60 protein-coding genes and 1 pseudogene (2 of these 61 cut by a window edge) are annotated in these 55007 nt (G+C 65.3%); 25 read left to right on the top strand and 36 right to left on the bottom strand.

Annotated features, from left to right (window positions below):
- The 9 genes from MQH31_RS13725 to MQH31_RS13765 form a co-directional block, all read right to left on the bottom strand.
- Nucleotides 1-24, bottom strand: partial view of a pseudouridine synthase gene (locus tag MQH31_RS13725; RefSeq protein WP_243012496.1) — the 5' end (the start) only. 912 nt of this gene lie to the left of the window's left edge; the window shows 24 of its 936 coding nt (coding positions 1-24); it begins with the start codon at nucleotides 22-24; its stop codon lies off the left edge, out of view.
- Nucleotides 25-83: 59 nt separating this feature from the next.
- Nucleotides 84-287 carry a hypothetical protein gene (locus MQH31_RS13730; RefSeq protein WP_243012497.1) on the bottom strand — a complete coding sequence of 68 codons (204 nt, stop codon included), beginning with the start codon at nucleotides 285-287 and terminating at the stop codon, nucleotides 84-86.
- A gap of 33 nt (nucleotides 288-320) precedes the next feature.
- Nucleotides 321-1121, bottom strand: a complete 801-nt coding sequence (locus tag MQH31_RS13735; protein ID WP_243012595.1) for an SCO1664 family protein — start codon at nucleotides 1119-1121, stop codon at nucleotides 321-323.
- Between the two features lie 2 nt (nucleotides 1122-1123).
- On the bottom strand, nucleotides 1124-1696 hold the full coding sequence (locus MQH31_RS13740; protein WP_134536174.1) for a DUF3090 domain-containing protein: 573 nt from the start codon (nucleotides 1694-1696) through the stop codon (nucleotides 1124-1126).
- A gap of 9 nt (nucleotides 1697-1705) precedes the next feature.
- Complete coding sequence (locus tag MQH31_RS13745; RefSeq protein ID WP_243012498.1) at nucleotides 1706-2413, bottom strand: histidine phosphatase family protein; 708 nt, start codon at nucleotides 2411-2413, stop codon at nucleotides 1706-1708.
- Nucleotides 2414-2470: 57 nt separating this feature from the next.
- The gene (locus tag MQH31_RS13750) at nucleotides 2471-2917 is read right to left on the bottom strand and encodes a GNAT family N-acetyltransferase (protein ID WP_243012499.1); all 447 of its coding nucleotides are present in this window, start codon (nucleotides 2915-2917) and stop codon (nucleotides 2471-2473) included.
- A 64-nt stretch (nucleotides 2918-2981) separates the two neighbouring features.
- On the bottom strand, nucleotides 2982-3500 hold the full coding sequence (locus MQH31_RS13755) for an O-acetyl-ADP-ribose deacetylase (RefSeq protein WP_134536170.1): 519 nt from the start codon (nucleotides 3498-3500) through the stop codon (nucleotides 2982-2984).
- Between the two features lie 56 nt (nucleotides 3501-3556).
- Entirely contained in the window at nucleotides 3557-4537 is a 981-nt protein-coding gene (locus tag MQH31_RS13760; RefSeq protein ID WP_243012500.1) for an SRPBCC family protein, read from the bottom strand.
- Between the two features lie 14 nt (nucleotides 4538-4551).
- Nucleotides 4552-4905, bottom strand: coding sequence for an ArsR/SmtB family transcription factor (locus MQH31_RS13765; RefSeq protein ID WP_243012501.1), 354 nt, complete (start codon nucleotides 4903-4905; stop codon nucleotides 4552-4554).
- Between the two features lie 91 nt (nucleotides 4906-4996).
- On the opposite strand from MQH31_RS13765, the gene MQH31_RS13770 reads away from it, so the two are divergent.
- Both MQH31_RS13770 and MQH31_RS13775 read left to right on the top strand, forming a co-directional pair.
- On the top strand, nucleotides 4997-5812 hold the full coding sequence (locus MQH31_RS13770) for an alpha/beta fold hydrolase (protein ID WP_243012502.1): 816 nt from the start codon (nucleotides 4997-4999) through the stop codon (nucleotides 5810-5812).
- Between the two features lie 163 nt (nucleotides 5813-5975).
- Nucleotides 5976-6458 carry a cupin domain-containing protein gene (locus MQH31_RS13775; RefSeq protein ID WP_243012503.1) on the top strand — a complete coding sequence of 161 codons (483 nt, stop codon included), beginning with the start codon at nucleotides 5976-5978 and terminating at the stop codon, nucleotides 6456-6458.
- Nucleotides 6459-6488: 30 nt separating this feature from the next.
- Here the strand turns inward: MQH31_RS13775 and MQH31_RS13780 are convergent, their stop codons facing one another.
- The 3 genes from MQH31_RS13780 to MQH31_RS13790 form a co-directional block, all read right to left on the bottom strand.
- Complete coding sequence (locus MQH31_RS13780; RefSeq protein ID WP_243012504.1) at nucleotides 6489-7436, bottom strand: patatin-like phospholipase family protein; 948 nt, start codon at nucleotides 7434-7436, stop codon at nucleotides 6489-6491.
- A 163-nt stretch (nucleotides 7437-7599) separates the two neighbouring features.
- Nucleotides 7600-8259, bottom strand: a complete 660-nt coding sequence (locus tag MQH31_RS13785; protein ID WP_243012505.1) for a response regulator — start codon at nucleotides 8257-8259, stop codon at nucleotides 7600-7602.
- A complete protein-coding gene (locus MQH31_RS13790) occupies nucleotides 8256-9929 on the bottom strand; it encodes a sensor histidine kinase (RefSeq protein ID WP_243012506.1) in 1674 nt (557 codons plus the stop codon). Before MQH31_RS13790 ends, MQH31_RS13785 begins: the two co-directional genes overlap by 4 nt.
- A gap of 222 nt (nucleotides 9930-10151) precedes the next feature.
- On the opposite strand from MQH31_RS13790, the gene MQH31_RS13795 reads away from it, so the two are divergent.
- Nucleotides 10152-11633 (top strand): CitMHS family transporter, encoded by a 1482-nt coding sequence (locus tag MQH31_RS13795; protein WP_243012596.1) that lies wholly within the window; start codon nucleotides 10152-10154, stop codon nucleotides 11631-11633.
- A 96-nt stretch (nucleotides 11634-11729) separates the two neighbouring features.
- On the opposite strand, the gene MQH31_RS13800 is transcribed toward MQH31_RS13795, so the two are convergent.
- The 3 genes from MQH31_RS13800 to MQH31_RS13810 all read right to left on the bottom strand — a co-directional run bounded on the left by MQH31_RS13800 (nucleotide 11730) and on the right by MQH31_RS13810 (nucleotide 13944).
- Nucleotides 11730-12485: a carboxymuconolactone decarboxylase family protein gene (locus tag MQH31_RS13800; protein ID WP_243012507.1), complete on the bottom strand. Its 756-nt coding sequence runs from the start codon at nucleotides 12483-12485 to the stop codon at nucleotides 11730-11732.
- A gap of 5 nt (nucleotides 12486-12490) precedes the next feature.
- Entirely contained in the window at nucleotides 12491-13381 is an 891-nt protein-coding gene (locus tag MQH31_RS13805; RefSeq protein ID WP_243012508.1) for an aldo/keto reductase, read from the bottom strand.
- Nucleotides 13382-13494: 113 nt separating this feature from the next.
- The gene (locus MQH31_RS13810; protein WP_243012509.1) at nucleotides 13495-13944 is read right to left on the bottom strand and encodes a MarR family winged helix-turn-helix transcriptional regulator; all 450 of its coding nucleotides are present in this window, start codon (nucleotides 13942-13944) and stop codon (nucleotides 13495-13497) included.
- A gap of 118 nt (nucleotides 13945-14062) precedes the next feature.
- Here MQH31_RS13810 and MQH31_RS13815 point away from each other — a divergent pair, with 118 nt between their 5' ends.
- Nucleotides 14063-16069 carry an oxidoreductase gene (locus MQH31_RS13815; protein ID WP_243012510.1) on the top strand — a complete coding sequence of 669 codons (2007 nt, stop codon included), beginning with the start codon at nucleotides 14063-14065 and terminating at the stop codon, nucleotides 16067-16069.
- A 50-nt stretch (nucleotides 16070-16119) separates the two neighbouring features.
- On the opposite strand, the gene MQH31_RS13820 is transcribed toward MQH31_RS13815, so the two are convergent.
- From MQH31_RS13820 to MQH31_RS13835, 4 genes are read right to left on the bottom strand one after another with little or no spacing between them, the layout of a single operon-like run.
- Nucleotides 16120-16512: a LysM peptidoglycan-binding domain-containing protein gene (locus MQH31_RS13820; protein WP_243012511.1), complete on the bottom strand. Its 393-nt coding sequence runs from the start codon at nucleotides 16510-16512 to the stop codon at nucleotides 16120-16122.
- Nucleotides 16513-16516: 4 nt separating this feature from the next.
- Nucleotides 16517-17209 (bottom strand): hypothetical protein, encoded by a 693-nt coding sequence (locus MQH31_RS13825; protein ID WP_243012512.1) that lies wholly within the window; start codon nucleotides 17207-17209, stop codon nucleotides 16517-16519.
- 17 nt (nucleotides 17210-17226) lie between these two features.
- Complete coding sequence (locus tag MQH31_RS13830; RefSeq protein WP_243012513.1) at nucleotides 17227-18021, bottom strand: hypothetical protein; 795 nt, start codon at nucleotides 18019-18021, stop codon at nucleotides 17227-17229.
- On the bottom strand, nucleotides 18011-18559 hold the full coding sequence (locus MQH31_RS13835; RefSeq protein ID WP_243012514.1) for an RNA polymerase sigma factor: 549 nt from the start codon (nucleotides 18557-18559) through the stop codon (nucleotides 18011-18013). Before MQH31_RS13835 ends, MQH31_RS13830 begins: the two co-directional genes overlap by 11 nt.
- 130 nt (nucleotides 18560-18689) lie before the next feature.
- Here MQH31_RS13835 and MQH31_RS13840 point away from each other — a divergent pair, with 130 nt between their 5' ends.
- The gene (locus MQH31_RS13840; RefSeq protein WP_243012515.1) at nucleotides 18690-19385 is read left to right on the top strand and encodes an alpha/beta fold hydrolase; all 696 of its coding nucleotides are present in this window, start codon (nucleotides 18690-18692) and stop codon (nucleotides 19383-19385) included.
- On the opposite strand, the gene MQH31_RS13845 is transcribed toward MQH31_RS13840, so the two are convergent.
- The 4 genes from MQH31_RS13845 to MQH31_RS13860 all read right to left on the bottom strand — a co-directional run bounded on the left by MQH31_RS13845 (nucleotide 19369) and on the right by MQH31_RS13860 (nucleotide 22260).
- Nucleotides 19369-20229 carry an SDR family oxidoreductase gene (locus MQH31_RS13845; protein ID WP_243012516.1) on the bottom strand — a complete coding sequence of 287 codons (861 nt, stop codon included), beginning with the start codon at nucleotides 20227-20229 and terminating at the stop codon, nucleotides 19369-19371. The two genes, MQH31_RS13840 and MQH31_RS13845, sit on opposite strands and share 17 nt — an antisense overlap.
- Nucleotides 20226-20852, bottom strand: a complete 627-nt coding sequence (locus MQH31_RS13850) for a class I SAM-dependent methyltransferase (protein ID WP_243012517.1) — start codon at nucleotides 20850-20852, stop codon at nucleotides 20226-20228. Before MQH31_RS13850 ends, MQH31_RS13845 begins: the two co-directional genes overlap by 4 nt.
- A gap of 118 nt (nucleotides 20853-20970) precedes the next feature.
- Nucleotides 20971-21582: an MBL fold metallo-hydrolase gene (locus MQH31_RS13855; protein WP_243012518.1), complete on the bottom strand. Its 612-nt coding sequence runs from the start codon at nucleotides 21580-21582 to the stop codon at nucleotides 20971-20973.
- A gap of 120 nt (nucleotides 21583-21702) precedes the next feature.
- Nucleotides 21703-22260 carry a TetR family transcriptional regulator gene (locus MQH31_RS13860; RefSeq protein ID WP_134536140.1) on the bottom strand — a complete coding sequence of 186 codons (558 nt, stop codon included), beginning with the start codon at nucleotides 22258-22260 and terminating at the stop codon, nucleotides 21703-21705.
- An 81-nt stretch (nucleotides 22261-22341) separates the two neighbouring features.
- Here MQH31_RS13860 and MQH31_RS13865 point away from each other — a divergent pair, with 81 nt between their 5' ends.
- Together MQH31_RS13865 and MQH31_RS13870 are read left to right on the top strand one after the other, a co-directional pair.
- Entirely contained in the window at nucleotides 22342-23415 is a 1074-nt protein-coding gene (locus MQH31_RS13865; RefSeq protein ID WP_243012519.1) for a zinc-binding alcohol dehydrogenase family protein, read from the top strand.
- A complete protein-coding gene (locus tag MQH31_RS13870) occupies nucleotides 23412-24059 on the top strand; it encodes an NAD(P)-dependent oxidoreductase (RefSeq protein ID WP_243012520.1) in 648 nt (215 codons plus the stop codon). Before MQH31_RS13865 ends, MQH31_RS13870 begins: the two co-directional genes overlap by 4 nt.
- 34 nt (nucleotides 24060-24093) lie before the next feature.
- Here MQH31_RS13870 and MQH31_RS13875 read toward each other — a convergent pair whose 3' ends face one another.
- Nucleotides 24094-24522: a hypothetical protein gene (locus tag MQH31_RS13875; RefSeq protein ID WP_243012521.1), complete on the bottom strand. Its 429-nt coding sequence runs from the start codon at nucleotides 24520-24522 to the stop codon at nucleotides 24094-24096.
- A gap of 1072 nt (nucleotides 24523-25594) precedes the next feature.
- Here MQH31_RS13875 and MQH31_RS13880 point away from each other — a divergent pair.
- Nucleotides 25595-26089: a hypothetical protein gene (locus MQH31_RS13880; protein WP_243012522.1), complete on the top strand. Its 495-nt coding sequence runs from the start codon at nucleotides 25595-25597 to the stop codon at nucleotides 26087-26089.
- A gap of 76 nt (nucleotides 26090-26165) precedes the next feature.
- On the opposite strand, the gene MQH31_RS13885 is transcribed toward MQH31_RS13880, so the two are convergent.
- Entirely contained in the window at nucleotides 26166-26972 is an 807-nt protein-coding gene (locus MQH31_RS13885) for a helix-turn-helix domain-containing protein (protein WP_243012523.1), read from the bottom strand.
- Nucleotides 26973-27032: 60 nt separating this feature from the next.
- Between MQH31_RS13885 and MQH31_RS13890 the strand changes: the two genes are divergently transcribed.
- Nucleotides 27033-27536, top strand: coding sequence for a VOC family protein (locus MQH31_RS13890; RefSeq protein WP_243012524.1), 504 nt, complete (start codon nucleotides 27033-27035; stop codon nucleotides 27534-27536).
- Between the two features lie 132 nt (nucleotides 27537-27668).
- Here the strand turns inward: MQH31_RS13890 and MQH31_RS13895 are convergent, their stop codons facing one another.
- The gene (locus tag MQH31_RS13895; RefSeq protein ID WP_243012525.1) at nucleotides 27669-28454 is read right to left on the bottom strand and encodes a CPBP family intramembrane glutamic endopeptidase; all 786 of its coding nucleotides are present in this window, start codon (nucleotides 28452-28454) and stop codon (nucleotides 27669-27671) included.
- A 254-nt stretch (nucleotides 28455-28708) separates the two neighbouring features.
- Here MQH31_RS13895 and pdxY point away from each other — a divergent pair, with 254 nt between their 5' ends.
- The 3 genes from pdxY (at nucleotide 28709) to MQH31_RS13910 (ending at nucleotide 31383) form a co-directional block, all read left to right on the top strand.
- A complete protein-coding gene (pdxY, locus tag MQH31_RS13900; RefSeq protein ID WP_243012526.1) occupies nucleotides 28709-29560 on the top strand; it encodes a pyridoxal kinase PdxY in 852 nt (283 codons plus the stop codon).
- 48 nt (nucleotides 29561-29608) lie between these two features.
- Entirely contained in the window at nucleotides 29609-30736 is a 1128-nt protein-coding gene (locus tag MQH31_RS13905) for a hypothetical protein (protein WP_243012527.1), read from the top strand.
- Between the two features lie 119 nt (nucleotides 30737-30855).
- Nucleotides 30856-31383 (top strand): magnetosome magnetite crystal formation protein family, encoded by a 528-nt coding sequence (locus MQH31_RS13910; RefSeq protein ID WP_243012528.1) that lies wholly within the window; start codon nucleotides 30856-30858, stop codon nucleotides 31381-31383.
- A 50-nt stretch (nucleotides 31384-31433) separates the two neighbouring features.
- On the opposite strand, the gene MQH31_RS13915 is transcribed toward MQH31_RS13910, so the two are convergent.
- Nucleotides 31434-31955 (bottom strand): putative immunity protein, encoded by a 522-nt coding sequence (locus MQH31_RS13915; protein ID WP_243012529.1) that lies wholly within the window; start codon nucleotides 31953-31955, stop codon nucleotides 31434-31436.
- 240 nt (nucleotides 31956-32195) lie between these two features.
- Between MQH31_RS13915 and MQH31_RS13920 the strand changes: the two genes are divergently transcribed.
- The 3 genes from MQH31_RS13920 (at nucleotide 32196) to MQH31_RS13930 (ending at nucleotide 33595) form a co-directional block, all read left to right on the top strand.
- On the top strand, nucleotides 32196-32615 hold the full coding sequence (locus MQH31_RS13920) for a YciI family protein (protein WP_243012530.1): 420 nt from the start codon (nucleotides 32196-32198) through the stop codon (nucleotides 32613-32615).
- Nucleotides 32616-32798: 183 nt separating this feature from the next.
- Nucleotides 32799-33272, top strand: coding sequence for an SRPBCC family protein (locus MQH31_RS13925; RefSeq protein WP_134536105.1), 474 nt, complete (start codon nucleotides 32799-32801; stop codon nucleotides 33270-33272).
- Nucleotides 33269-33595 (top strand): ArsR/SmtB family transcription factor, encoded by a 327-nt coding sequence (locus MQH31_RS13930; RefSeq protein WP_243012531.1) that lies wholly within the window; start codon nucleotides 33269-33271, stop codon nucleotides 33593-33595. The genes MQH31_RS13925 and MQH31_RS13930 overlap by 4 nt, the downstream gene beginning before the upstream one ends.
- A 43-nt stretch (nucleotides 33596-33638) precedes the next feature.
- Here the strand turns inward: MQH31_RS13930 and MQH31_RS13935 are convergent, their stop codons facing one another.
- On the bottom strand, nucleotides 33639-34565 hold the full coding sequence (locus MQH31_RS13935) for a LysR family transcriptional regulator (protein WP_243012532.1): 927 nt from the start codon (nucleotides 34563-34565) through the stop codon (nucleotides 33639-33641).
- A gap of 139 nt (nucleotides 34566-34704) precedes the next feature.
- On the opposite strand from MQH31_RS13935, the gene MQH31_RS13940 reads away from it, so the two are divergent.
- Both MQH31_RS13940 and MQH31_RS13945 read left to right on the top strand, forming a co-directional pair.
- Complete coding sequence (locus MQH31_RS13940) at nucleotides 34705-36162, top strand: MFS transporter (protein ID WP_243012533.1); 1458 nt, start codon at nucleotides 34705-34707, stop codon at nucleotides 36160-36162.
- Complete coding sequence (locus MQH31_RS13945; RefSeq protein ID WP_243012534.1) at nucleotides 36159-36335, top strand: helix-turn-helix domain-containing protein; 177 nt, start codon at nucleotides 36159-36161, stop codon at nucleotides 36333-36335. Before MQH31_RS13940 ends, MQH31_RS13945 begins: the two co-directional genes overlap by 4 nt.
- Here MQH31_RS13945 and MQH31_RS13950 read toward each other — a convergent pair.
- Nucleotides 36320-37153, bottom strand: a complete 834-nt coding sequence (locus MQH31_RS13950; protein ID WP_243012535.1) for a helix-turn-helix transcriptional regulator — start codon at nucleotides 37151-37153, stop codon at nucleotides 36320-36322. The genes MQH31_RS13945 and MQH31_RS13950 overlap by 16 nt on opposite strands.
- 124 nt (nucleotides 37154-37277) lie before the next feature.
- Between MQH31_RS13950 and MQH31_RS13955 the strand changes: the two genes are divergently transcribed.
- The 3 genes from MQH31_RS13955 (at nucleotide 37278) to MQH31_RS13965 (ending at nucleotide 39764) form a co-directional block, all read left to right on the top strand.
- Entirely contained in the window at nucleotides 37278-38711 is a 1434-nt protein-coding gene (locus MQH31_RS13955) for an MFS transporter (RefSeq protein ID WP_243012536.1), read from the top strand.
- Nucleotides 38708-39343 (top strand): MBL fold metallo-hydrolase, encoded by a 636-nt coding sequence (locus MQH31_RS13960; protein ID WP_243012537.1) that lies wholly within the window; start codon nucleotides 38708-38710, stop codon nucleotides 39341-39343. The genes MQH31_RS13955 and MQH31_RS13960 overlap by 4 nt, the downstream gene beginning before the upstream one ends.
- A gap of 118 nt (nucleotides 39344-39461) precedes the next feature.
- On the top strand, nucleotides 39462-39764 hold the full coding sequence (locus MQH31_RS13965) for an ArsR/SmtB family transcription factor (RefSeq protein WP_243012538.1): 303 nt from the start codon (nucleotides 39462-39464) through the stop codon (nucleotides 39762-39764).
- 119 nt (nucleotides 39765-39883) lie between these two features.
- On the opposite strand, the gene MQH31_RS13970 is transcribed toward MQH31_RS13965, so the two are convergent.
- The 3 genes from MQH31_RS13970 to MQH31_RS13980 form a co-directional block, all read right to left on the bottom strand.
- On the bottom strand, nucleotides 39884-41179 hold the full coding sequence (locus MQH31_RS13970) for a hypothetical protein (protein ID WP_243012539.1): 1296 nt from the start codon (nucleotides 41177-41179) through the stop codon (nucleotides 39884-39886).
- Nucleotides 41180-41247: 68 nt separating this feature from the next.
- Entirely contained in the window at nucleotides 41248-41820 is a 573-nt protein-coding gene (locus MQH31_RS13975; protein WP_243012540.1) for an RNA polymerase sigma factor, read from the bottom strand.
- 88 nt (nucleotides 41821-41908) lie between these two features.
- The gene (locus MQH31_RS13980; RefSeq protein ID WP_243012541.1) at nucleotides 41909-43303 is read right to left on the bottom strand and encodes a sugar porter family MFS transporter; all 1395 of its coding nucleotides are present in this window, start codon (nucleotides 43301-43303) and stop codon (nucleotides 41909-41911) included.
- 427 nt (nucleotides 43304-43730) lie between these two features.
- Here MQH31_RS13980 and MQH31_RS13985 point away from each other — a divergent pair, with 427 nt between their 5' ends.
- A complete protein-coding gene (locus MQH31_RS13985; protein WP_243012542.1) occupies nucleotides 43731-45329 on the top strand; it encodes an MFS transporter in 1599 nt (532 codons plus the stop codon).
- Between the two features lie 159 nt (nucleotides 45330-45488).
- Complete coding sequence (locus MQH31_RS13990) at nucleotides 45489-47408, top strand: ABC transporter ATP-binding protein (RefSeq protein ID WP_243012543.1); 1920 nt, start codon at nucleotides 45489-45491, stop codon at nucleotides 47406-47408.
- Here the strand turns inward: MQH31_RS13990 and MQH31_RS13995 are convergent.
- Nucleotides 47405-48061: a histidine phosphatase family protein gene (locus MQH31_RS13995; RefSeq protein WP_243012544.1), complete on the bottom strand. Its 657-nt coding sequence runs from the start codon at nucleotides 48059-48061 to the stop codon at nucleotides 47405-47407. The genes MQH31_RS13990 and MQH31_RS13995 overlap by 4 nt on opposite strands.
- Before the next feature lie 385 nt (nucleotides 48062-48446).
- Between MQH31_RS13995 and MQH31_RS14000 the strand changes: the two genes are divergently transcribed.
- Nucleotides 48447-49049 carry a hypothetical protein gene (locus MQH31_RS14000; protein WP_243012545.1) on the top strand — a complete coding sequence of 201 codons (603 nt, stop codon included), beginning with the start codon at nucleotides 48447-48449 and terminating at the stop codon, nucleotides 49047-49049.
- A 265-nt stretch (nucleotides 49050-49314) separates the two neighbouring features.
- On the opposite strand, the gene MQH31_RS14005 is transcribed toward MQH31_RS14000, so the two are convergent.
- The 3 genes from MQH31_RS14005 to MQH31_RS14015 form a co-directional block, all read right to left on the bottom strand.
- Nucleotides 49315-49551, bottom strand: a complete 237-nt coding sequence (locus MQH31_RS14005; RefSeq protein WP_243012546.1) for a helix-turn-helix domain-containing protein — start codon at nucleotides 49549-49551, stop codon at nucleotides 49315-49317.
- Entirely contained in the window at nucleotides 49552-50031 is a 480-nt protein-coding gene (locus tag MQH31_RS14010; RefSeq protein WP_243012547.1) for a DUF2975 domain-containing protein, read from the bottom strand.
- 111 nt (nucleotides 50032-50142) lie between these two features.
- On the bottom strand, nucleotides 50143-50751 hold the full coding sequence (locus tag MQH31_RS14015; protein ID WP_243012597.1) for a LysE family translocator: 609 nt from the start codon (nucleotides 50749-50751) through the stop codon (nucleotides 50143-50145).
- Between the two features lie 1104 nt (nucleotides 50752-51855).
- Between MQH31_RS14015 and MQH31_RS14020 the strand changes: the two genes are divergently transcribed.
- Both MQH31_RS14020 and MQH31_RS14025 read left to right on the top strand, forming a co-directional pair.
- Nucleotides 51856-54546 (top strand): hypothetical protein, encoded by a 2691-nt coding sequence (locus tag MQH31_RS14020; RefSeq protein WP_243012548.1) that lies wholly within the window; start codon nucleotides 51856-51858, stop codon nucleotides 54544-54546.
- 445 nt (nucleotides 54547-54991) lie between these two features.
- Nucleotides 54992-55007 (top strand): annotated as a pseudogene (locus MQH31_RS14025) (dihydrofolate reductase family protein); its annotated part runs 497 nt beyond the window's last position; the annotation flags it as partial.

The raw sequence follows: 55007 nt of genomic DNA on the forward strand, positions 1-55007 counted from the left end.
CGGGAGGGGCGAACGCGGGGGCATCCACTGATCGTACGTCGCGACGGGCCGCGAGCCGCCGCTTCGGTCGGGCCGGGGGCGAACTAGGCGTCCGGCGACTTCCCGGCCGCTCGCTTCAGGGCACGCAGGTGGCGAGCCGCGTTGGCGGCTGCAGCCACGGAGAGCACGAGCGGAACGCAGCCGACGACGAAACCCTGAACGAGCAGGGCAACGCCCCAGCCGGCGACGACCGCGGCGACACCGAGGAGCGCCCACCAGGAGGTCACCGCAGTGCGTCTCTCGTCCATGGCTTCAGTGTGGCAGAGTCAAGGCCGGAATGGTCAGAACAGCGGCCACGGGACCGCGGGCATCTGGCCGCGCGGGGCGGGGAACCGGGCGACGGAGCGCAACCGGTCACAGCGGTCGGCCAGGGCCGCGACCTCGGCGGCGGTGAGCAGCCCCGCGAGCGTGTCGCCGAGCGCACCGGTGAGCCCGGAACGCACGCGGTCGATCCCGTCGAGCTCTTCGGCGGTGAGCTCATCGCCCAGCCAGCCCCAGAGCACGGTGCGCAGCTTGTGCTCGACGTGGAACGTCAACCCGTGGTCGACGCCGTGGCGGTGCCCGCCCGGCATCGCGAGAATGTGGTTGCCCTTGCGGTCGGCATTGTTCACGACGATGTCGAACACGGCCATCCGGCGCAGCGCCACTGAGTCTTCGTGGACGAGCGTGATCGCCCGGTCCTGCTCGTCACGACCGTCGAAGACCCGGCGCCAGCCCGCACCGGGCCCGACTTCCCAGGGGACCAGGTCGACGGCGTCCTGTTCGGGGTCCGGGTCCTGCCACAGCTGCACCATCCCCGGGCCCATCGGACCGTCACGCAGCCAGGTCCGGGGTACGACGTTCCACCCGAAGGCCTCGGACACCCGGTACGCCGCAACCTCCCGGTTGGCGAGGGTCCCGTCGGGGAAGTCCCAGAGCGGATGCTCGCCGGCGACGGGCTTGTAGACCACCGGGACGCCGCCGATGCTGCCGAGGAAGGTCGCGTTCGAGGCGGTCGTGATCCGGCCCCTGAGCTCGAGTTCAGCGTGATCGAGTTCAGCGTGCTCGAGTTCACCCGGCTCGAGCTCGCCGGAGCCCGGCATCATCAGGGCTCGTCGCGCAACACGCAGTCATGCCCGTCCGGGTCGATGGGGTCCCCGCACAGCGGGCACAGGGGGCGCCCTGCGCCGACGACTTCGTGGGTGCGCTTGGCGAAGGCCCTCGCCGTGCCGACCGGAATCCGCAGCAACAGCATCTGCTCGGGGTCGACAGTGGCGGCATCGACGACGTCGAGAAGGTCGTCCCCGATGTCGTCCTCGTCGACCACTACGATCGGGAACGCCTCGATCACAATCTGCACGGTCGAGGGGTCCCAGCCCAAGGTCATGGTTCCGGTGCGGAAGTCTTCCTCGACGGGTTGCTCGAGCGGTTCGTTGTCGACGAGCTCCACGGGTGTCGAGGTCGGGACGCTGAACGGGTTGCCCTCTGTGGACATCAGCTGGTCGAGGATCTCGTCGATGCTGTCGGCGAGGAGCGCCGACTGCTGCTTCTCCAGAGCGATGCTGACGATCTGGGCTCCGCTGCGCACCTGCAGGTAGAACGTGCGCGACCCCGGTTGGCCGACGGTACCGACGACGACCCGGTCCGGCCAGTCGAACTCATGCAGGATTGTAGGCATGGGGATATTTTAGGCTCCGGAATCCCGTGGCCGCTGAGTGCCGGCGCCACCTCCGACCGGCGCGTCGGCCACCCGGCCGGCCGCCGCAAGCCAGGACAGGTCCCCGGCGTCGGTGTTGATCGCGTGGACACTCGGGCGCTGCGGCCCGTAGCGCACGATCGATACGGAGGCCGGACCCACGTTGATCCGCTGGAACAGGTCCAGGTGCATCCCGAGTGCGTCGGCGAGCACGGACTTGATGATGTCGCCGTGGCTCACCGCGACCCACACCGCACCGGGACCGTGCTCGGCCTCGAAGATCGCATCGTGGCGGCGGATGGCCGCGACCGACCGCGCCTGCATGGCGGCCATTGATTCGCCGCCGGGAAAGACGACCGAAGAGGGGTGCGCCTGCACCACCGGCCAGAGCGGCTCCTGGGCAAGGTCGATCAGGGTACGGCCCTGCCAGTCGCCGTAGTCGCACTCCGTGATGTCCTCGTCCACGGGAGTCGCGGGAGCGCCGCCCTGGAGGTCGAGGATCAGTTGGGAGGTCTCCCGACACCGCTGCAGCGGGCTCGAAACCACTCCGACCAGCGGCACGACGGAGAGCCGTTCGCCGGCGTTCGCGGCCTGGGCGAGCCCGAGCGTGTCGAGGCCGACCCCGAGAGATCGACCAGCCAGGAGTCCGTCGGCATTCGCGGTGGTGCGGCCGTGCCGCACGAGGATGACTGTGGCCATGCGTACAGCCTAGGGAGTCGGCGAGTCGCCGAACGCACCCGGGCGGGGTACCGGGATCTAGACGACGAGCCTCATGAGGATCGATGGCCCGAATCGCGTGTCACCGGCACCGACGGTGGTGAAACCACAGGCGTGGTAGAACGCTTCGGCGTGCGGGTTCCCGATGACATGGAGTGCTGATGAGCCGGCTATCGCCGTGAAGGTCGCCGCGTATTCGACAAGTTGCCTTCCCACGCCCGACCGCCAGACCGTCGGTTCGACGAACAGGCCGTCGAGCTCCCAGTCCCCGTCCGCGCGGGGAAAGACTGCGGCGAACCCGATGACCTGGTCGTCGTCCACCGCAGCGAAAACCCACCCGTTGGTGAATTGTTCGAGGGGAATGCTCACGGCATCCGGGTGCGCGAGGATGGCATCCCTATCCCCCGGATTGGCCAGCGAGGCCCGCATCTGCAACGCTTCGAGCGCTCCGACCTCACCCGGGAGCGCGACCCTGATCTCGATCACGTCAGTGATGATAGTCGGGCGAGGCCAGAACGAGGTGCAGGCTGTCCCTCTGACCGGATCTGTCTCAGCTCAGCCGGGCCAGGGCCGACCGGAACGCGTCGATCGCGTGAGCGTTGAACAGTACGAACGTGACGACATCCACGGCCGTGGAGCTCGCGGCCACCGTCTCGACGGCGATACGCGCCGCATCATCCATCGGCCAGCCGTAGACGCCGGCGCTCACTGCGGGAAAGGTCACGCGGCGGGCACCGAGTTCGTCGGCGACCCGCAGCGACTCGGCATAGCAGGAGACGAGCAGGTCCGATTGGTCGAGGGCTCTCGACCAGATCGGACCGACGGTGTGGATGACCCACCGGGCGGGGAGGAGCCCCGCCGTGGTCGCGACGGCGGCGCCGGTCGGCAGCCCGTCCGGAAGTGTCGTGGCACGCAACCGGCGACATTCCTCGAGGATGGTCGGGCCACCGGCCCGGTGGATCGCGCCGTCCACTCCCCCGCCCCCGAGCAGTGTGTGATTCGCGGCGTTGACGATCGCGTCCGCGGGCAGCGCCGTGATGTCTCCTCTGACCAGCTCGATGAGTGCCATGATCCGACGTTACCAACCTCGTGCACGGCAAACGCACGAGGCGGATGCTGCCGGAGCTACGCCAGCGTCGGCTGCAACAGCCCCTCGAGGCGCTGGTAGCTGGTCTCCATTCCGCCGGTCATGCCGGTGGCCAGCACCGCGTCGCGCTGCTCCACATTGGCGTAGGTGATGACGAGTGAGAGCAGGGTTCCGCCCTCGACTTCCGTGAGGGTCAGCTCGTTGAGCGTCGCCGGGAAGTCCATCCCGATCATCGCCTCTGTCGTGACAGCGCGGCGCGGTTCGACGGACTCGAGGAGCTCACCGGTGAAGCCGAATCGCTCCTCACCGCCGTCGCGCTGCCACTCGTAGCGGTAGCTCTCGCCGACGACCGTCGCGATCTCGCACACGGGCATCGACCAGCCGTCCGGCCCCAGGAGCCACCGCTTCATCAGGGCGGCATCGTTGTGGGCCCGCCACACCTGGTCGACGGTGCCGCGGATCACCCGCGCCACCCGCACCTGGGTGTCGCTGAGAATCTGCGCCTCCGCCAGGTGGTCGGCGGCGAAGGACGCAAGATCGGCAAGCACCTGGTCGATCTGGGCCATCGCCTGGCGGGTGCCTTCGAGCATCCCCATCTCGATGAGCTGCTGCATCTGGTCGAGGGATGCGAAGTACGACGTCGTCCTCAGGCGGCTGCCACCGGCCGTCTCCTCGAAGGCGAAGTCCACTCGCGTGGTGGGGAGGTCGGGGTTCGGCACACCCGCCGCATCCGAGAAGCGGTCGAGCACTTCAAACGCGTGGGGAGCGTCGGTCGAGGTCCAGTCCCAGCAGCCGTAGTGCATATCGCCCTCCGGCCCGGTCATCGCATACACGCTGCGTCCCCCGGTCAGAGCGTCGTGCCGGTAGAACGTGGCCGGATAGGTCGGCGGGCCCCAGAACCGTTCGATCTGGCGCGGATCCGTGTACGCATCCCAGAGCCGGCGGACGGGCACCGGGAAGTCGGCGACGATCGTGATCGTGAGCTGGTCGAGGTCTTTCTCGACGGAGGTGACGGGCATGATGATCCTTTCGGTTAGGTGTCAGGTGGAGCCGGAGCGTCTTCAGCGAGCAGGCTGTCGAGGCGTTCGATGCGCGAACGCCAGAGCTCTTCGAAGTGGTCGAGGAGGCGCTGGGCCTGGTGGATGCGAACCAGGTTTCCCCGCACCATCCGCTCGCGGCCCCGTGCTGCCTTCGTCACGAGATTGGCCTCCTCCAGCACGGCAATGTGTTTCTGCACGGCCGCGAAGGACATCTCGTAGGAGTCCGCCAGCTGCGACACCGAGATGTCGGTGACCAGCGTGCGGCGCACGATATCCCGCCGCGTCGCGTCAGCGAGGGCGCGGAAGAGGCGGTTTACGTCCTGTTCGGAAAGCTCTAATACAACCATTTGATTGTATGTTACCCAGCCACTACGAATCGCGCAAGCGGTCCCCGCGGTCACCTTGACCCGTTTCGGAACGGGTTACTAGGGTGTTGGCGTGGAGTACCGGATCGGTGATGCGCTCATCCACTTCGTCGCGCTTGGCGAGGGCGTGCCGCTGGTCGCGCTCCATGGCGCAGGCGTGGATCATCGCGAGATCGAGGCCGCAGTCGAAGACGCTCTCCGAATCGGCGAGGGTGCCTCGTCGCAAAGTCGGGGACTTCAGCGGATCTATCCCGATCTCCCGGGCATGGGACTCTCGACGGCCGACGGCCTGACCGGAAACGCCGACGTGGTGACCGCGCTGTGCTCCTTCCTCGACCACCTGGACGCCGGTCCCGTGCTGCTGCTGGGCCATTCCTACGGCGCCTACCTGGCTCGCGGTGTCGCCGCCCGGCGACCGGATGCGGTGCGCGGCCTGGCTCTCGTCTGCCCGGCTGCCGAGACCAGCCGGAACGTACCGAGGCATGAGGCGGTGCGTCGGGACGCCGATGCGTACGACGAGCTCGAGCCTGCGCACCGTGCGGGTTTCGACGAGTACTTCGTGGTGCGCACCCGAGCGACTGCTCGCCGCTACCGCGACGCCGCCGTGCCCGGGCAGACGCTCGTGGACGAGGTCGCACTGGGACGGCTTTTTGCCCGGTGGACCCTTGAGCTCGACTCGCACGACTTCGCGGCGCCGACGCTGATCCTCGCGGGACGGCGTGACTCGATCGTCGGTCATGTCGATGCGACGGCGCTACTCACGTCCTACCCTCACGCGACGCTGGCCGTCGTGGATGACGCCGGTCACGCCCTCATGCACGAGCGCCCGGCCCTGTTCGCGGCGCTCCTCGACGATTGGTTCGTTCGAGCGCGATCAGGAACGGGCTGACCCGCAGGTCAAGGGCGCGGTGAGGCCGCGGCGGGCACAACCGCCTCCTCCGTCAGCCAGTGCGCGGTCATCGACGTCGCAGGGACCCTGAACGGTAGCCGACCAGGGCCGATTGAACGAGACTGGAGGTAAGCCCCCGACCCGAGAAGAAGGTACCTCCACCATGACTCGCAGCGACATTGGCCCCAACCCGGACTCCTTCGACCTGGAAACCGCCACGACCGAGAACACGAACTATCGAACCGTGGCCTGGAGTGGCAAGTATTTGCAGGTCACGCTGATGTGCATCCCTGCCGGAGAATCCATCGGACTTGAAATGCACCCCGACACCGACCAGTTCCTGCGCCTCGATGCGGGCGCAGGAAGGGCACAGATGGGACCGGAGAAAGACAACCTTGTCTTCGAGCAGGACGTTTCCGACGGGTGGTGCATCCTCGTCCCCGCGGGCACCTGGCACAACGTCACCAATACCGGTGACGGACCCATGAACCTCTACGTCGTCTACGCACCCGTCCACCACGCCGCCGGGAACATCCACAAGACCGCCGCCGACGCCGCAGCCGACGAAGATGCCGGAACGGACACGCCGCCCGACTGGACACAGCAACCCGCCTCGTCCCGCCCCGACGAGGAGGCACGCTCCTAGTCGCTCTCCTGAGCCCTCGGGCGGCGTCGTTCAGCGCCAGAACTCCATAAGCCGCTCCGCACGGACCCGGCCCTGGTCGTAGCCGGCCTGGGCGGCGGACGGGCGCAACGAGACATCCATCGCGCTGGCGCCGAACAGGTGGTCGGCGCTGCTCTCGGGGAAGATCATTTCCACCCGGCTGCCCCCTGCGCGCAACGCGTCGACCTGGCTGGCGAGATGCAGGCCCCATTCCACGGGAGTCAGCGCCCGGCCGCCGAACGGTGACAGCACCAGGACCCGCTCGTACCCGGCGGCCAGATCGGCGTTCTCGGCGTTGGACCGGTACCCACCGTCGATGTAACGGCCGTCGTCGACACCGTAGGCGAAGCCACTGGCGCAGCTGGCCGCCACTGCGTCCACCAGATCGACCCCGCTGTTCCGGTCGAATACCACCGGCGCACCGGTCTCGGCGTTGACCGCAGTGATGAGGACTCTCTGTTCGGGCCAGTGCTGGCTGGGCAGGCGCGAAGCGACGGTCGCGCGCCACCGCGCCTGCGTCGACGGGTCGGATGTTGCGGCGAGGTCGAGCGCAGCGCCACCCGTTCTGCGACGCATGTCGGCCGCGTCCTCGGCGGCGGCGATGATACGGCGCCTACGTTCCAGGTGATCGATCACCGGACCACTTTGAGCGCGATGGTCGACCGAACCGGCCAGGGCGGTGCGCCGCGCAGGGACGGGCACGGCGACCAGAGTGGCAGCCAGCGAGTCAGCGGGGATCGCGCCCGTGAGCTGCGCCGCAGCGGTCGCTCCGGCCGAGGTCCCGATGATCAGATCGGCGTCGGTCACGTTCAGACCGGCGTCGTACAGGCCTGCGACGACCCCGATCAGCCACGCGTTACCCGTCGATCCGCCGCCACCGAGGACAAGGGCAGTTCGGGAAGGATGCGGGGAAACGTCGCGTGAGATCGTGTCCGGGTTGTGCAAACGGTGTTCATTCATCGTCGTAGCTTTCTGAGAGTGCGTGAAGCGCTCCCCGCGACGGCTACGTCAGTCGCGCGATCGTGAACTCGAAAGGAGCGCCCAGAGTGGACAGTGTGTGCATCGGGCTCACCTCCTCAGATCGCGTCACGTTCAGTAGAAATCCTACCGTTGTGGGTGATCCTCAGTGCGATCGAACACTGTATCGGTGCTCGGGGCGACCGGTCGAGCCGTAGCGGAGGGTCACGTCGACGTCACCGCGGGTTGCCAGGGCGGCAAGGTGCCGCTGCGCCGTCGCGCGGGACAGGCCGGCACGGCCGGCGATCAGACTCGCGGACGATTCCCCGTCCTGGAGCAGGTCGATGAGCAACTTCTCGGTCGTGGACCGCGACACCGACGCGACACCACCGTCCCGACCATGCAGCACCCGCTGGGCCCGTTCGATCGCATCCTGGTCGAGGTTGCGGTCTTCGGCGATCAGGGTGCGGAACCGGCGGTACGCCCCCAGCCGCTCGGTCAGGCGTGCGGGTTCGAACGGCTTGATGAGGTAGTCCAACGCGCCGGCGCGAAGGGCACGGCGCACGGTGGCGCCATCCGATGCCGCACTGATCATGAACGCGTCAACGTCGATCTCGGCGACGAAGGCGATCCCGTCGCCGTCGGGGAGGTAGACGTCGCAGATGACGAGGTCGGGAGACAGATCGCGCACCGCAGCGCGCGCGGCCCGCACTCCCCGAACCGGTTCCAGGGCGGTGTAGCCGGTGCACGCATCGACGATATCGCGATGGAGGCCGCCGACACGGAAGTCATCGTCGACGACAAGGACGGAAATCGGATCGGTCATTGTTCTTCTCCTTGTGCTGGGCGGGCCGGCGGTCCCATGACCCCGGGCAGGCGGGCGCAGAAGACCGCACCGTTTCCGTCCCGGCCTCCGGCGTCGGCAAGCCAGATCTCCCCGCCGAGGCGCGCCGCGATCTCACGCACGAGCGGAAGGCCGATGCCCCGCCCATGCACCGCGTCCGGGTCCAGGTAGGTGCTCGGCACGTCACTGAACACGCGTGCCGCGTCGGGCACCCCCGGCCCGGAGTCGGCCACGGTCAGGACGAGCGTGTCACCGTCGTCGAGCAGTTCCACTTCCACCCAGCCCGGCTGCCGACCGCGCACGGCGGCGCTCACCGCGTTCTCAACGAGGTTCGCGAGCACGGTGGCCACATCCGCGGGCGCAGTGACGACCCCGCGCACCAGTGAGTCCGGGCCCACCGACAGGTGGATTCCGCGTTCACCGGCCTGCGCGGCCTTGGCTTCCACCAGCGACACCAGGAATGGCTCGGTCAGGTGCCCACCGGCGACCGAACCCTCGTGGATGCGTGACGCCTCCAGCACGTCGTCGAGGTAGCCCCGAGCGTCGGGCACGCGGCCCGCATCCATCAGACCGGCCGTCACGTGCAGGCGGTTCGCGAACTCGTGACGCTGCACCCGAAGTGCGTCGGTCATCGCCGCCACGGTTTCCAGGCGATCCATGAGGTTCACGATGTCGGTGCGGTCGCGGATCACCGCGATCAGACCCAGGTCCCGATTCGCGCGTGACACCGGATGAGTGTCGATGTAGACGACATGGTCGGCGAGTACGAGCGGCTCGGCGGCATCCGCTCCCCGCCCTCCCTGGGACGGCGGCTTCGGTTCACCGGCGAGGGCCGCGACCACCGGCCCTGGCAATTCGAGGCCCCGGATGCGGCGTCCGACCAGGTCCGAGATGCCGAGCAATCGGGCGGCCGTCGCGTTGGCGACGGTCACGACGCCGTCCGGTCCGGAGGCGAGCACTCCGTCTCCGACGCCGTCGAGCACCGCCGCCTGGTTCTGGACCAGCACGGCCAGCTCCTCGGGCTGCAGGCCGAGGGTGAGTCGCTCGAGGCGGCGTTGGATGACGAACGACACGACAGCGCCCAGTGCGAGGGCGACGGCGGCAGCCAGCGCGACGCCCGCCAGCAGGAGAGGAAGCTCCTTGAAGACACTGCTCGGAGCGAAGCCGACGCTCACCTCGCCCACCGGCGCAGCGGTGGTGGGATCGCGGACGGGAACTTTTGCCCGAGCCGACTCACCGAGGGTGCCCGATTCCCACGACACCGTCTCGCGTCCGGCCAGAGCCTCAGCGAACTCCGTGCTCACCACTGCTCCGAGCAGCTGCGGCTCCGGGTGTGCGAATCGGATTCCGTGATCGTCGGTGATCACGATGAACAGGGCGCCGGTGTTGGCTTCTGCGGCCGCGGCGAGCGCGGCGAGCGGTCCACCGCGGAGGCTCGCGTTGGTCGGCGTGCCGACATCCGCAGAAGCTCGGGCGATCGCCTCGCGCACATCGGAATCTGCGGCGACCGTGCGGGCGATCGACAGTGCAGAGGTCTCGGCCTCGGCCCGGAGCTGTTGCACGCCGATCCAGACGAACACGCCGGTGCAGATCACAACGACCACGCTCACGCAGGCGAGTTGCAGCAGCATCATCTGTGTCGAGAACCGCATCTCCGCCCCCTTGCGGCGCATTGAGCAGAATGCGCACAACCAACCCTATGCGCAATACGTGCAGCAAAGGGAGATACCGGATGCCGCGCCCTCGGCCTGCCTAAGCTTCAGGCCAATCGTCATCCGCCTCGGCAGTGACCGCCGAACGGGATTCACCTGGCTCGGCCGCACCATTCAGACATAGACAAAGGAGTCGATGTGCTCGTCATCCTCGGATTCACCATGATCCTCACCTTCATGGTGCTCATCATGACCAGGCGGCTCACGCCGATGGTCGCCCTCATTCTCGTCCCGACGATCTTCGGCCTCTTTGCGGGCGCCGGCCTGGGCCTCGGCGACATGATCATCGAGTCGATCGGGGATCTGGCGCCGACGGCGGCGCTGCTCATGTTCGCGATCATGTTCTTCGGCATCATGATCGATGTCGGGCTGTTCGATCCCCTCATCCGCTTCATCACCCGCTTCCTCGGCAACGATCCGGCCAAGGTCGTCCTGGGCACGGCGATCCTGGCCGGCGCGGTATCGCTCGACGGCGACGGGTCGACGACCTTCATCATCACGACGTCTGCGATGCTGCCGATCTACCTGCGGCTGGGCATGAGCCCGGTTGTACTCACGTGCGTTGCAGGCCTGATGAACGGCACGCTCAACATCGTGCCGTGGGGTGGCCCCACCGTGCGGGCGGCGTCGGCGCTCGGCGTGTCGCCGACCGAGATCTTCGTGCCGATGCTGCCGTCTCTGGCGACGGGAGTCATCATCGCCCTCGTGTTCGCCTGGTTCCTGGGGCTCGGCGAACGCAAGCGCGTCGGGTCGCTCGAGTACTCGCGGGCCGCACAGACGGATGCCTCCCCGGTGACGTCGCCCGGTTTCTGGCGTGGGTTCTTCGGCGGCAACCGCGTCGTGCGCGGCACGGAGGTCAGTCCGGGGGCTGCGGCGACCCTGTCGACGACCGGCATCGTGACCGTTCGCCCTGGTCAGCGTGTGCCGCTCGGGCACACGGCCCTGGCCGGGCAGACGGTGCTCGAAGCCGACGATCACGACACGATGATGGCTGACACGATGCTGCGGGCGGATCGTCCGACGCTGCGGCCCAGGCTCATTTGGGTGAACCTCGGGCTCACGGTCGCCGTCATGGTGCTGCTTGTGCTCGACGTCATGCCCCTGGCCTACATCTTCATGGTGGGCACGGGTCTGGCGCTCGTGATCAACTTCCCGAGGCTCCGTGGCCAGGCCGACGAGATCGTCGCGCACGCCCCCAGCATCGTCGGCGTCGTCTCAATGGTGCTCGCAGCAGGCGTCCTGGTCGGCGTGCTGAACGGCACCGGGATGGTGACCGCCATGGCCGACTGGGTCGTCCAGGTCGTGCCGGCGTCGATGGGTGAGTACCTCGCGGTCATCACCGGAGTGCTCTCCATTCCGATGACCTTCTTCATGTCCAACGACGCGTTCTACTTCGGCATTCTTCCCGTGCTCGCCGAGAGCGCAGCAACCTACGGGATCTCCCCGGTCGAGATGGCCCGCGCTTCGATCATCGGTCAGCCCGTTCACCTGCAGAGTCCGCTGGTACCGGCCATTCTTCTGCTCGTCTCCCTTGCGGGCGTCAACCTCGGCGACCACCACAGGAAAGTGCTCTGGCGAGCCTGCGCGATCTCGCTGGTCATGCTGATCGTCGGAGTGCTCGTCGGCGCGGTCCCGTTCGGCTGAACGCCGCAGCGTGCCCGGGCGTGAGTGCCGGCTGGCCCTCACGCCCGCGGGTACCTCAAGCGTCGGGGGTCGGCCTCCCGAAACCGGCCCGAGTGTTCACGGTTGTGTCACTTCGTTGACGACGCGCAGCCCGTTGAGGGTGCGCGGGTAGCCGATGTAGGGCAGCAGCTGGGTGAGCACGTCGACGAGGATCGCCCGGGTGTTACCGACCCGGAGATTCGCCGCGACGTGCGCGCCGACCTGCGGCTCGCATCCGCCGAGGGAGACGAGCATCGCGAAGGTGAGCAGCTCGCGCAGCTGAGTGTCGAGGCCGGTGCGGGTGTAGTGGTCGCCGAAGCAGTTGTCGGACAGGAAGCGCTGGATGTGCAGCTGACCGGCGGGCGCGCTGGCGTACATCGCGTCGATCCGGTCCGCCCCGATGATCTCCTTCTGAACGGCAAGGCCCTTCTCGGCGCGGCTCTCCGGGGTCGTCGTCGACTGCCCGGGGAGCGGGAGCTCGACTCCGCGTTCGACGAGGATCTCGTTGGTCAGATGAAGGAAGTCGAACACCTTCGCCATCCCCACGTAGGGCACCGCGTGGTAGACGATCTCCTTGGCCTCGACCGGCGTGACGCCGGCACCGAGAGCCGCCCCGAGCATGACGCGGTACTCCCCCAGCGCCTGCGACGCGATCATCGAGCCCAGCTGCAGGATGAGACGCGTCCGGACATCGAGGGCAGACTCGGCCAGGACGTCGCCGAAAACGAAGTTGTCGAAATACTCGATGAGTTCGGGATCGGTCTGCTTCAGGGTCGACACGTGGCCGGGAAAGAGCGCGTCGTGGTTCCTCTGTGCCTGTTCGCTGATCGCCATCGTGCTCACGCCTCCGGGATGACGTAGCGGTTCTCGTCGATCCGGCGGGTGTCCGGTTCGGGGCCGCGACGGATGCCGAGGTCGAGCCCGTCGATCGCCGCGAGTTCGGCATCCGTCAGCTCGAAATCGAAGACGTCGAAGTTCTCCACGATGCGCGACGGGGTGATCGACTTCGGGATCGCACTGCGCCCCTGCTGCACGTGCCAGCGGATCATGACCTGCGCCGCCGATTTGCCGTGCGCGGCTCCGATCGCTTCGATCACCGGGTCGTGCAGCGGATTCTTCGCGGTGCCGTCGCCCCAGCCCGGGTAGAAGTTAATGCCGCCGATCGGGGACCACGCCTGGGTCAGGATGCCGCGGGCAGCATCCGCCGTCTGGGTCTCCTTCTGCACGAAGTACGGGTGCAGTTCGATCTGGTTGACGGCGGGAACGATCGTTCGCGCCTCCAGGAGGGCATCGAGGTGTTTCGGCTTGAAATTGCTCACGCCGATCGCCCGTACCTTGCCCTCGGCCAGGAGGGTCTCGAGCGCCCGGTAGGCCTCGAGCGTCGTGTCGAAACTCAGCGGAACCGGCTGGTGCAGGATCAACAGGTCAAGGTAGTCGAGGCCCAGCTTGCCGGTCGCGACGTCGAAGGCGTGCAGAGTCTCCTGGTAGCCGTACTGGCTGATCCAGACCTTGGTCTCGACGAAGACCTCGGTTCGATCGACACCCGAGTTGCGCAGTCCTTCGCCGACCTGCCGCTCGTTCAGGTAGGCAGCGGCCGTGTCGATGTGGCGATACCCGGTGCGCAGTGCAGTCTCGACGGCGGCAGCGGTGTCCTCCGCGGAACTCTGAAAGACCCCGAGTCCGACCGCGGGGATAGTGACGCCATTGTTGAGAGTGAACGAAGTAGTCATGATTCGAGGCTACGTGCGGTCTCATCAGCCCGAGAGGGCCCCGTGGTACCCCTCTGCCGATCTACGCGTTCTGAACCGCGTCGACGGGTCACGCCCCGGAGTCGACGGTGGCCCTAGGGGGCCGGCGGAACCGGGTGCTCGAAGAGATCTCGCAACCGGTTCAGTACGGGAATCGCGGACGCCAGAACGCCTTGTTCGGCGGGCGAGAGCCTGGCGATGGCGGCGGCCACGGTCGCCGTGCTCGTGCGGTCGAACCGGAAGAGCATGTCCCGCGCGTGAGGTGTTGCAACAAGCATCGCCGAACGGAGGTCCCCGGTCGAGGCGCGCTCGACCAAGCCGGCCGCTGTCATGGCCTTCACGAGGTTGCTGACGGTCGGGCGAGCGATGCGAAGAGCGGCCGCGGCGTCACGGGTGTTGACCGGACCGGTGGCGACGAGAATCCGCAGCAGCTCGATCTGCGCTTCGGGGATGTCCGGCAGCTCTTCGGCGGCCCGGGTCGCCCGGGACATCTCCCGCCGCAACGGCCCGAGCAACCGGGTGAGTTCGATCGCGATCTCGCTCACGGCCAGCCTCCCGGATAAATATAGGTTTGCCACAAACATAGGTTTGTGACAATCTCAGTTTAACGTGCATTTCAGGACGCAACCGCTTCCGAATCCGCCCCGAGAGAAGGCCGTGACCATGCTTGACGAAAAATACCGCGTTCTATTCGAACCGCTGAAAATTAAGAACCTGGAAATTAAGAACCGCTACGTGATGGAGCCCATGGGCCCGGGCGGGTTCTGCGACGAGCAGGGCGCCTACACCGAGCGTGCGGCGGACTACTACGTGGAACGCGCCAAAGGTGGCACTGGACTCATCATTACGGGCACCACCATGGTGGAGAACGAGGTCGAGGTCTGCACTCTGCCGTCCCTCCCCTGCGCCACATTGAACCCGAACCACTTCATCCAGAACGCCAAGCAGATGACCGAGCGCGTGCACGCCTACGGCGCCAAGTTCTTCTGCCAGCTGACCGGAGGCTTCGGCCGCGTGTCGATTCCGTCCATCCTGGGCAAGACGGCGATTGCTCCCTCACCCATCCCGCACCGCTGGATCGATGGAGTGGTCTGTCGCGAGATGACCGTTGACGAGATCCACTACATCGTCAGGAAGTTCGGTGAGGCCGCCCTGGTCTGCAAGAAGGCCGGGTTCGACGGCGTCGAGATCCACGCCCTCCACGAGGGCTATCTGCTGGACCAGTTCGCGATCTCCTTCTTCAACCACCGCACCGACGAGTACGGCGGATCGTTGGAGAATCGCCTCCGATTCGCGACGGAGATCGTCCAGGAGATCAAGAAGACCTGCGGAGCGGACTACCCGGTTTCCCTGCGCTTCGGCCTCAAGTCGATGATCAAGGACTGGCGCCAGGGCGGGCTCCCCGGCGAGGAATTCGAGGAACAGGGCCGCGACATCGAGGAAGGCATCGAGACGGCCAAGGCTATGGAGGCCGCCGGCTACGACTGCCTCAATGCGGATGTCGGCACCTACGATTCCTGGTACTGGACCCACCCGCCGATGTACCAGGCCAAGGGCCTCTACCTGCCGTACAACGAGATCCTCAAGCGCCACGTGGACATCCCGGTGATCACCGCCGGACGAATGGAAGATCCCGACCTCGCCTCCGACGCGATCCGGAACAAGCAGACCGACTTCATCGGCATGGCTCGCCCGCTGCTCGCCGACCCCGACATCCCCAACAAGATCCGCGCCGGCAAGTACAACACGGTCCGCCCGTGCCTGTCCTGCCAGGAGGCCTGCATGGGCCGGCTGCAGCACTTCACGTCGATCTCCTGCGCCGTGAACCCGGTCGCCGGTCGCGAGAAGACCTACGCCCTGGAACCCGCGATCACCAAGAAGAAGATCATGGTCGTCGGTGGCGGAGTCGCCGGATGCGAGGCAGCACGCAACCTGCACCTGCGCGGACACGTCGTCGACGTCTTCGAGAAGTCCGATCACCTCGGCGGCAACCTGATCCCCGGCGGAGCGCCCGACTTCAAAGAAGACGACCTCGCTCTCGCCCGGTGGTACACCAACGAACTGGTGACCATGGGCATCCCCATTCACTACAACACCACGGTGACCCGGGAACAGGTTGAAGCCGGCGACTACGACTGTGTCATCATCGCCACGGGCTCCACACCCAAGCGCATGGCGCTCGAGGGTTCCGACCGGGTGTTCACGGCGGAAGACGTGCTACTCCTGAAGGAGGACGTCGGCGACTCCGCCGTGATCATCGGTGGCGGGCTCGTCGGGTGCGAGCTGGCCTTGTGGCTGGAGGGCCTGGGCAAGAAGGTCACCCTGGTCGAATACCAGCCGGACATCCTGCAGCTCGGTGGTCCGCTCTGCACCGCGAACTCCGACATGATCCGGGACCTCATCGCGTTCAAGAACGTCGACCTGGTCGTGAACAGCATGGTGACCGGGGCCCGCGATGGCGGCTTCGTCGTCAAGGACCGCGCAACCGACCAGGAGACGGTCCTGATCGCGGATTCGGCCGTCGTGGCCGTCGGCTACGTCTCGGAGCGCTCCCTGTACGAGGAGTTGCGTTTCTCCGGCCCCGAATTGCACCTGATCGGAGATGCCGGCGAGGTGTCCAGCATCATGTACGCCATCTGGAATGCCTACGAGGTCACGAAGAACATCTGACCTCATCGCTGAGTGCCCGCCATCCCGCCTGAGCGCAGCCGGGCGGGCACTCACGTGTAGCCGCGGGTGCCGAATTGGAGTTTGTCGCCGGGATGAATGGTGGACATCCCGACCTTGCCGCCGACGAGGGTCTCGACTTGCTCGGGGTAGACGCCGAAGCGAGTGGCGATTGCGCTCGTGGAGTCTCCGCTGACGACGGTATAGGTGATCGTGCCCGCACTATCGGTCGTCGTAGTGCCTTCAGCGCCCTCAACCGGTCCTTGATCACGCGGCGTCGGATATTTCGACAGGTGCGAGGTCGCCGTCGGCGAGGGCGTGCTCGTCGGCGAGGCGAGCGCGCTGCCGTCGGCGCTTGTCGGGGTACCAGCGCACCCGGCGAGCGCAACCGCGAAGGTGACGGCCAGGGCGGCGGTCACACTGAGTCGGCGTGGATCACGGGTCATGATGTCAGTCCTTGAGGTGTTCAGGCATGATCGGACATTGTTTGGAGATGCCGTCGCCGAGCGCGCCTGCTGTACCCTTCAGGACCGGCGCCCACACGGCGGCGCTTCCGCCCTCAACGTGGTTGCTGTCGATGAAGTCCTGCAGGGTGGGCGGCGGATCGACGGTGACGTGGGCGAAAGCTAGACAGGGAATCAGCACCGTCGTTTGGTACAGGTAGAGATATGTGAGTTGCGAGTCGTTGAGCGGGACCGAGTCTTTCGGGTCGAGCGGGAAGCGGGTGTTGCAGATGTAGTTTGCGACCGCGTTTGCTTGTTCCTGGCCTGGTGGCACGTAGCCCGCGACAGCATTGTAGAGGGTGGCGTAGGAGGGGAATCCTTCAGCTGTCATGCACGCCGAGAGCACCGGCGCGGTTTCATTGAGGCGGATGAAGCGTTCGCGGGTCACCGTCGGGACTGTGACTCCGGGGTAGGTCGCCACGAGCTCGGCGCGCAGTGTTGTCTGTGCTTTCTCGGCCAGCGTCTGCCGCTCGGTGTCGCTGAGCACCGTTGGCGTGGGAGCCGGGATCGGAGTGGCCACGGGTACGGATGCGGGTGCTGCGGCGCATCCGCTCAGCACCAGGAGCACGAAGGCGATGACGAGGACCTTCCAGGATGCCCGTACCGGCCGCGGAGCCTGAACTGTCAGTGGTTCTTTCACGAGAGGGGTGCTCCTGTTCAGTGGTAGAGGCGGAAGGTGCCGAGGACGGTGGTGCCGTCACTGGAGTAGAGCGGCAGGGGTTTGCCGTCGGGGTAGCTGGCCCGGAATGTGATCACCCAGTCGTACCAGGACGCCGCGCTCAGCCCGGTGGGCACGGTCAGTTCCGTCATCAGCACGTATCCCTGCACCGGTTGGCCCTGGTCGTCGTCGCCGACGGCGAAGAGCAGGTCGGGCGTGTTCGTCGCACCGTCAGCAGGAGTGCCGAAGGTCTGGCCCCGGTCGTTGTTGGGATAGTCGGCGGGGCCACGATTCACGTAGCTGGAGTCGACCGTGTACTTCCCACCCGGGGTCGCCGTGATCGACAGCACCCGCGGCACCGACGCGTCCAGGAGCGGGAATTCGGCCGTCTGCGCCATGCTCCCCCCGCCGGCACCGTGCTTCATGGTGATCTCGGCGCCGACCACGCCCGGCACCGTGAGCGAGTAGCTGCCCTCGGTCAGGGTGGTGAAGGTAACCCGCAGGTGGGTCGCCGGGAAGTCGGGCACCGTGAGCGCGATCGTGGTCGGCCCGGAGCTCGACTGCCCCGAATTGAGCACACCCGTCGCAACGGCCGTTCCCGCGACCGTTCCGAGGCCCAGCAAGGTGACGAGGACCGCGACCAGTCCGCCGCGGCCGAGCCCGAATCGCTTGCGGGGTCTGCGCCCGATGCGGGTGAGCACCTCGGCTTTCATCTCGGCGACGAACGCGTCGAGCTCTGCGCCGACGGGCGGTTCCTCCGGGTCCGGGTGACGGATGCCGGGTTCACTGGTCATGATTGCCCACCGCCGTCCTGAGTCGGGTTCGCGCTCGCTCGAGCCGTTTGCTGACCGCTCCCACGCTCGCACCCACGAGGGCGGCCGCCTCCGCATAGGAGCGACCTTCAATCAGGCACAGCGCGCAGATCCGGCGATCCAGATCATCGAGCGCCTCGATCTCGGCAAGGACCCACTTCACCCGCCGGGCCGCGAGGGCGTGGTCTTCGTTCGCCGCGACATCCGCCAGCCCCTCGGGGAGCGCCTCGGTGCGGTGGGTCGCCTTCTTGCGGCGCAGGTTCAGGGCGTGGTTGCGGCAGGTGACCAGCAGCCAGGGCAGCGCCGAGGACTCCGCGATCGTCACCGAACCGGCCTTGGCCCACGCCGTCACGAAGGTGTCCTGCACGATCTCCTGAACGTCCATCCGGTCGGAGACGAGTGCCCAGGCGTAGCGGGTCACCGCCCGCGAATGCCGGTCGAACAGCAGCCCGAACGCTCGGCGGTCCCCTGTGACCGACCGGCGCAACAGCACCCCGTCGGACTCCCCCACAGTCTCCATAACCACCCCCTTGACTATTGAATGTCATCCGCGGGCGATTCATGACAAATTGCTCCTGATCGGGGTCAAAATAGCGGATGTCACGCTCCGGCCTGGCTGCCGTGTCGGCGGTTCGTGCGATGCTGCCGCTATGAAGATCGTGCTGATACCCCCGCTGCTGTGTTCGCCACTCGCCTTTGCTCCGGTGATCGACACGGTCTGGCGGCATGGCCAGGTCACCCTGGCGGACACCCGGCACGACGACACGATCGCTGCGATGGCCGAACGGATTCTCCAGGAGAACGTCGGCGAGATGGCTGTGCTCGGCACGAGCATGGGTGGCTATGTCGCCCTCGAAGTGTTCCGGCAGGCGCCGGAGCGGGTCGCCGGGCTCGCTCTCGTGAGCACCTCCGCGCGGGCCGACAGCGAGCAGCAGGTGCAGTCGCGTGAACGGCAATCCGCGCTGGTCGAGAACGGACAGTTCGGTGCTCTCGTCGACGCCGCCTTTGCCGGCGTCGTCGCGGCGGGCCATGAGTCCGACCCGGTTCTCCTGGCCGCCTGGCGGGCCATGACCACGCCGGTCGGCGCGGCGGCCTTCCTCCGCCAGCAACGGGCAGTCATCCAACGAACCGACCTGCGCGCACTTCTGCCGTCGATCGAGTGTCCGACCGCGATCATCCATGGGGCCGCCGACCGCCTCATCCCCATTGACGCCGCCGAAGAAACGGCCGCCGCACTGCCGGCGGCCGCATTCACCGTCGTCGAAGACGCCGGCCATTTCCTCATCCAGGAGCAGCCGGACGCAGCACGCGCCGCCATCGACGACTGGCTCAGTGCTCTCCGGTAGGGTGCGCGCTGAGATACGTCTCGAGGTTCATCGGGGCCAGACCGGTAATCTGCTCGATGCTGTCGCTGACCGGGGCCATGACACCGCTCGCGATCGCGGTGTAGGTGCTGACCCAGGCATCCACCTGCCAGTCGGGGGCCCCGTAGCGGGCGCGGGACCGGTAGGCCTCCTCCACGGTCTCGTCATGAAACGTGACGTTCTGGCCGCGGATACGGCTGATAGTGGCCGCGACCTCGGCCAGGGTGAGCGCCTCCGGGCCGGTGATGTCGTAGGTGCGTGCGGCGTGCGGGGCCGGGTCGACCAGCACCGCCGTTGCGGTGCGGGCGACGTCCGCACGGGCGACGAACGACGCGCGGCCGTTACCGGCCGGACCCCGGATGACGCCGTCCTCGCCGACCAGGGCCTCCATGAAGTCCAGGTAGAGACCGTCGCGCAGGAAGGTCCACTTCATGCCGGAGGCCTTGATGTATTCCTCGGTCGCGTAGTGGTCACGGGCGAGCGTGAAGGTCGCGTCCGGTGCAGCGGCGGCAAATGACGTGTAGACGACGTGCCCGACACCGGCGGCGGCCGCCGCGTCGATGAAGGAACGGTGCTCGTCGACCCGCTTCGCGCTCTCCGACGCGGAGACCATGAACAGCACGTCGACACCGTCAAGTGCGGCACTGGCGGCGGCCCGATCAGAGTAGCTGAACTGGTGCACGGTGCTGTCCGGCAACTGGGGCGCTTTCGCCGGGGTGCGCACCAGCAGGCGCTGGGTGCACCCCCGGTCGGCGAGGTCCCGGGCAACTAGGCCGCCGACGACGCCGGTTGCGCCGGTGGTGGCGAAGAGAAGTTCAGAGGTCATGATTCGATCCTTTCGAGGGTGGCACCTCGGCGTCGGGCGAGGATTGCTGCGTGTGAGCGCTGGCCGGTGGTCTTCCGGACGTGGGATTCGACGACATCGAAGCCGGCCGCCCGCAGGTGGGCACCGAGCCTCTCAACGGGCCACCGGAATGCCGCGGTGACCGCGTGCGCGAATTCATCGACCAGCGGGCCCTCGAAGAACCCGACGAGCAACGTGCCTCCGGGTTTGAGTGCACGGCTGATCTCCAGGAGAGGCGCCTGTATCGTTTCGGGCTCGTGGTGGATGAGGGAGTACCAGGCCAGGACCCCTCCGACGGATCCGGTGTCGGCATCGAGGCAATCGAAACTGCCGAGCGTGAAGTTCACGTCGGGATAGGTGTGCCGGGCATGCGCGATGAATTCGGGCACCACATCGATACCGCGGACAGCGTTGCCGTGCCTGGCGAGGAAGTCCGTCCACTGACCGGGGCCACACCCCGCGTCGATGATCTCGCCGTCGACTTCGTTGGCCCAGGTAGATACCAGGTGCAGATCTGACGGGTGCACGGCCGTCATCGACCCTAAGAGTTCGATGTACTCCGCCGCCCGGCGTGAGTACGCAGTACGGCTGACGTCGTGGACCATGCGATTGAGTTTAGGTGCGCACGAGCTGCTTGCCCGGATGACGATGGACTACCCCGCTCGGCTCATTCCGGGCGATGGCGGCAGCTCCGATCGACACCTGGGTCGCGCATGCGCGGCGCTAGTCAGGGGTCCAGCTCGTGTGCTCATGGGTGATCCAGACGTGTTCAGGATGCAGCGAGCGAATCAGGAGCTGACCTTCGGTCTCCGGGTTCTCCAGTTCGCCGAACCAGACCGCGGTGTCTCCGGCGATGATCGTCGGACGCTCGCCCGTGGCGACTACAACGATCTGTGATCCGCGGGTGTGGCCCGGCGCCGGAAGGAGGCGAATCCCAGGAAGCAGTTCGAGCTCTCCATCGACAGGCACGTACTGCACGCCGGGCGGGTCCACCCATTCTCGGATGGTGTAGTCGTCCTCCGTGCGGGCATCGTCAAGTTCCTGGCGCTGGACGTAGATCGGAGTATCGGGGAAGAGGTGGTTGCCGCCGCAGTGGTCAAAGTGAAGGTGGGTGTTGATGACGATGTCGACGCTCTCGAGGTCGAATGCCTGCTCTCTGAGAGAGTGCGGGCGCGGGTCGAGATCGGCTGCTGCGGGGTGGATGTCTGTGAAACCGGTGTCGACGAGCACTCGCGCATCGGGATGTTCGATGAGGTGCACGTAGACCGGCATTGCGTAGCCTTCCGCGGTCAGGTCACCGACATGGATGGGCGTGATCGTGATCGGGACGTTCATGATGCGTCTCCTTTGCGGGTTGCCAGCAGGATTCCAACGTTCACAGCACACAACGTACCCCGAGGCTACGGTCGGCTCCGGGACTCGGGTAGCAGCGCTCTGACGTGCCCGCACCACGCGTCAGGGAGAGACACCGGCAATCAGGGTCATGACGGCGTCGATGACGCTCGTCATCGATCGTGACTCTTCGTCGATGGCCCATTCGTCGAGAGCGACCTGGAAGACGAGAATGCCGAGCTCCGCGACGACGGTGGCACGGAGGGGCGACTCACCGCGCTCGATGAAGGCGGTGCGAGCGGCGCGAACGAGGTCGTCGCGTTTGCGCGCATCCCGATCGCGGAGGGAATCGTTCGCGTGGATGATTGCGCGTACCGCGGCCGTCTGCTTCCGATACCCCTCGAATTGCTCGGTCGCAACTCGGTGCAGCACGAGCCGGATGACGCCCATGGGCTCCAGCTCTTCAGGAGCCTCGGCGATCAGGTGGGCGGCTCGTTCCGGGATCTCGTCACCGCCGAAGATCACCTCTCGCTTGTCTGCGAAATAGCGAAAGAACGTTCTCGTCGTCAGACCCGCCCGCGCCGTGATCTGGGGAACGGTCGTCGCCGAGTAGCCCTGCTCGGAGAACAGCTCGAGGGCTGCTCCCTGGAGCCGGCCGCGTGCGTCTGGTGCCCATCGCATGACACGAGTCTACGTGATGACACGACGTGTAATGAGTTATCGGATGACACGAAATGTCATCGATTGAAGAGGGGTCCCCCAATGAAGACACCGACGAACGAAGCGCTCTGGCTCCTCGATGTCCGAGGAGGTTTTGAGGTTCGAACGTCCACCCACCCGACACCGGGTCCGGGTCAGGTCGTCGTGCGAGTCCGCGCGGTAGCGGTGAACCCCGTCGACGCGATCACCGGGCCATTTCGTCGCCTCGTTACTCCATGGATGCGGTATCCGACCGTCATCGGCAGCGACGTGGCCGGCGAGATCGCCGCCGTCGGTGAGGGAATGACACGATTCGAGGTGGGAGACCGGGTAGTGGGGTTCGCGGCCGGACAAGAGCGGCTGCGGAACAATTCCGAAGAGGGTGGCTTCCAGCACTACGTCACGGTGCTCGAGAGGGTGTGTGCCGAACTGCCCGACAGTGTGACCTTCGAGCAGGCGGCGGTTCTGCCACTCGGCGTTTCGACCGCGGCCGCGGGGTTGTACGAGAAAGACCAACTCGCCCTGCCGCTCCCGACCTGGTCACCGTCGCCTCGCGGCGAAGTGGTTCTCGTGTGGGGCGCCTCGACAAGCGTCGGCAGCAACGCCGTGCAGCTCGCCCGAGCCAGTGGCTACACGGTGATCGCCACAGCCGGTCGTCAAAACCATGACTTCGTGCGGTCTCTGGGAGCGCAGGCCGTCTTCGATTACCGCGACCACGAGGTGGATCAGCAGATCGTGGAGGCGATAGGGCACCGCCACCTGGCCGGCAGCATTGCGATCGGAGCCGGGGCACTCACCCACGCCCTGCGCATCGCGGGCCGCACTTCCGGCACGAGACGCATAGCGTCCGCCTACCCCGACCCGCTCACACGCGTGCGGTCGTTCCTCGCACGCGCGCGCGGCATCCGCGTGACGAGCATCTGGGGCGGCACCCCCGTGCAGTCCCCGGTCGGGCCGGCCATCTTCCGGGACTTCCTTCCGGTTGCGCTCAGCACCGGACAATTCCGGCCGGCACCCGATCCGAGAGTCTTCGGGATCGGACTGGACCAGGTGCCCGGGGCTCTGGCGGCGCTGCGCGCGGGCGTCTCTGCGACCAAGCTCGTCGTCACCGTCACCCCTGAGGAGATCCACCCTTGAGTATTCGACGGACATTTCTCGTCTTCGGCGCAACCGGGCAGACCGACAAGCATTTCATCTCGCTGGCGCTGAACGACGGACACCACGTCAGGGTTCTCGCCCGAGACCCCGCAAAGCTCGACAGCACCATCCCGAACCTCGAGATCCACCAGGGATCGATCACCGATCCCCCTGACCTCGACCGGCTCGTCGACGGCGCCGACTTCGTGGTGTCGTTGCTGGGCGATGCGCAGCTCCAGAAGACGCAGAAGATCAACACCACCTTCGTGCGCAATCTGGTGCCGGCGATGCGACGCCACGGAGTCAGCCGCTTTCTCTACCAGGCGGGCGGACTCAGCGCTCCTCCGAACCGGAGACTGTCGCCGGCACTGTGGGCGATCAGAAACACGATCGCGCGCGGACACATCGGCCAGCACGAAGACAACGAAGCAGTCATGCGCTATCTGGCAGAGGACGCCATGGACATCGAATGGATGGTGCACCGGGCCGGAATCGGCTCGGACGGTCCGTCGAAAGGTGTCCTGGAGCGGTCCAGCCGCAAGGTGAGTATCGCCACCTTCCGAGACTGCGCAGCCCACAACTACCGGCTCCTCTCGGATCCGACCGCCGTTCACACCTGCGACCTCAGCAGCTACCGAAAATAGATCGGCAGCATGACGTCGGATGCGCTCGTTCGAGTCAGCCGAAATGTCCTGAGAACTTGTACGCGCTGCTCACTCCAACGTCAATCGTGAAGGTGTACTGCGGTAGCCCCGGCGGGAGGGTCATCTGATAGTCGCCCGGTCCTGAGCACTCGCCGCCCATGAACACGCTCGGGTCATCGGCCAGGGTGACCGAGCCCGTACCGGTGGAGCATTCGAAGTGGGCGAAGAACACCACGTGCGCAGCATCGGGAGACGGGTTCGGCACGATGATCGACCTCGGGCCGGTTCCAGACTCCGAGACCCGCGTGGCGATCCCGGGAACGTGAGTGGCGCCCGCTGAGCTGGCGATCTCAGGCGGATCGGTGACCGCGCCGCTCGGCGACGTCAGTGCACACCCGGTGAGGGAACCGCTGAACAGGAGCGCGGCGACGAGGATCAGGGCGCGGTTTCTTCTGAAGCTCATGGAGTCGTCACTTTCATCAGCGCTGTCGTTGTGGGTAGGTCGGGTGATTCGGCCAGGCGAACCCTGAGCTGGGCTTTCGCCCGCTGGTCGTCCAGTCATGGCCCTGCAGAAAGGCGCGTGCGTCGGCGACGTGGGCATCCGTGTTCTCGTCTCCGGTTGCGGAGTCCGGTTCCACCCGCATCACGATGACACACCCGGTCAGACCGGTACCGTCCGAAATGGGGAACGCCCGATCCACCACAATGTCTGGTGTCCACGGGGCCCACTCGATAATTCCCGGAAGCGCGGAAGCTCCGGTGCCAGCGAGCAATACAACGCCGAGACCGATACCCCCAATGACGAAACGACGATGGCGCCGCCGCCGAGCTGCGTGGTCAAGCGCAGCGACCGCCCGCACCAGACGCTGGAGGGACGGCGCTACTCGAGATACTTCGGCCTCTGAGAATGGATCCGCCTGCTCCAAGGCCGCACTGAGATCGACGTCGTCCACCTCTCCCCTCCCCCGAGCTCGGCACCCGAATTCTGTCTTCATTTACTACATGTCTGTCGGAAGGCAATTCTTAACTCGGGACGATGAAGGTTCTTCCCCCAGACACCGCCGTGCACCCAGGCGTGACGTTGGCTACGGCCGTGGTCGCTTCAGCTCCTGACGCTCCTTGACGATCACGTAGACGAGGTAGACGAGGTAGCCGAGCGACAAGGCAATAAACGCAGCTCCCACAAAGAAGGAGTTTGCGAACACGATCCACATGATGCCGACCACCGCGAAGGCGACAATCACAAAGACAGGGCCAGACCCATTTTCCCTTGTACCCATGTGAATGCACATCCCCATCAGGCTCTTATTGGATCCGGGTGACGCCACCGTCGATGGCGAAGCGACTTCTGCTGGCAAGACCCTAGCCCCGATTACGTGGACGCGGGAACGACCGTCCACACTCACGGGCGACGACATCCTGTCGAACACGCACCCACATCTCGCTCGGCTATTCCTGGGTTGAAATGTCGGTCTGGATCTCAGAAGGGATTCCTGATGCTGACAAGCGGGTGCGCGCGTGGGAGGCTGTCTCGCATGGGGACTGTCAGCGAAAGAGAAACAACCTTCTGCAATCCCGGAGCGGTCGCCGTGACGATGGTACTCGGGGTAGTCCTCGGCCTGATCTCGTCGGTGGTTCTGGCCGTCGGAGCACATGCGCTCCATATCATCGCCAACCCCGGCGTAGCTTCGTCCAGCCTCGTACTCGAACTCATCTTCGCGACGGTCGGTGGCTTATTGTTCAGCCTGGCCGCCCTCGTTGGTGCCGCTGTGGCACTGGGCCTGACCGACCATCGTTTGCGGTATTCCCGCTTCGTCCAAGGAGGCATCGCCGGCATCGGTGCGGGCCTCGCGGGGCTCGGGATGTTCGCCTTCATTGGCCAAACGGCGACTCTTTATCCTGTTGGAGTGGCTGGCCTCCTCGCATTCGTCATGGTTTCCGCCTTCGGGTTGATGTCCGCCCGATCCAACACGCACACCTCAACGACTCCACCGCCTCGACGGTTGCGCGTGAAGGGCATCACCCTCTAGCTGGCGAGCCGGGTGGGAGAGGGCGACGGGACCATCGTCACGATCCAGCCCGTCGCCGAAGGTCGCCCGAACGTGCTCACGGGTTCTTGCCCTCGATTGAGCTTTTCCGGTAACTGGTCGTTGTGCTCCCGAGGAGACGCCGCGTTTCGCCCGCGAGATGGGCTTGGTCGGAGTACCCGACCCCGGCTGCGACCTGTGCGATCGGGAGTTCCGGCTGCTCTCGAATGCTCTGGAACGCAACTTGCGCTCGGCGCCGACGGATCATGCCGCCCAGCGAAACACCCACATATTCCCGGGCGACCCGCTGCGCAGTGCGAAGGGACAGTCCAGCAGCGGACGCCACGTCACTCACCGTGTTCAGATCGTCTCTCGCATCGACTGTCGCAACGAGGCGATTCGCACTCCGCCCGGCCTCGCCGATTTCCGGGATCTGATTGTGCAACCACGTTGATACAACTGATCGAACGTTCCCGAACCGGACCGAGAAGATGTCCTCCTCCGCGCAGGCCGAGGCTACGGCGGCGACCAGATCGTCAGCGCTGACGGGAACAGCCTGGTTACGGAAGTCGGCCGGCGACCGGACGAGTGCGAACGCTGCAGCGGGTTGCAGCATGGCAGCCATAACCCACCCCGTGCCACGCAGCTCCCTGCGGGACGCTTGTGTCGTCGGCCCGGTAACCGACGCTCCATCCGGCCCGATGACGAGATTGCAGGTACTGAACGGGACAACCACCTGCTCACTCATCGAGTCGCCCGCGAACGACCACTCGGAACCCCAAAACCACCGAACGAGATCCGCGTCCATCTCCGCCGGCTGTACTCGCAGGAACTCAGGTAAGCGGTTCGGGAACAGCACCCCCCGGTCAAAAAGCTGCGCAGTCACACGCCCATTCTGGCGCGAATCTCCAAGCGAGAAACCGCTTTCGCCCGCGAAGCTGAGTTCATGAGCGAACTCACCGACACCCGCGCCGCAGATGGCACCCACACCACCAATGGAACCCCTCACGGGTTCAGTTCGATCACACCCTTCATCGTCGTAGCTAACCCGGCCAGCGCAGCACGCTTCTACCAAGTCGTCCTCTCCGCTGAGCTCCTCGCCGTCTCGGAAGCGGACGGTGAGGTCGTCCATGTGGAACTCGCCCTTCCCCACGGACACCTGCAGCTTGGGTCGGCCGGCCCGTCGTTCCACCTGGTGCCCGCGCCCGTCGGCGACGACGTGTGCTATTCCTTTGGTTTCTACTGCCCCGACGTCGACACGGTCCTGGCCGTAGCGCTTGAAAATGGCGCCACCCTCCGCGAGCCGCTGACGACGTTCGTATCCGGAGACCGGTATGCAAGCATCCGTGACCCTTTCGGTGTGCGCTGGTCCCTCATGACGAGGGTTGAAGACCTGTCATCGGCTGAGAGTGCTGGCCGGGTGAAGGCCTGGGTGACGGCGAATAGCTGAACCCTCGAGATTGCCAGCCAGCGATCGTTTTGCGGGTCAGAACAGCATGGCTGCGTTATTTGCGACGAGTTCGACTCTCGAAACCAAGGCTTCGAATCACCACGGTGTGGCGATTCTCCTCGCATCTCGCTCTTATGCGGCGACCGCCTCCGTTTCAGACTGGTCGGATTTTCTTTCTTTTGAGCCCCTGGTGACGACCACGGCGAGGACGGCGACGAGTCCGGTGGCAATCGCAGTATTGATGGTCCAGAGCAACGACTCGTCGCCGCTTGAAAAGGCCAGAAGCATCGCTAAGTTCACCAACCAGTGGAAAAACGTGGCAATCAGAACTCGTACGGCAAAAGATTTCCCCACGGTCAAAACGGCCAAGGTCACCGACAGGCCTATCGCCGCGACGACGAAAGCAAGGTACACAATCACTCCCGCCGCGAGCAAGACGTAGAAATGGCCGAGGCCGAACAGTGCACCGGTGATGATGCCGGACCAGACCAAGGAAAACCGGTTCTCGAGAAGAGGTTGGACCACACCTCGCCACCCGACCTCCTCACCGGCCACCCCAAGCAGTTGCAGCACAAGAACCAGTCCGAGCGAGACAGGGAGGGTTGACACGTCGAGCGGCGACCACGGGCTACCTTCCGCCACGTTAAGCACGATCAAGACAGCGAGAGTCACGGCGGCGAAGACCACGGCAAGGATGGCCACTCGCATGACGCTTCGACCGGTCAAATGCGGAAAATTCAGGCTCTCCCGCCAGAAAAGCCATACGACCGCGGCCCCGACTGCTGTCGCAAAAGTTGGCAGGCGTAGTACCTCAGGGTCCGGCCCGACAGCCGCTTGCAGCAAAGAAAGGAGCGGGGACGCTACCGTCGCGACCGCGAGGAAAGTGGCGAGCATTGCAACCATGCGCTTGTTCGTCATGCACTTCATCTCTGATGAGAGGTGAGAACGAGACCGTTCCGGTCCGCCCTTTATGCCGGCCCAGGTGCGGGCAGTGGTGCGGTGTTGCTGACATAGCTTGTAGCGATTCCACTATGCCGCACGCCGCGAGTGGCCGGTTGGCTAACGCGTCGAATCCGATGGAGATTCAGGCCGATTCCTGCTGGCTGAACCCTAGAAATCGTCAGACGGCTCCCCGACAGCCCTGGCCGTTCGAAGGGAGGAAGATTGATGTCGTGAAGATTCTCTCGATTCAGTCGGCCGTCGCTTATGGCCACGTTGGCAACTCCGCAGCTGTGTTCCCCCTCCAGCGCATCGGGGTCGAAGTGCTGCCGGTCAACACGGTGAACTTCTCCAACCACACGGGATACGGCGCGTGGCGCGGATCCCTCATCGCACCCGACGATGTGCACGATGTCATCCTCGGTATCGAAGAACGTGGTGTGCTCTCCCAGATCGACGTCGTGCTCTCGGGATACCAGGGCGGCACCGGGATCGGCGACGTCATCGTGGATGCCGTGCAGCGGGTGAAGGCAGCGAACCCCTCGGCCATCTACGCGTGTGACCCCGTGATGGGTAACGCAAAGTCCGGGTGCTTCGTGGCGCCCGAGATCCCCCACCTGCTTCGGGATCGCGTCGTCCCCGTGGCCGACATCATCACTCCGAACCAGTTCGAGCTGGGATTCCTCACCGGAACCGAGCCCTCGACGCTGGACTCCACACTCGCATCCGTCGACATTGCCCGGGCGATGGGACCGGGCACCGTGCTCGTGACCAGCGTGGAACGCCCCGACCGCGAACCCGGCACCATCGAGATGCTCGCAGTGGATGCTGCCGGCGCGTGGATCGTGCAGACTCCCCATCTGCCTTTCAAAGCGAACGGATCGGGCGACGTAACCGCGGCGCTCTTCTCGGCGCACTACCGCGCGACGGGTGACGCTGCGGTGGCGTTGGAACGGACCGTGTCCAGCGTCTTCGATCTCCTCGAGCTGACCTACCAATCAGGTGAGCGAGAGCTACAGCTCGTACAGGCGCAAGAGTTCTATGCGCACCCGCGCATGCAGTTCACCGCCCGGCGCGTGCGATAACCGCTGGAGGCCCCGAGCTACGGACTGGGTTGCTGATATGTTCTGCTCATGAAGAGTCTGTGGGGGGCTGGCTTTCTAGCCATGTCTGTAGTCGTCCTGATATCTGGGTGCACGACGTCGGAGGGGCAGACCGTCCAGAAAGATCCGGTGCAGACTGCACCTTCTTCGTCTGCACCTACTTCGTCTGCAGCTCCTGCGTCTTCGGAACCGCTCGCCTGCGGTGATTTGGCCGACCTGGCACAGGTCGATCAAGCGTTGCAATCGCCGACTCGCCCGGCGTCATTCCCGCAGGTGTGGCTTGCAAAACGTGGGTACTCCGAGCTGACTACCTACGCTGTCGACGCCGCGGGCGGCATCACGTGCGCCTGGGTGCCCGAGGACGACAGGCCTGATTCGCCGTGGCTTCAGGTCGCAGTTCTTCCTCATGCCCCTGCAGCCATCTCGCCGTTCCTCTATGGCGATGGCCCCACTGACGAAACGCGAACGATCGGTGGGCGAGTTGTCACCGCCGGCTGCGGGACTCCCGGCTGCGGAGTGATTGCGATCGTCAATGGCACGTGGATCGATATTCGGCTCAACATCCCTGGTCTCGGTACGACCGGTACCCCGCTCGGATCAATCGACACAATTTTCGCCAATGCCTCACCGGCAATGAGCGCCGTCTTCGCCGCGATCGACAACGCGACGCCGGGACAGCTGGCGTGGCCGACAACATCGACGTTCACACAGGACAAGCAGGCCTCGCTGACTACCGGTACCGAAGTATGCGAATCGTTTCTTCCTGCGGCACGGCTCGGCGCCGTCATCGGAGACCCAACCGTTCAGTGGAAAGCATGGGAAGAGCCTGCCGTGCTTGCGGGCATCAGTGACTTGGCTTCAACGCGGGCCGGCATTGTCAAATGCACGGCAATGGGAATGAAGTCTGTGGAGATGGACCTGGCCCCCGGCAACGCCTGGATGGCGGGTGACATCGGCACGAACCCCCGAGAGAGCGTCACCTTCGAGAAGACCCTCCTCCCCGGCCAGATCGACACCGAGGGCACTTTCTCCGACTGCGCCGACCGGACAAACCGCCCATGCACCGCTGTCTTCTCAATCGGATCGACCACGGTCGAAGTCTCCGGCGCGGACCGCTCACTCGCCGTCGCCGAAGCGATCACAGCGCGCGCCCGCTAGTGAGGACGGTCAGCGACTGTCCTGTTCTATGTGCCAGTCGCTGTGCTTCTGATGTCCCGGCGCGGCCACACCGGGTGAGAGTCCCGCGCGGCTGATCGGTCCTGAGCAAGCGCCCCCCCATGGACACGATCGATGCCCCGATTGGGGAATGGTCGATGCGCTGTGGTGTCACAAGAATAGAACTCACCATGACTTCCCTTCCTCCGGACTACCAGACGCTCCAATACTCACCTGCGGCGAACGCGTCGGGCCGCCGCTTTTGGGGGATCGGGTTCCTCTGGTTCGTTCCGTTCTTGGGCGCGGTGCTTGCTCCGATTCTGCTCGGTGTGTTCGCGGCTCAGAACCGCCGCCGCCCGGACGCTCTGGTGCGGGAGAATTCACGGTGGGCAGCGAACTGGGCCATTACCGTGACGCTTGTCGCAGCAATCGGGGCGGCCCTCGTGGTCTCCAACGGGATTGTCGGGCTCGTTCTCACGGGAGATATACGCACCAGCGGGGGGATGTCGCCGCTGCTTCTCGTAGCGGATCTACTGATCTGGGCGGCTTGGATAGCGCACCTCATCGTGTCCATTGTCGGGGTGGCATCAGCAGATACCCTTGTTGTAAACCCAAAGATCGCGATCCCGTTTATCCCGGCGGCAAGATAGTTGAAGCCTGTCGCAGCACCCGTCGCCGACGCTGTGGTTCGGAGCTGGAGTCAGAGAGCAGCCTGGATGGCACGAATGTTCTCACCAAGGATTCCCGAGGCGAGTAGGCCCGCGCCCAGCGGTCCTGAAGTGTCGGTGCCGAGGAGCGGCAACAGTCGAAGCGCGGACCGGACAGGCTCGGTCATGTGCTCGAGCTGCCACGCGATCTCATTCGAGCCACCGTCGTCCGGCGCCGCCAGCGCGGCCGCTTTCGCGGAGTATCCCGCCGCGCCGAGAGCATGCGCTCCCATGTGTGCAACGGCCGCAGCCTGCCCAGCGGCCCACGCCGCTGCCTTGGCCGCGGGCGAGCTCACGGAGTGCGATGCCCGACTCGCGACGAAGCGGCGACGAATCTCACCGGCAACATCCAGCTCACCGAGAGCGAACGCTCGAGCTCGCGCGATGGCGTCCCGAGAACGTTCGTCGTCAGGCGCCTCCGCTTCGAACAGAGGTAAGACTCTCTCGGCGCAGTCCGCGGCCCACGCCGCGACCTCCCGACGATCATGTTCGCTCAGGGACTGCGGAGAAGCCATATGAACACCTTGGCACACGCCCGCGGAGAGCTCGCCGGGGGCGCCCGACAAGGGATCGGCTTGCGTGAGCTTGCTGCTGCGTTCCCCACCATTGTCTCGTTTCAGTCTGAGATCTCATTCCTCACGCTTCGCGAGCGGGATGATTGCGCGCGCTCAGTCATCGATGTACAACGAAAAGAAATCCGGGCTGCGATGTCGATCCGGGGCAATCCCGTTTGACGCAAGAGTAGGAGGATCACGATGAAGTTCATGCTGATCATGCGCGACACCCAGGAGGCCGTCGAGGCCAGCCAGGAGGTCGACTTCGAAGAGATCATCAACGCCATGGGCGCCTACAACGAGGTCCTAACCAAGGCCGGCGTGCTCGCCGGCGTCGAAGGCCTCGCCCCGGCGGACGAGGGATTCGTCGTCGATTTCGCCGGCGAGAAGCCGATCGTGACGGACGGACCCTACGGCGAGACGCACGAGTTGTTCAACGGGTTCTGGATCCTCGAAGTGTCGAGCAAGGAGGAAGCCATCGAGTGGGCCAGCCGCGCTCCGCTCGGGCCGGGCTCCAAAATCGAGGTCCGCCGCATCCCGAGCCAGGAGGAGGCCTTCGCCGACTACGCCGACAACGAGTACGTCAAGAAGGCGGTGGAGCTCAGGACCGACGCGCTCTGAGCCGGTCCTCCCCCGGTGAAGCATGACCGACATCCCTCGGACGGTCGGCGCCGTCTGGCGCATCCAAAGCGCGCATCGTCGCAAGGCTCGATTGCAACTTTTTAGTTGCAGTTCGCTTCTTCTTGTGCAACCCTGAAGTTGCAGCAACAACCAAAGACTCATCAACCGAAGGGATGAAGAATCATGAGCACGAAAATCAACGAGTTGTCCGTCGTCAATGCGGACGAGTTCACCGTCTCACGAACCATCACGATCGCGGCCCCCATCGAGAAGGTCTGGGCCGCCGTCACCGAGCCGCAGCACATCGCCCGCTGGTTTCCCGAGCACGCCACCCTGGCGCCCCTCGCGGTCGGCACGACCGGCGTCTTCGGCTGGTCCGACCACGGCGATTTCCCGGTCCGCATCGAGGAGCTCGACCCGCCCCGAATGATCGCCTACCGCTGGGCGAACAGCAACGCCACCGCATCCACCCTCGAGTCGGGCGAGACCACCGTCTTCCGCTTCACCCTGGAACCAGTGGATGCCGGCACGCAACTCACGGTCGTCGAATCCGGTTTCGACGCCCTCCGCGACCCCGCCGCGAGCATGGACAGCAACCGCGGCGGCTGGAACTTCGAACTGGACGAGCTGGTCGCCTACCTCGAAGGTTCCGAGTGACCGCATCCACCCTCGTTCCGGTGTTCGCCGCGCTGGGCGATGACACGCGCTGGAGCATCCTGGCAGCCCTCGGCAGGGCGGATGCCTCAGCATCCGCCCTCGCCGAGGTCCTGCCGGTCTCCCGCCAGGCGATCGCCAAGCACCTGGCGGTGCTGCAGGACGTCGGACTCGTCGAGCCGGTGCGGGTGGGCCGCGAAGTCCGGTACCGGGTACTGGGCAGCCAGCTCACCGAGACCGCCCGGCGGCTCGACCTCATCGGGGCGCAGTGGGACCGCCGGCTGGCCACGATCAAGCAGATCGCGGAAGGCCTGGAAATCGAGTGAGGGCGGTTACCCGCTTCGATACCGGAGGTCCTCCCCCGTCAAATCACGCCAGGCCCGAACCGGGGAGCTCCACCGTCTCGTCGGTCTCCCCGGATAAACGCCTCACGCAGGTGCGCAGCCATCGGTGCGCTGGGTCGACGTCGAGTCTCGGATGCCAGAGCATCGAGACGGTGACTTCTGGCGTGGGTATCGGGAGGGGGAACGTCCACAGTTCGTTGCGCAGGTTCCTGGTCTGTCGTTCAGGCACGGTGGCGATCAGATCTGACGCCCGGGCCAGAGCGAGCGCGGCCGCGAAACCGCCGACCACGACGACGATCTCCCGTTCCAGCCCAGCGAGCGTGAGCGCCTGGTCGACGAGTCCTCTTTCGAGACCCCGTCGTGAGACGCGGATATGACCACCGGATGCGTATCGCTTCGGGGTGATCGTGGTGTGCGTCAAGGGGTGCCCCATCCGGACTACGCCGACAAAACGGTCCCGGAACACCGGCTCAGAGTGAATCTCCCTGATGTTCTCGCCGGCCACGCCGATTTCGAGGTCCACAGTGCCGTCGCGCAGGGATGCGGCATCAGTGTTGGTCTTCTGCAAAAAGCGCAGCCGCACGCCTGGTGCCTGCTCCAGGACGCTGCTGATCAGATCCGGTCCGAAGCTCTCGACGAAGCCATCGCTGGTCCGCAATGTGAATGTCCTGGATAGTGCACCAAGGTCGACGGTGTCGGCCGGACTGAGTAACGCCTCGGCATCCTGAACGAGCTGGCTGACGCGCTCGACGAGTTCAAGCGCGTGCGGCGTGCGCACCAGACCGCGTCCAGCCCTGACCAACAGAGGGTCACCCGTGGTCTCACGCAACCGGGCAAGCGCCCGGCTCATCGCAGAGGGGCTCAGCCGCAGCCGTTCGGCCGCGCGGGTGACGTTGCCCTCCTGAAGCAGCACGTCCAGGGTAACCAGAAGATTCAAGTCAGGTCTTGCCACTGGACCAGTGTCTCATGACGCGTCGGACTATGGCGTCTGGTGCACTGATTATGTAACAATGATGCGCCTTCCGCCATCCCAAAGACGCCTTTACTCTGAGGAAGTCCGCTCCGAGACCGCAGGGAAGCACGGTTCACACATGACACCAACGAACGTCAATCAAGACACACCACCAGCCACGAAGCCGGGCAGAGCGACCGGGTTCCGGGGAGCTCTCCTCACTCTCTCCCTGTCGATGTTGCTGCCTGCGCTGAGCACGAGCATCGTCAACGTCGCCCTGCCGAGCATGGCGGAGGGATTCTCTGCCTCCTTTCAACAAGTCCAGTGGATTGTTCTGGCCTACCTTCTCGCAATCTCGTCCCTGATCGTCGGCGTCGGGCGACTCGGCGACATCGCCGGACGCCGGCGACTGCTGTTGGTCGGAATCGCTACCTTCACCGCGGCCACGTTCCTCTCCGGCGTTGCCCCGACCCTGTGGCTCCTGATTGCTGCCCGCGCGGCTCAAGGCATCGGCGCGGCCAGCATGATGGCGCTCAGTATGGCGTTCGTTGCCGAGACGGTGCCCCAGCCACGGATCGGACGGGCCATGGGGTTGCTCGGAACGATGTCCGCGATCGGGACCGCCCTCGGGCCGTCGCTCGGCGGCCTCCTGATCGCAGGCTTCGGCTGGCGGGCGATCTTCCTCGTCACAGCACCGCTGGGCCTCCTGACCTTTGTACTCGCTCGACGGTACCTGCCTGCCGACGGGCCGACGCGGAGGGCCGGGCGACTCGGGTTCGACTACGTGGGGACGTTGCTCCTCGCCCTCACGCTCGGCTCCTACTCGCTGGCTGTGACCCTCGAGCATGGCCTTTTCGGATCCCTGAGTACGGCCCTGCTGGTGGCCGCACTAGTGGGATTGGGCCTGTTCCTGCTTGCGGAGAGGCGAGTGTCGTCACCGCTGATTCAATTGAATAATTTCCGTGACCCCGCACTCAGCGCCGGCCTTGCAATGAGCGTTCTCGTCTCGACGGTCATGATGACGACGCTGGTGGTCGGCCCGTTCCATCTCGCTCGTGTCCTCGGAATCCAGCCCGCCCTGATCGGACTCGTGATGTCGGCCGGTCCCGTCGTCGCAGCGCTCACCGGCGTGCCGGGCGGCCGCCTGGTCGATCGTCTGGGAGCCCAGCGCGTTCTCGTCATCGGACTGATCGGCACGGTCATCGGGACGATTTCGATGTCGTTGGTCCCGATCTCGTTCGGAATCGCGGGATATGTCCTCTCGCTTGTGGTCATCACGGCCGGCTACGCACTGTTTCAGACGGCCAACAACACCACCGTCATGACCGGCATCCTCGCCGAACAGCGCGGCGTGACCTCGGGGATGCTCAACCTGTCGCGCAATCTGGGGCTCCTCACCGGTGCGTCCGTGATGGGCGCCATCTTCGCCTTCGCGTCAGGCGCGGCCGACATCACCACCGCAGATCCCGGTGCCGTCGCCACCGGCACCCGGTGGGCTTTCACGATGGCGGCAGCCCTCGTCATGGTCGCGCTTGGCCTCGCAATCGGAAGCAAACGGTCGGCCAGAATGCGGCCCCGGTACCCCATCGAGAGTTGACACGAACCCTCCCAGCGATTCTTGTCGGTGGGGCGGATGCCTCGGTGTCCGCCCTCGCCGAGGTCCTCCCGGTCTCGCGCCAGGCGATCGCGAAGCACCTGGCACTGCTGCAGGACGTCGGACTAGTGGAGCGATGCTACGTGCCCACTCGCATCCGTCACTGGCCGAGTTGAGCGAGGAGTTGTAGGGCGTCGGCGTCGGGGGTGCCTGGCTGGGCCTGGTACGTGAGGACGCGCAGGTTGGATTCGGCCGGCCGGAGGACGTCGAAGTCGAGGGTCAGACGGCCGACCAAGGGGTGGGCGAACAGGTGTTGGCCATAGCTGAGGTCGTGCACGGGGTGCTCGGCCCAGATTCTGGCGAACGCGTCGCTGCGTTGTGCGAGCTCACCGATCACTCCGCTGAGTCTTTTGTCGTCGGGGCACGTGCTCGACGAGTACCGGAGGAACCCAACGACTTCCCGCGCCATGGTCTCGGAATCCTCGAACAGCTCGGGGCCGGCGCATCCGAGGAAGAAGCGCTGGGCGAAATTAGGACGGATGTCGTCGCGCTCGGCCGCGTCGAAGGGAAGGTCGTGGGCGAGCAGCAGGTGACCGAGCCTGTTCCAGGCGTAGATGTCGTTGGCGTGATCGAAGACGATCGCAGGCCCGGGAAGGGCTGCGATGAGCCGCAAGATGCTCGGGCGCGGCCGTTCGGCTGGGACACCGATCGCACGTGCGTATGAGGGGCGCGCGAGGCGTCGGAGGTGGAGGGCTTCGTCGGGATCGAGCCGCATAGCGCGGATGAGGGCTTCGATCACCTGATCAGATGCTCGCTCTGCATCCGCCGCCTGCTCGAGCCGGGTGTAATAGGCGACGCTCACGCCGACCAGCTGAGCGATCTCTTCTCGCCGCAATCCGGGAACACGCCGCGCCCCATAGGCATTCACCCCGACCGCTTCCGGAGTCAGTGCGGCTCGGCGGCTGCGAAGGAAGTCCCCGAATTCAGTTGACATCATTCCAGTATGCGCGGTGCAGCGAACGGTCGGGACAATCAACCTGACCCTGTTGGTGGTACGCACACCAGGGGTCTGGCTGGTCATCACCGGCAATGACAGGCTAGGGCAAATGCACTCACGTATGACCCGACATCAACTCGTCGCACTCCTGATCCTCCTTTCCTCACAGTTCCTGCTCTCGGTGGACTTTTCGATTCTGAACGTCGCACTTCCGGAAATAGGGTCGGCATTGGGGTTTGCGTCCGCCGATGTGCAGTGGGTCGCGACGACGTTCGCGCTGTGCGCGGCGGGCTTCACGTTGTTGCTCGGGCGGCTGGGCGATTGGGTCGGACGTCGCCGGATGTTCGTCATCGGTATGGCAGTCCTCGCTGGAGCATCGCTCGTGGGCGGCTTCGCCGGCTCTCCGGTGGTTCTGCTCATAGCGCGGGCGCTGCAGGGCTTGGCAACGGCGGCCGCGATGCCCGCCGCGCTCGCGCTGATCACCTCCATCTTCGCGGAGGGGCCGCTCCGACGCCGGGCACTCGGGCTGAGCAGCGTCCTCGCCTCGCTCGGATTCACGGCTGGCGCGGTGTTCGGCGGGATCTTGACGAACTACCTGTCCTGGCGGGCAGCGTTCCTCGTCAACGTCCCGATCGCCGCCGCGGTCGTCGTACTGGCGCTCCTCATCATCCGCGAACCAGCCAGAGAGAAGCAGGCCCGACTTGACGTGCGCGGTGCGGCGCTCATCACCACGGCGCTGATCACCCTGGTCTTCGCGATGTCCCGCTTCGGTGAGCACGGCGTCACGGACCCGAACGGCCTGATCTGTCTCGCCGCCAGCATTGTCCTGATCGTCTTCTTCATCCGCACCGAGCGACGCCACAGCGCCCCGCTGGTGCCCCTGAAGCTCCTGACACGTCCGAATATCCTCGCCGGTCACCTCATCGGCTTCGCATCGCTCTCGATGGAGACCGGCCTTGTGTTCCTGTCCACGATGTACTTCCAGCACGTGCTGGAACTCGACCCGCTCATCACCGGTCTGATCATCGGCTTGACCGGCGTCGGCGCTGTCGTCGGCGGCGTCATCGGACCCCGCGTCGTCGGACGGCTGGGTATCCGCGGGGCGATGCTCCTCGGCCTCGGAATCCAGGCACTGGCCACCGGCGCACTCGTCGCCGTGAACGAGCACCCCGGATCGATCGCCCTCTACTCCGTGGTCGGCTTCATAGCCGCGATCGGTCACATGGTCGCTATCGTCACCTTCCTGGTCGCCGCGACATCCGGTGTCGAACCGGGACAACAGGGCCTCGCGACCGGCTTGGTCACCATGACTCAGCAGGTCGGCATGACCCTCGGCACCCCGATCGTGTCGGCGATCGCGACCGCTGCCGGCGGCCTCACCAGCCTCCTCGCCCTGCGCATTGGAATCGGCATCGATGCCCTCATCGTCGCCGCATTCATCGTGGTGGTCGTCATCGTCCTCCGACGAGTCGGCACTCGGCGCGCGCCAGGGTCACCGCTCGACGCACACCCCGACGCCCACTCCGAAGCAGAACAGGCGACAACCCGCTCGTGATCCTCCACAAGCACACCCATCCCACGGTTGTCCTGCTCAAGGAACGCTCCTCTATCCTCATCGACCCCGGGACATTCACACCTGCTGCGCCTCGGCTCGTCGGCGAGACATCCGCCGTCCTGATCACACACGACCACCCCGACCACTTCGACGTCGACCTGCTCTCCGCGGCACTCGAGTCCCAGCGAGAGCTCCGGATCTGGGCGCCGGCAGACGTCGTGGCGCAGCTCCACAACGACGACGGCCGGGTTACGGTCGTCGCACCCGGGGACCGTATTGATATCGATGGATTCCGGGTGGATGTCGTCGGAGGAACCCACGCGGTGATCCATCCGGACATGCCCGAGACCGGCAACGTTGGCTACGTCATCGACGACGACGTCTATCACCCGGGCGACTCGTACCACGTGCCCGGGCTCCCCGTGAAGACGCTTCTGGTCCCCACGTCGGGACCCTGGGCAAAGCTCGACGCCGCGGTCGATTTCATCCGCGCTGTGCAACCCGACCGGGCGATACAGATTCACGACATGATGCTGACCGCCGCCGGGAGACAATTCTTCTCACAGTTTGTCGATCCGTTGACCAGCATCGAGCTGCTCATCCTGGAGGACGGGGACGCGGTACAGCTTTGATCACCGCACGGCTTATCAGCGACCAGGTGGCGTGCCCCTCGCGCTGCAATAGCGGGCCAACGGCGTAGACAGCGACCGCTGGGCGAACAGCAAGGCCAGCGCATCCACCCTCGTTCGGGTGTTCGCCGCCCTCGGCGATGACACGCGCTGGAGCATCCTGGCAGCCCTCGGTGGGGCGGATGCCTCAGCATCCGCCCTCGCCGAGGTCCTGCCGGTCTCCCGCCAAGCGATCGCCAAACACCTGGCGGTGCTGCAGGACGTCGGACTCGTCGAGCCAGTGCGGGTGGGGCGCGAAGTGCGGTACCGGGTGCTGGGCAGCCAGCTCACCGAGACCGCCCGGCGGCTCGACCTGATCGGGGCGCAGTGGGACCGCCGGCTGGCCACGATCAAGCAGATCGCGGAGGACCTGGAGCGGGAGTGACCTACTCGATCACGGGCCGAGGAGAAAGATCCTCGATGGGATCGATTTATCGGGCAACGAGAACGTGGAAGGGCGGCCGGTCTGCCGTCAAGAGGATGCGTGCGAGCGACTGTCCTGGTCTAGAACGCCCGGAGGTCCAGCATCGATTCCGCGACGGCGAGAACCGACCAGGTGCCGCCCTCGGAATCCGTGAACGCGAACGCGGGAACCACCAGGACGCTCCCATCCGGCTGCCACTGGGTGGTGAGACCCAGGCGTGCGCTGACGATCTCGACCTTGTTCACCGGCCAGGAGACCGCGGTGCCGGCGACTGGTGGTGCGGGCGGCTCCGTCGGTGCCACCCACTCCTCGGTCGTCGACGCCTGATCGCGGAGGGCGATCGGCAAGGTCGTCGCCACTGCACTGAACCGCGGGTCTGAGAGTCGTTCGAAGCCCTCCTGCGCGCTGACCACCGGGTACGTCCCCAAAGCGACGATGTCGGCGAGGGCACCGTTGGCGTTGACGACACCGCCTTCGGCCATGTCCACGGACCAGCCCTGGTCGAGTTGCTGCCCGTCGATGACCGGCCTTGCCGCAGCGGTGCGTGTGGGAGAGCCCTCCGACACCTGAGAGCTGAATTCGAACGTGGCGGGATCCTGGCCGGCGGCGACGAGGAGCGCACGAAGCGCTCCGATCGCAGCGTCTTCGCTCGGCGGATGACCGGTCGGCTCGCAGGCGCTGTCACCCTCGCACTTCCACGGGTTTATCTGCGGGTTCTGGAAGTAAAAGGACAGCATGCCGTCGAGACTCACGGACAGGCTCGGGGCGCCGCCGTCCTGCGGGCCGGCGATCCAGCTGCCGTCCCGCAGCTCGACCGGTGACCCGATGCCGAGCGCCGCGGCGAGCGCGGCGACCGTGTCTGAGCTGGATGCCGAACGCGGGTCGTAGGCGTAGGCCTGAGCTGTGCCCGCCTGAGTGCCGAGACCGGACGCGCTGAAGGCGTTCCGGCCGGATCCGTACGGGTACGTCGAGGACGACATCTTCTGGTCGGCAGCGGCGCCAGAGCCCACGGATGGCTCCATTCCGCCGTGGGCGACGCTCTCGGGGCGGCCATTGGATTGGAGAGTGATGGGCGGAGCAGCGCCGTCGGCGAGGCTCTTCGGCCCGCCGGTGGTCGCTCCGATCCCGTATCCCGCGGCACCGACGATCGCGATCGACGCCGCGACCGCGACGAACGGGAGCCAGCGCGGCCGACGGCGTGCTCGTGCTGTGTCCAGGTCGGCCACGGGTACCGATCCGGCCATCGGTTCAGCCTCAGGGCCGGTCATCCGCGCGACGACCTCGTCGGCGAACCCGGGACGTGCTTCGATATCCCCCGCCGGGTCGGCGGCACGCAGCCGGGCGAGCGGGTCGTGTTGTGTGTCGTCGTCGTTCATGTCACTCAGCCTCCGGGCTTTCGGTTCACCTGGTATATGTGCGGGGCGTGCCGAATCTTGCAGAAGCCCTAGAAGGACATCCGCTCGCCCCAGGCGTCTCGTAATCGCTGGCGCGCGCGCGACAGCGCGGCGTCCGCCCCGGATCGGGAGATGCCGAGCACCTCGGCGAGCTCGGTTCCGTCCAGGCCCTCCCACGCGTGCAGAAGAAGGATCTGCCGGTCGCGCTCGCCCACGCTGGCCAGCGCGCCCCGGAGTTCCGCATCGAAGAGGAGGTTCAACTCCGGATCGCCGTCGACTCGCGCCACGCCCGACTCGGGCACCTCGTCGACCGGAAGATCGAGGTGCTTCCTGCGCGCATTCGCGAGCGTGAACCCCGCCGTGCGATACAGCCACGGCAGCACGGCCTCCCGTGGCACGTCGTTGCGGCGACGCCAGGCCGTCGCGAAGACCTCGGCGGCGAGGTCCTCGGCATCCTGACGCGGCCCGCGGCGGACGAAGTAGCGCACGAGCGCGGTCGCGTGCTCGCGGACCATCACGGTGAACCAGTCCACATCGGCCGCCGTCTTGGGCGGGTCCTCGCTGTCAGGCATCGCCGCTCCCCCGCTCGTGTCGGCGGTGGCTGGGATGTCGGCGATGCTCACCTACTGAATATGTCGCATCCGCGGAAAGTCTTGCACGCAGCGCCCCGAATTTTCGGAGAACATCGTCCCCCTCCTGCTGACGAACCCATCACCTCTCGAGAGAAGCGAAAGCCTTCTGGGTCGGAATGCTCTTGGTTTCGATGTCCTCCAGCGTGCGGCCACGAGTTTCGGGGACACGAGTCCGGATGAAGACGACACCAAGAATGCAGATGGCACCGAAGATCGCGAACACCGCCTCCTGGCTCATCAAGGCGGTCATGATCGGGAACAAGAGACCGACAGCGAACGATCCGATCCAATTGAAGGACGAGGCGATACCCGAGGCCCTGCCGCGAATCGCCATGGGGAAGATCTCTCCGACGATCACCCAGGTGAGTGGCGCCCACGTGAACGAATAGGCGGCCACGTAGATGCTCAGGAACACCACGATCATCATCGGGTTCGCGTCCTCCAGCACGGTATTGAGTATCGCGGGAAGCAGGAAGGACACGCCCATGATCGTGCCACCCACGGTCAGCAACAGGCGTCGGTTGAACTTGTCCGCGATCACCAGGAACAGCAATGAGCCGAGCACGAGAAGCACGCCCTGGATGATCGGCCACATCAGCGCCGAACTCGCCGCATTGCCGGTGGCCTTTTCCACGATCAGAGGGATGTAGTAGAAGATCGCGTTGGCACCCTGGAGCTGCTGGAACGCGGCGACACCGACACCCGCAATGACGAGATACCGGTACTTACTGTCGAACAACGTTGCAAGTGAGGTGTTGCCAGCCGTCTGCTTCTCGACCTGGGCGGTTTCCTGGATCGATCTGAGCTCGGCATCGACCTCGTCTGGGCGGCGAATGTAGCGAAGCACCGTGCGTGCCTCGTTTTCCTTGCCGACTTTCACCAGGAACCGGGGCGATTCGGGCAACCGCAACACGCCCAGATACAGAATCACGGCCGGCACTGCGGCCGTCGCGAGCATTACTCGCCACGCCCACGCTTCCGGCAGATCCTTCAGTAGGAAATCCAGGATGTAGGAGATCAGCATGCCGGAGACGATCATCGTCTGATTCAGGCCGGACAAGCGTCCACGCAGCCGCGCGGGCGCAAGCTCGGACATGTACGCGGGAACCGATGCGGAGGCCGCGCCGACCGCCAGGCCCAGGAAGATTCGGGCGATGACCAGATAGGTGACACCACCCTCCGGTGCCAGGCCGCAGAGGACCGACCCGACCATAAAGACGACCGCTGCGGCGAGAATCATCTTGCGCCGTCCGAATCGATCGGAAAGCTGTCCGGCCACAGCGCCACCGAAGATGGCGCCGAACATCACGCCAGAGGTTACCCAACCGATGACGGCGGCATCGTCAAGGCCCCAGTCGCTTTGCAGGAACGGCAGCGCCCCAGTCATGACTCCGATGTCGTAGCCGAAAAGGATGCCTCCGAAGGATCCGAAGAAGTAGATGAACTTACTGTCGATCTTTTTTTCTTTTTCCATTTTTCACTCCGAGTGAGGAACTAGTTTCAGCCCCGGTTGATCACTAGGAAGGATGGCCGGCCGGGACGTCGTCTCGGGCCTATGCCGTTGTGCCATGAGTGCGGTTTCGGCGATGGAATGGAGCACGGCACATTGTGGTGTGCTGAGCTATTCCCTATCGCAGCTGTCCACTCTGACGCATGCCTCTGACGCATGCCCTTCCCGGCTATGGGACTTGGATGCCACGCCAGTGGGCTCTTCGGCCGAAAGTGATCGCTAACATCAAGCTTTTAGTTAGCCTAGCTCACATAATTTCAGCATCCTAAAGATGACGGATGGCGTCTATCGCTGTGCTCATGCCTCGACCACAAACGCACGTGTTCTTGTATGGTAGTGTGCAAACATCCCCGGAACGAGCCTGGGACCCTGAAGCAGAAGGCACAAAGACGTGAAGCCCCTCATCGACAAATCGACCCCACGCGTATATACGGCCCGACCCATTACGCTTGCCCGGAGCATTGGCTTCGGTGTCCTGGACCTCATGGGCGGCGGTTGGAACACCATCATCAGCGGCCTGATGCTGTACTTCTTCACGACCTACGGGGATGTCAGCGCCGTCCAAGCCGGCACGATCCTCTTTATCGCCCGCATCGTCGACGCGGTCGTCAGCCTCATCATCGGCCCGCTGACGGACAACTTCTATCGGACCCGCCTGGGCAAGAAGTTCGGCCGCCGCCACTTCTTCCTGCTCATCGGCGCACCCTTGCTCCTCGTCGTCTTCCCCCTGCTGTGGATCTCGCAACAGGGCTTCTGGTACTACCTGATCGTCTACCTGGCTGTCGAGATGATCATGGCGATGATTCTCATCCCGTGGGAGACCCTGCCCACTGAGATGACGGACAACTACAAGCTGCGGACCAAGCTCAGCTCAACCCGCATGTTCCTGTCGGCCACGGGTACCTTCCTCGTCTTCTTCATCCCGGCCCAGATCAAGGCGACGAACAGCCCGAACGCCTACCTCATCACCGGTCTCATCTTCTCCGTGCTGTTCGCCGGCGCCGTCATCACGACGTACTTCACCACCTGGGAGCGCAAGCTCACCCCGGAGTTCCTCGCGGAGCTCGACGCCCAGCCCAAGGTGCCCGTCGGAAAGCTCATTACCGACAACCTCAAGGACTTCGGCTCGACGTTCAAGAACTCGAGCTTCCGCAAGCACCTGGCGATCTATCTCTTCTCCTTTACGGGCAAGGACATCTTCGCCACAGCGCTGACGTTCTTCGTCGTGTACGCCGTGCACGGCAGCGAGTCGTTCGGCCTCACCCTCCAGGCGCTGTCCATCATCGGGCTGCCGGCCACGGTGCTCGCCGCATTCCTCATGATCCGCAAGGGCCCGCGCTACTTGTTCGCCATGTCCTACTCCGTGATCATCGCCTGCCTGCTCGCCCTCGGCGCGATCTACCTCATCCAGCCGTCCTCGACGATGGTGCTGCTCGTCATCGTCGGCCTCGCATATCAGGCCGGACGAGCCCTCCTCGAGTTCACGCCGTGGAACGTCTTCCCGTTCATCCCCGACGTCGACCGGATTATGACCCGCCAGGACCGCGCCGGAATCTATGCCGCGGTGATGACCTTCGGCCGCAAGTCGACAGGCGCGGTCGCGACCCTCCTCGTCTCGTGGTTCCTGGACCTGGGTGGCTTCCTCAAGCCCGGCAGCGCGGGCGGCGTGCAGCTCGACGCCTCGTGCACCACCTCCTGCCCCCTCGTTCAGAGCACCGGCACCCAGCACGTCATTGCACTCGTCGTCATCCTCGGGCCGCTCGTCCTCATCGCTATCGCGTTCGCCATCTCACGGTTCATGTACCTCGACCCGCAGAGCCACGCAGTCCTGCGCACCGAGATCGACCGCCTCGAGGCCGGCGGCTCCAAGGACGACGTCACCTCCGAGGCCCGTGTGGTCGTCGAGAAACTGACCGGCCACCCGTACGAGTCGGCCTGGCCCGAGGACGCGATCTCCCCGACCGTCACGCCCGTCTCCAACGGGAGCTGACCGACACACCGGCTCGATGGCACGGTGCCGCCGCGGGGGCGGCACCGTGCCCAGTCGGCATCCATCGCGAGCTTGGCACGCTCCAGCCGTCACACCGCTTCGCAAAGCTCGGGCACGTCGCCATCTAAGCTAGGCCTTCTGCCCCCGGAAGGAACCTCAATGAGCATGGAAAGCGCGGCCTGGAGCTCGCTGCACAAGATCTCCACCGCCAGGGACGGAAAGCACGGCTTCTCCCGTGAGTCCGTTCGGCGGATCATGACGTTCGCCGTGCCTTACCGGTCCAAGCTGCTTGTCTTCATCACCCTCTCCATCGTGGGAGCTTTCCTCGCGGTCGCGACGCCGGTACTCGCCGGCAAGGTGGTCGACGTCATCGTCGCCCAGGGCGAGGTCACCACGATCGTGTGGATCGCAGTGGTCATCGCCCTCGTGGCCGTGGCCGACGCCGCCGTGTCACTCGTGACGCGCTGGTACTCGGCGCGGATCGGCGAAGGTGTGATCCTGGACCTCCGCACCGCCGTCTTCAACCACGTGCAGAAGATGCCGATCGCGTTCTTCACCCGCACGCGGACGGGCGCCCTCGTGAGCCGCCTCAACAACGATGTGATCGGCGCCCAGCAGGCCTTCAGCGGCACGCTGTCCGGTGTGGTCACGAACCTCGTGGCGCTGACCCTCACCCTGATCGTCATGCTCAGCACGTCCTGGCTCGTGACGGTTCTCGCCGTGATCATGCTCCCCATCTTCCTAGTACCCGCGCGCCGCATGGGCAGTCGGCTCGCCGCGCTGCGCCGCGAAGCCGCCGATCACAATTCCGCCATGAGCACACAGATGACCGAGCGCTTCTCGGCGCCCGGCGCCACCCTCGTCAAGCTGTTCGGCCGGCCCGACGAGGAGGCCGAGGAGTTCCGCGTCCGCGCCGCCCGGGTCCGCGACATCGGGGTCCGGACCGCGATGCTGCAGTTCGTCTTCTTCACCGCACTGATGCTCGTCTCCGCCCTCGCTCTGGCGCTCGTGTACGGGCTCGGCGGCTCCCTCGCACTCGCCGGCCAGCTGAATACCGGTGACGTGGTCACCCTGGCGCTCCTCCTCACCCGCCTCTACGCGCCGCTCACCGGCCTCGCGAACGCACGGGTAGAGATCATGAGCGCGGTGGTCAGCTTCGAGCGCGTCTTCGAGGTACTGGACCTCGACCCGCTCATCAAGGAGAAGCCCGACGCCATCGCCATCCCCGAAGGCCCAGTGGCCGTCGAGTTCGACAACGTCCGCTTCGCCTACCCGTCTGCGGACAAGGTCTCCCTCGCCTCTCTCGAGGAGGTGTCCACGCTGGACACCCGCGGCGGCGACGAGGTGCTGCACGGCGTGTCCTTCAGGATCGAGCCGGGGCAGACCGTTGCCCTCGTTGGTTCGTCCGGTGCGGGCAAGTCCACAATTGCGCAACTCCTCTCGCGCCTGTATGACGTCGACAGCGGCGCCGTGCGCCTCGCGGGGACGGATGTCCGCGACGTCACGTTCGTCTCCATGCGGCACAGCCTGGGCATGGTGACGCAGGACGGCCACCTGTTCCACGAGACCATCCTCTCCAATCTGCGCCTCGCGAGGCCGGAGGCCACCGACGACGAGGTGTGGGACGCCGTCCGCCGTGCGCGGCTCGAGCCGCTCATCCGGTCCCTGCCGGACCAGCTGGACACCATGGTGGGAGAGCGCGGCTACCGGCTTTCCGGGGGTGAGCGCCAGCGGATGACCATCGCGAGGCTCCTCCTCGCCCAGCCGCGCGTCGTCATCCTCGACGAGGCGACGGCGGCGCTGGACTCGACGTCTGAGGCCGCCGTGCAGGCGGCGCTCAGCGAGGCGCTCAAGGGACGGACGGCGATGGTGATCGCCCACCGCCTCTCCACCATCCGCAACGCGGACCTGATCCTCGTGGTTGAGGACGGCTCGATCGTGGAGCGCGGTACGCACGAGGAACTGCTGGCTGCGGGTGGACGGTACGAGGAATTGCACCGGACCCAGTTCGCCGTGCAGAAGAATGTTACGGCCGACGAGGAAGCGCTGAGCCGGACAGCAGCTCGGGTCGCGACTTAGGACTCTGAGGGTACCAAGGGCAGTTCGGCTCCGTAGTTCCACGACACGATGGCCGGCTGCTCACGGTAGAAGCTGAGCACCGAGACTGATCCAGCATCCAGGGTGATTTGAGCACCGAATCGAGGGGCCATCCTCAGGAACACGGCGGTGAGAATGCGCAGGAAATGGCCGTGCGCGATCAGGGCGACATTTCCCTCCTCCATGGCAGGCAGCACCCGCGTGAGCACCCGCGACGCGCGGGCGGCGACCTCCTCCACCGTCTCACCGGGCGTGTTACCACGAATCACGCCGTGGGTGAATGCGCTCCAGTTGTAGCCGAGTTCGCTGCGGATATCGCGCGTCGTACGCCCCTCGTACCCGCCGTAGTCCCACTCAACGAGAAGCGGATCAACGTCCGCTTGAAGGCCAGCGAGCTCAGCAGTGCGTCGGGCACGCTGCAGCGGCGAGGTCAGCACGAGGGAGAAATCGTAACCGGCCACTAACCTGCCCGCGCCGCGGGCTAGTTCCTCTCCCCGGTCGGTGAGCGGAACGTCCGTGAGCCCAGTGTGTTTGCCCTCCTTCGACCACTCCGTCTCCCCATGGCGCAAGAGAATCAGCTTCCCCGACGGGTTATCCGGAGCGGGGTGGCTGGGCAGCGGCTCGTTCATGAACATACGGCAACAGTAGTATCACCCCCGGTTTCGATGGAGGTTTTTCATAGCTGGAAAGGCCAGCGTTCAACCCCGCGACACAGCTTGCGGCATCCTCGTGGCGGGGCTCCTACACGGGTGGTGGGACCGCACGGACTCAATTCTGGTGCCAAATCACCCTGAGCGGGCCGCCGTCCACCGGGGCGACCGGTTATAGCATTTGCATGATCGACGCACCGGAAAACAGTTCAGCAGGGTCTCTCTTGAACAGCGTTCTCTACGAGCCGTATCGCATCGTTGACGGCGACCCGTTCTACGTGAATATCGTCTGAGAAGGAGGGCGGGGATGGCGGCTCACGTAGTCGAACCTCACGCTGAATGGCATGTGGTGAGATTCCTCAATTGTGCGGTGCCGCCATCCCAGCTCAAGGCGTGCCTCGGTCTCACCGGCCTCGTAGCGGAGGAACCGCTGGGTCCGGGCGTCCAACTCGTGACGGGGGTTGCCGCAGGCCCGGTGACGATCACGCTCGACTCGCTCCCTGCCGCCCCGGCACGCCCGGAGACGGGGTGGGAGGACATCGCCGAGTTCTCGGTGGAGGTGCGGGATGGGCCCCTCCAGCTGCTCGGGCACTTCGACGACCCGGAGGCCTCCGCCCCGCGCTTGGACGAGCAGGGCGCCGGTACGTACCGGATTCGCGTCTACGGGCGCGGCCGCGACACCGCCTACGACGCGACGCTGTCGGAACCGACCGAGGAGTACCTCGTCATCAGTTGGCTCGCGCCGGCCGCCGCCCCTCAGACAATCGCGGCCGGCTCGACGACCAGCGCCGGCTGGATCGAGTCGACGCGCCACCATCTGGAACGCGGCACCACCTGGAAGGTAGAAACCGGAGGGCCGGCCGAAGCTGGTCTGGCCGCCCGCGAACAACGAAGCCGCGCAGAGAGCTCACTTCGCGCAGCGGCCGCCAAAGACACCGCACCCCGCCCACCGACTGAGACACCACCGAATTAGCCACCGGATTGTCCAGGCCAACCCAGCACTTGCCGAATTTCTCGGCAGCTAACGTAAGGCGCCTGAACTGGCCGGACCTGCTGCGTTGCGCTGCCTACGTCATGAGCTCATTTTGGTCTGCCAGTGCCAGACCGGAGAATCCAAACGGCGACCCGGCACTCGTCGAGGTCGTTCACAGTCTGAACTCAACACCCCGCACTGATTTCCCATCCCGGCCGGTGTGACCGGCGATGGTGACCGTGTCGCAGCGACAAGGTCTCGTCGCTCATCGGTACGCGTCATCGTCGAGCGCTGTTTGATCATCAGTCCAGCTCAGGATGTCGCCAGGCTGGCACCGGAGGACCCGGCAGATGGCGTCGAGGGTACTGAACCGCACCGCGCGGGCGCGCCCATTCTTCAGCACGGCGACGTTCGTCGGGGTGATGCCAACGGCGTCGGCGAAATCACCCACCGACATCCCGCGTTCCACCAGTAGTCGATCGATGTGGATGCGAACGGCCACTCACACCACTTCGTCGAGCTCGACATGCATTGCGACCGCACGGCGCAGGAGCGACCGCATCACCAGGAGCACGAGGGCGATCGTTGCCCCAACCGGCACTGCCGCTTCCACGAGCAAGAACAGCTGCGGCGGTCCCGGGATGAAGAAGAGGGCCACGATTACGAGCAGCGTCGCGATCACGACGGCGACAACGAGCCCGTCGACCAATCGCAGGGCCGATGGACTGAAGATTCGGTCCACGCGAATGTAGCCGACCAACACGCCCGTCATCAAAATGAGCGCCTCAATGCAGAGCCCGAACGCTATGGCGACCATGATGAGCGGGCCCTGCACTGGAGCGAGCACGGGCAGGAATGCAGCCAACTCGCCGGCACTGGCTGCGGCGCCGAGGAGGCCGACCGCGACCAAGATCGCGAGGACGCCGAGGGCACTCCAGGTGAGCCACATCATGGGTCCAGACAGGCGTTTTGGCGAGCTCATGTGCTGATTATCAATGGATATCTGTCGATAATCAACCGTTTGCGACCGTGAAGGGGGATGACCACGTACGAGCGCTCAGGGTAGAGCGAATCCCCATGGATCTGATCGCGTTCACGCCACCGCACGGCGAGCAGTGAGCGCATAGGCGGCCAGCCCGAACAGCACGGTTCCTGAGATGCGCTCCAGGGTCTTCATCCGAATGCTGGGTAGGAGACGCCGCACACCGCTGCCCGTGAGTGCCCACGCGAGATCAGGAATGGAGGCCATAGCGATGAAGACCAGACCGAGTGCGCTCATCTGCAGCCAGGCGGGTCCCGCGCCGACCTGAACGAACTGCGGCAGGAAGGACAAGAAAAACACGGCCGTCTTGGGATTGAGCACCCCAACGAGCAAGCCGCGCTGAAATGCCTCTCTCGGATTGACCGTCGTACCGGCCGCCCTGAGATCCCGGAGCCGGGTGTTATCTCGAGACCGCCAGGCCTTAATCCCCAGCCAGATGAGGTAGCCCGCGCCCACCATTTTCACCACCGTGAAGGCCGTTGAGCTGGCCGCGATGACGGCCGAGATTCCGGCAACGGCCGCAATGACGTGGGCGACGTATCCGAGTTCGACGCCTGCGACCCCGCTGAGTCCGGCTCTTCGCCCCGAGGTCAGTGTTGTCGTGAGGATGTAAGCCACGGAAGGGCCCGGCGCGAGAACCAAGGGCAAGCAGGCGGCCATGAAGATCAAGAACACACTTATTTGCATCGGGAGCCCCTATCCGACCGGTGGGGCGACGTTAGCAGATTGAGGCGGGTGCGTTTACTGGTGCGCCAAGTTCCATGGCGAGATGTTTGGTCGGACCGACAGGATTTGAACCTGCGACCCCCTGCAGGTTTTGGCCCTATTTTGGTCGTTGCCGAATGTCTCCGAAAACCCTCGGATTCCCTTGTGTTTACAGAGAACCGGGCGGTTCGCTGCCTCTAATTGTAGGTCATCGTTTTGGGTCAAATAGGGATGAATTAGATGAGTAAATGATGACCTTGGGGACCGCCTGAGGGCTACCACACGCCAACCCAACCTCTCCCCCGCGTGCCGCCGTATGTGATCAAGCATGTCCGGTGATGGCGATCGGTAGTGCGCTTGGTCCGCAGTCTGGCTCGCATCACGACGGCGCTGAGCACTGGGCGCGATTTGGGACGTCGATGGCAAACGGCCCCGGCAATCGTCTGAGGACGGTCCGACGAACGCGGGGCGCGCATTAAAGGAGAGCAACGAGATGAGACCGCTCCGATACTCGATCAACGTCACGCTCGACGGGGGCTGCCATCACGAGGCAGATTTTTTTCTGGCGTTGGCAGACCTAGGGTTGATATACGAGTACGAGTTCCTTGTGCATCCGGTCCTTGCCGGACACGGGCCGGCGCTGCTCGCCGGTCTGCGCGAGCGCATCCGGCTCGAACTCGTGGACCGCCATGAGTTCCGGTCTGTGGCAGTCGTCGTGCGATACTGACCCACGCGAGTCACGGCTTGACGTGACTTGTCCTGGGATGTCGGCCGTGTCTTCGCGACTGAACGACGGCTCGGGGTCGGGTCGCTGCTTCTTCTGACCCTGCGCAATGAAGGCCGCACCAGCATCAGCGCGCTCCCGAGCGACGGCCGTGATCATCCAACATTTTTCGGCGCGTCGGTCCCCACCTCGGAGTGGTCCCATTGAGATAGTGTGCCCGCAAGCAACGTGCGACAGTCTTTGTTGCCATCTGCACGCGACTGAAACACCGCGTGCCCTTGTGTGATACTCGCCGAGCGGCCAATATCTGCAACGCAGGAAGGGCCACGGTGACTATGGCACGCACCGCAAGAAGATCGGGTCTCGGGCTCGCCCTCCTAGTTGTGGGGGCGCTACTCTTCGCTGTTGCCTGCGTTTCGTTTATCTCAGCCAAGCACGCGGGGGACGTGCTTACCAAGGCATGCCTGGCAGCCAAGATCAGCCTCACCGAAGGCGATGCCCAAGCCGCCGTCGTCGCCCTCGACGACGCGGGCATCACCGACGAGACGGCGTGGCGCCTGACGACGACGTGTGCTGAAACGCGCACCAGCGCGGCGGATGCCGCCAAGAGTCCATCCGCCGCCGAGGCCGCGCGCACGGGCGAGGTGGTGCTCGCGTGCTCCCTCGCGTCCGCCGAACTGGAGCGCGGCGACCCCGCCCGTGCCCTCGCGATTCTGGACGGCGCCAAACTCAGCGAAGACGAGCGCGCATTTGCATGCGGCGCGACCGCGAAGACTGCCGCCAATCTCACTGCGTCAGGGCTCAGCGCCGCGTCTCTGCCCGGAATCATCGCCGTTCCCTCGGCATCCTCCGCCACCGCCGCTCAGCCCGGCGACGAGGCCGGAACCCCGCTGGAAACCCCGCCCGCGCGCGTCGGCACATGGTGGGACGAGTTCACGAAGAGCTACATATCCCCAGTCGCCACCGTGCTCACGTGGTCGCTCGCCAGTGCTCTCGCGCTCTTTGTGCTTGCACGCCTGCTCGTCCCGCTGCCCGGGTGGCGCAATCTGCGCTCGTCTCGGCGCGACCGCTTCGTCTTCGGCTGGCTCGGTTGGATACTCCTACTGTTTGTGCCGGTGTTCCTCACCGCGGTTGGAGTCATGGTCGCAGCGGGCGTCCTCTCAGGCGCCTCTGTGGCCCTGCTTCTCGGCTCTCTCGGGGGCCTCGGTCTACTCGCGTCCATCTCGGTTGCGGCCTGGCTCGCTACGCTGCTTCGCATCTTCATCAGCGTCACCGCACCCCAAGACTCGACGCTCGATCGAGCGCAGGTCATGGAGCGCGTGCGAATACTCGCCGGGCGTCGCGGCGGCACCATCGAGCTACCAGCATCCGCCGACGTTACTGCGCTCGGCAACAGCCTCACTGCGATCTCTGAAAACCCTTTGCTGGCAGGCGTGCAGAAGGTGCTGTTGCTCCTCGTGGGCGTCGTCCCGTGGAACGCCGCGATCGAGGTAAGGGGCAACCGGAGGGCATCGGTCATTATTGCTCGGAACGGCCATACCCTCTCTGCACGTCAGGTGATCGCTGAGGGTGCCGGGCTGCGCGCACTCGACGATTTACCCAAGCCGCTCACGGATGCCGACGTGCTAGCGACGTTTGTGGCCGCCGAGATCCTCATGTCCGTCCGGCCCTGGTATGCCCTTGACTTCGAGAAGGGGCTCTACGGAGCTACGGTCGCTGTCTCCGTCGCGCTTCAGCACATTGCTGTTGCCTGGTACATGCGCCAGCCGCACTCGCCGGAGGCCGACGACTTGCTCACCACGGCAAACGGGGTCGACCCGTTCAACCGTCTAGCCCAGGCGTCGCTGATGAATGCGCGCTACCGCCAGTCCTCCGACATCTCCACGCTAGTTAGGTATCGAAAGTGGGTGGATACCGAGCTCAGTCTCTCCCGGTCGTCGAAGCGTGAGGGTCAACCAGCAGACGAGCTTGAGCGTGGGCTCCTAGTAACGCGCGCAGCGATAGCACGCAATCTCGCAGCCCTTCTGTTGGCTAGGTCGCCAGCGGACACTCCCGAGCCCGAACCCTCGATTGCGGCGCCCCTGAAGATCGAAGAGGCAACCGGCTGGCCGCCCGGGAGGCGGGGTGCGTGGACATTCGCACGAACCGCTGCGGACATGGCGCGCGCAGACCACTTGAGAGCGCAAGAGGCCGCCGAAAGCGCGGAGTACGCAGATATTCATCAGATCGACGCGAGGACGAGAGACGCCCGGGCCGCCGCTGACCGCACACACATGCATGCTGAGAGGGCGAGGCTCGCCGCAGAACAGGCGTACTCTCGGTGGGCTCCCAGAGCTGCGTGGCAGCTCGCGCGCGACGCGGGCGCATCGCGCAGGGATGCGATGCACGGTGCGGGCGATGCAACGGCGGCGAAGGACGCCGTCCTCAAAGCCAAAGCGGCCGCGAAACTCGCCGCCGACCGAAGAATTCACTGCAATGATGCCCTGCTCGGACTCAAGTCGCTGCTCGCTCAGCTCCGCATCGAGGAGGAGTCGCTTAGCGCGGAAAACGTCCGCGCCACCGGGAAAGGTGACGCGCGGGTGAAGGATCGAGCCGCCCAGGTCCGCCTCGTCATCCAGCAAAAGGCGCTCGTCGAGATGCTACTCAACCTTCGACCACCGGTGACCGAAATGGGTTCTCTCCTCAAGCGCCAAAAGGAGTTGCAGAGCGAACTCTCCGACGATCTGGATACGGGCGAGGACGCGACTGCGGTGAGGCGCGCGCCGGCACTCGCATACGGATTTGCATGCTATCTCACGCGCTGGAAGGGCGAAAAGTTCGACAACGATCTCGTTCTAGAACTGTTGGAGACCTCCATCGCGATAGATACCTTTGCTGAGTTCGCCAAGGACGACCCCGAGCTTTCCACGACCGGCGACCCTGCCGGCTTCGACAGATTCGTCGCCAGGGCCGCAACGGTCCTGCAGGACCGCAAAGCTAAGGCAACGGATGCCCCAGCTGCCGTGGCCACCACGAAACTCGTCTAAAGTCTTTCTGCGGTCGCGAGTTCACCGCATTTGGACCTGCGACCGGCTGAAGGTTCAGGCCTTAATTTGGTCGATACCGAATGTCTCCGAAAACCCTCGGATTCCCTTATGTTTACAGGGAACCAGGCGGTTCACTGCCTCCAATTGTAGGACATCGTTTTGGGTCAAATAGAGATGAATTAGATGAGTAAATGATGACCTTGGGAACCCGCATTGAGCGTTATCACGAGCCCACTCAACCTCTCCCCCATGTGCCGCCGCATGTGACCAAGCGTCGCCGGTGACGGCGATCGGTCGTGCCCTCGGTCCGCGGTCCGCGGTCTGGTTCCCCTCACGGACGGCGCTATACACTGGGCGCGATTTCCGGCGTCGATCAGACACGGCCCCGGCAACCGGTTGAGAATCGTCCGACGAACCCCGGCGCGCGTCAAAGGAGAGCAACGAGATGAAACCACTTCGAT

Origin of the sequence: Cryobacterium zhongshanensis (assembly GCF_022760445.1) — a bacterium.
GTDB classification, from domain to species: domain Bacteria; phylum Actinomycetota; class Actinomycetes; order Actinomycetales; family Microbacteriaceae; genus Cryobacterium; species Cryobacterium algoricola.

Coding starts and splice junctions, on each gene's coding strand:
- MQH31_RS13905 (WP_243012527.1), top strand. CDS start 29,609: ATGAAGAGTCTGTGGGGGGCTGGCTTTCTAGCCATGTCTGTAGTCGTC.
- MQH31_RS13745 (WP_243012498.1), bottom strand. CDS start 2,413: ATGGCCACAGTCATCCTCGTGCGGCACGGCCGCACCACCGCGAATGCC.
- MQH31_RS13785 (WP_243012505.1), bottom strand. CDS start 8,259: ATGACCGATCCGATTTCCGTCCTTGTCGTCGACGATGACTTCCGTGTC.
- MQH31_RS13845 (WP_243012516.1), bottom strand. CDS start 20,229: ATGACCTCTGAACTTCTCTTCGCCACCACCGGCGCAACCGGCGTCGTC.
- MQH31_RS13890 (WP_243012524.1), top strand. CDS start 27,033: ATGAGCGAACTCACCGACACCCGCGCCGCAGATGGCACCCACACCACC.
- MQH31_RS13980 (WP_243012541.1), bottom strand. CDS start 43,303: ATGGAAAAAGAAAAAAAGATCGACAGTAAGTTCATCTACTTCTTCGGA.
- MQH31_RS13925 (WP_134536105.1), top strand. CDS start 32,799: ATGAGCACGAAAATCAACGAGTTGTCCGTCGTCAATGCGGACGAGTTC.
- MQH31_RS13895 (WP_243012525.1), bottom strand. CDS start 28,454: ATGACGAACAAGCGCATGGTTGCAATGCTCGCCACTTTCCTCGCGGTC.
- MQH31_RS13950 (WP_243012535.1), bottom strand. CDS start 37,153: ATGTCAACTGAATTCGGGGACTTCCTTCGCAGCCGCCGAGCCGCACTG.
- MQH31_RS13820 (WP_243012511.1), bottom strand. CDS start 16,512: ATGACCCGTGATCCACGCCGACTCAGTGTGACCGCCGCCCTGGCCGTC.
- MQH31_RS13815 (WP_243012510.1), top strand. CDS start 14,063: ATGCTTGACGAAAAATACCGCGTTCTATTCGAACCGCTGAAAATTAAG.
- MQH31_RS13850 (WP_243012517.1), bottom strand. CDS start 20,852: ATGGTCCACGACGTCAGCCGTACTGCGTACTCACGCCGGGCGGCGGAG.
- MQH31_RS14020 (WP_243012548.1), top strand. CDS start 51,856: ATGGCACGCACCGCAAGAAGATCGGGTCTCGGGCTCGCCCTCCTAGTT.
- MQH31_RS13740 (WP_134536174.1), bottom strand. CDS start 1,696: ATGCCTACAATCCTGCATGAGTTCGACTGGCCGGACCGGGTCGTCGTC.
- MQH31_RS13865 (WP_243012519.1), top strand. CDS start 22,342: ATGAAGACACCGACGAACGAAGCGCTCTGGCTCCTCGATGTCCGAGGA.
- MQH31_RS14015 (WP_243012597.1), bottom strand. CDS start 50,751: ATGGCCGCCTGCTTGCCCTTGGTTCTCGCGCCGGGCCCTTCCGTGGCT.
- MQH31_RS13805 (WP_243012508.1), bottom strand. CDS start 13,381: ATGACTACTTCGTTCACTCTCAACAATGGCGTCACTATCCCCGCGGTC.
- MQH31_RS13830 (WP_243012513.1), bottom strand. CDS start 18,021: ATGACCAGTGAACCCGGCATCCGTCACCCGGACCCGGAGGAACCGCCC.
- MQH31_RS13775 (WP_243012503.1), top strand. CDS start 5,976: ATGACTCGCAGCGACATTGGCCCCAACCCGGACTCCTTCGACCTGGAA.
- MQH31_RS13860 (WP_134536140.1), bottom strand. CDS start 22,260: ATGCGATGGGCACCAGACGCACGCGGCCGGCTCCAGGGAGCAGCCCTC.
- MQH31_RS13735 (WP_243012595.1), bottom strand. CDS start 1,121: ATGCCGGGCTCCGGCGAGCTCGAGCCGGGTGAACTCGAGCACGCTGAA.
- MQH31_RS13970 (WP_243012539.1), bottom strand. CDS start 41,179: ATGAACGACGACGACACACAACACGACCCGCTCGCCCGGCTGCGTGCC.
- MQH31_RS13840 (WP_243012515.1), top strand. CDS start 18,690: ATGAAGATCGTGCTGATACCCCCGCTGCTGTGTTCGCCACTCGCCTTT.
- MQH31_RS13790 (WP_243012506.1), bottom strand. CDS start 9,929: ATGCGGTTCTCGACACAGATGATGCTGCTGCAACTCGCCTGCGTGAGC.
- MQH31_RS13795 (WP_243012596.1), top strand. CDS start 10,152: ATGATCCTCACCTTCATGGTGCTCATCATGACCAGGCGGCTCACGCCG.
- MQH31_RS13835 (WP_243012514.1), bottom strand. CDS start 18,559: ATGGAGACTGTGGGGGAGTCCGACGGGGTGCTGTTGCGCCGGTCGGTC.
- MQH31_RS13730 (WP_243012497.1), bottom strand. CDS start 287: ATGGACGAGAGACGCACTGCGGTGACCTCCTGGTGGGCGCTCCTCGGT.
- MQH31_RS13995 (WP_243012544.1), bottom strand. CDS start 48,061: ATGTTCATGAACGAGCCGCTGCCCAGCCACCCCGCTCCGGATAACCCG.
- MQH31_RS13920 (WP_243012530.1), top strand. CDS start 32,196: ATGAAGTTCATGCTGATCATGCGCGACACCCAGGAGGCCGTCGAGGCC.
- MQH31_RS13955 (WP_243012536.1), top strand. CDS start 37,278: ATGACCCGACATCAACTCGTCGCACTCCTGATCCTCCTTTCCTCACAG.
- MQH31_RS13940 (WP_243012533.1), top strand. CDS start 34,705: ATGACACCAACGAACGTCAATCAAGACACACCACCAGCCACGAAGCCG.
- MQH31_RS13880 (WP_243012522.1), top strand. CDS start 25,595: ATGGGGACTGTCAGCGAAAGAGAAACAACCTTCTGCAATCCCGGAGCG.
- MQH31_RS14010 (WP_243012547.1), bottom strand. CDS start 50,031: ATGAGCTCGCCAAAACGCCTGTCTGGACCCATGATGTGGCTCACCTGG.
- MQH31_RS13915 (WP_243012529.1), bottom strand. CDS start 31,955: ATGGCTTCTCCGCAGTCCCTGAGCGAACATGATCGTCGGGAGGTCGCG.
- MQH31_RS13910 (WP_243012528.1), top strand. CDS start 30,856: ATGGACACGATCGATGCCCCGATTGGGGAATGGTCGATGCGCTGTGGT.
- MQH31_RS13755 (WP_134536170.1), bottom strand. CDS start 3,500: ATGGCACTCATCGAGCTGGTCAGAGGAGACATCACGGCGCTGCCCGCG.
- MQH31_RS13765 (WP_243012501.1), bottom strand. CDS start 4,905: ATGGTTGTATTAGAGCTTTCCGAACAGGACGTAAACCGCCTCTTCCGC.
- MQH31_RS13875 (WP_243012521.1), bottom strand. CDS start 24,522: ATGAGCTTCAGAAGAAACCGCGCCCTGATCCTCGTCGCCGCGCTCCTG.
- MQH31_RS13780 (WP_243012504.1), bottom strand. CDS start 7,436: ATGAATGAACACCGTTTGCACAACCCGGACACGATCTCACGCGACGTT.
- MQH31_RS13760 (WP_243012500.1), bottom strand. CDS start 4,537: ATGCCCGTCACCTCCGTCGAGAAAGACCTCGACCAGCTCACGATCACG.
- MQH31_RS13990 (WP_243012543.1), top strand. CDS start 45,489: ATGAGCATGGAAAGCGCGGCCTGGAGCTCGCTGCACAAGATCTCCACC.
- MQH31_RS13855 (WP_243012518.1), bottom strand. CDS start 21,582: ATGAACGTCCCGATCACGATCACGCCCATCCATGTCGGTGACCTGACC.
- MQH31_RS13800 (WP_243012507.1), bottom strand. CDS start 12,485: ATGGCGATCAGCGAACAGGCACAGAGGAACCACGACGCGCTCTTTCCC.